Below are 57,671 nucleotides of genomic sequence, written 5' to 3' on the forward strand. Positions count from 1 at the left end.
AAGACTTGAAGGATTCAAGCAAGGGCTCAAAACTGCGGGATTAAAGTTCAAACACGATTGGTTAGTCAGTGATGACTATTGTCAAAATAAAGGGTATCAGTTAATTAAAGGTGTTCATCAAAAATTAGGGCGGTTACCTAAGGCTATTTTTACGCCTTCCTGCAATTTATTGCAAGAGGTACTGAGTTATTTGGTCGAAATCAAAATAGATCCTAATCAAATTTGTTTATGCTCTTATGATTATAATATCTATCTTGACTACTGTTATTACCCAACAGATGCCATTGCACAAGATTTTCAAACCATGGCACATACTTGTGTTGAGGTCATCGATCGGCTGATTAACTTTAAAGAACTAAAACATCATGCCTTTTTTATTGAGCCGAAAATTATTCGCCACCGTTAGCCTAGCAATTTTTTTATGAACTAGACTATTAACGGTTGGCATTTTTCATAATTCGCGCTTTATCAACCTGCCATTGACGTTCTTTAATGTCAGTACGTTTATCGTACTCTTTTTTACCTTTGGCTAAACCGATTTTTACTTTAGCCCAGGCATTTTTCCAATATAAAGATAGGGCAACAACGGTATAACCTTGACGGTTTATTTGACCGAACAGAGAGTTCAATTCACGCTGATTAAGCAGCAATTTACGTGTACGCATCGGATCGCATACTACATGCGATGATGCAACCGATAATGGCGTAATTGTTGCACCAAATAACCATGCTTCGCCATCTTTGAGTAAAACGTAACTATCACTAATGTTGGCTTTACCTGCGCGCAGGGATTTTACTTCCCAACCTTGTAGGGATAATCCCGCCTCAATTTCCTCTTCAATAAAGTACTCATGGCGTGCGCGTTTATTTAATGCAATCGTTGCCGAACCCGGCTTGTGTGATTTTTTCTTAGTCATAATGTGCGATATTATAGAGTTACGTGATACTATATGCCAATATTTTTATTTTTTTATTTTATTCTTATGGCACACGTTTTTCACGAAGTTATCGAGCCCTATTCAATTGAGCAAATGTTTGCGTTGGTTAATGATATTGCTCGTTATCCAGAATTTGTTCCTGATTGTATCGCAACTGGCATTATTAGCAAACAAGATAATAGGTTAACGGCTTTTATTGAGGTTGAAAAGTTAGGCTTCAAAAAATCTTTTACTACTGTCAATCAGATTAATGAGCCGCATTTAATTGAGATGAAGTTACTGCAAGGCCCTTTTAAACACCTGTCTGGTAAATGGCAATTTACGCCAGTGAATGATACTCACAGTAAAATTAGTTTTAGTTTAGATTTTGAGTTTAAAAATAAGCTACTTGATATTGCTTTTACCCCAGTGTTTAAAGAAGTTATGACTAACATGGTCAATGCATTTTCAACACGAGCAAGGCAGATTTATTAGTATGATAAATATTCAAGTTGTTTATGCTTTACCTAATAATGCAACCGTCATTGATTTAGACGTTGATGCACAAACTAATGTATTGCAAGCAATAACAAAATCCAATATCTTATCGCTATGTCAAATTGCATTAGATGAGCATCTAGTTGGTATTTACGGTAAGCGCTGTGATTTTAATACGTTAGTTAATGATGGTGATCGCATCGAAATTTATCGTCCATTAATTAATGATCCTAAAGAGATAAGACGAAAAAAAGCAGCACGTAATAAATAATAATCAAAAGTGAAGGGAAACCGAATGCACAATCTGCTAATTGAAAAGATTGAAATGTTATGCAAAAAACGCGGTATAAAACTGACAACACAGCGGCGTACCGTTTTACATATCATGTTAAAAGCAAATAAAGCGATGAGTGCATATGATTTGTTAGATCTGTTGAAAGTGAGTGAACCGCAAGCAAAACCACCGACAATTTATCGCGCACTTGAGTTTTTACTCGAACAAGGTTTTATTCACAAAGTTGAATCATCTAACAGTTACATTGTATGCCCGCATTTTCACGACCCCGAGCATATTTCAATTTTATTTATTTGTGATAAATGTAAACAAATTATAGAAAAGCATTCAGAAGATATTGAAACACAGCTCAAGCTATTAGCACTGCAAAGTCAGTTTTTAATAAAACATAGTGTGCTTGAAATACATGGAATTTGTCAGCCGTGTCAGCCTTAATTATTACACTTTGGTTAGTTAATCTATTTTGTGATACTGTTGGACAAATTGCATTTAAATATGCCGCCATAACGTCAAAACATCAACAAGGTTTACACTATTGGCAAAGATTGTTTGGTAATTTTTGGCTTTGGTTAGGTTTTGGTACCTATTTTGTTGGCTTTATTTTTTGGCTGGCGTTTTTAAGTGAAGTCCCTTTGTCGCAAGGTATTTTATTAGGATCGTTTAACATTATCACCGTTATGATTGCTGGGCGAGTTTTATTTAAAGAGCATCTAACAGCCTTTCGTCTTATTGGTATATTTTTTATTACTTTTGGCGTTATTTTAGTAGGGCTAACCTAATGAAAAAATTTTATATCATTGGTTTTATTTTGTTATTATTTTTCGATACGTTTGGGCAAACCAGCTTTAAATTAACGGCATTAGCAGCACTCCCCTTTGAGGCTAATTTTCATTGGTTGATTCGTATTTTTAGTCATGGTTGGGCTTATTTAGTTATTTTAGGCTATACAGGTGCTTTTATGACATGGATGATATTATTAAAAAAAGCACCAGTTGGTCCGGCTTTTGCAGCTTCTCATTTACAAGTTGTAACGGTAATGCTTGTTTCGATCGTGGCTTTTGATGAGCAAATTACAACCACTCGTTTACTTGGCGCGTTATGTATTATTATTGGTATTGTTTTTTTGGCATTAGCCGAACAACGATTACAGTGTAAATAATCGATTTTGCTGTTTAATTTTAAAGGTCAAATGTAAATTATAAATAGTGAGTGATATTTTATCTTTAAATTGACCTGTAGTTTTGGACATCAACTGTCTTGAATCAAATAAAACTAAACTAACCAGTTTTAAGCTTAAGCTCAATTTCTATTGTTCATACAGTTTTTTAAACTGTATGAATATTGGTTATTTATATGCGATCTTTTTCCATCACAATTAGATAGGCTTCGCGTTTCCAAAGTAGAAATAAGCGTCTCATATCTTTTTCCATTGTCACCACACGCCAACCTTGTCTTGCATTTTGATTTAAAAAATCAGAGAATTTTTCAGCATTAGAATTCGCTGCACCAAAAAGTAAAGAGGATAAAGCACCTTCTTGGTAAATAACGACTTTATATTCTTTCATTGTATTCATTTCCTTTTTTTATATTTTAAAAATAGTGTCCTTATTGATAAGTAATATCAATAAGGACAGCAGTATATTATAAGTTATGCTTTGAAACAAAGTTAAAACAGCAATATTTGAGTTAATATTATGTTTTTTATGCGGATAGGGGAAGGTATACGCTTGAAAATCAAACGAATAAAAAGGTATTCTTAAAAAGAATATGCTAAATTTGTTTATCTAAATTTTTTAGCATTTCGATGATAGGTCGATTAGCATCGGGAAATTCATCCGCATTGAGATCTTCTTGATCAATCCAACGACTCGGTTGCCCTTCTTTGGCAAAAGGTACGCCATCCCACTCTTCAACTAAATAAGCATGGATAGTAATATCGCGATCATCGTAACTATGCTGAACTGTTTTTAAGAATTGCGCATGATGAATATGGATGTCGACTTCTTCAGCGATCTCGCGTTGTAAAGTTTGAAAAGGTGTTTCAGCAACTTCGACTTTTCCACCTGGAAACTCCCAAAAACCAGCAAGATGCGAGTCTTCACCTCGTTGAGTGATAAAGATTTGACAATCTTGTGAACGTATAATACCTACAGCAATTTCAGTATGTTTTTTCATAATCCTGTCTGTCTATCTATGAGTCAACTTGGGGAAAGTGATCCTTTCCCACTTTTTGAATGCCGACTGTTATCGGCAATTTATTTGATAATATTTTGATGATACTAAATTTTTACCTTAGTGAACAGCACCATGACAGTGTTTATATTTTTTTCCTGAGCCACATGGACAAGGATCATTACGCCCAACTTTCGCTTGCGCTCGGACTACTGGTTGCGTCGATGAGTTTTCAGGTTCATCTCCATCAATACTAGTAACAGATTCATGGCTCGTTTTCTGTTTTTCCATGAGCTTTTCCATTTCAGCTAAGCGTTGTCGTTCGGCTTCATCAACTTCCTCTTGTGACCGGATTTGAACACGACTCAGTACGCCAATAACATCATATTTTAACGATTCTAACATGCTTGCAAACATATTAAATGATTCACGCTTATACTCTTGTTTAGGATCTTTTTGCGCGTAACCACGTAAATGTATACCTTGGCGTAAATAATCCATTGCGGCTAAATGTTCTTTCCATAAAGTGTCAAGTGTTTGTAACATTACACTTTTTTCAAAGTGTCTAAATGCTTCAGAGCCAGCACTATTTTCTTTTTCAAGATAGGTCTCTTTTGCAATTTGTAAAATGCGTTCACGTAATGTTTCTTCATGCAGATTTGCTTCTTCATCTAACCATTTGGCAATCGGTAAATCTAAAGCAAAATCGGTTTTTAAAGCTGATTCTAGTCCAGGCACATCCCACATCTCTTCAATTGATTGAGGTGGAATATATTGATCGATTAACGCATTAAATACGTCATCACGAATAGAATCAATGGTATCTTTAATATCGCTATTATCGAGTAGTTCATTTCGTTGACGATAAATTGCTTTACGTTGATCGTTGGCAACATCATCAAATTCAAGTAGTTGTTTACGTATATCAAAGTTACGGCTTTCAACTTTCTTTTGCGCATTTGCAATAGCTTTAGTAACCCAAGGATGTTCAATGGCTTCGCCTTCTTTCATACCCAGTTTACGCATCATGTTACCAACACGCTCTGAAGCAAAAATTCGCATTAATGGGTCTTCAAGTGATAGATAAAAGCGTGAAGCACCAGGGTCACCTTGACGACCAGCACGACCTCGTAATTGGTTATCAATACGACGAGATTCGTGACGCTCTGTCCCTAAAATGTAAAGGCCACCAAGTGCTATAACCTCTTCGTGCTTAGTTTGCCATGCTTGTTTAGCTTTTTCGATATCTTCAGGGGTTGGATTTTCAAGTTTAGCGACTTCATTTTGCCAGTTACCACCAAGCATAATGTCAGTACCACGACCAGCCATATTGGTGGCAATTGTCACGGCACCTTTACTACCTGCTTCAGCGATAATCTCGGCCTCTTGTGCATGGAATTTAGCATTTAATACATTATGTTTGATACCCGCTTTTTTAAATGCTTGAGAGACAAGTTCTGATTTCTCGATGGAAGCCGTACCGACTAACACAGGCTGCCCACGTTTTACACATTCTTGTACATCAGAAACGATCGCATCGATTTTTTCTTTTTCGGTCATATAGACTAAATCGGATTGATCTTTACGGACCATTGGACGATTCGTTGGAATAACAATAGTATCGAGACCATAAATTTGATTAAATTCGAATGCTTCGGTATCCGCTGTTCCTGTCATCCCTGCTAATTTTTCATATAGTCGGAAATAGTTTTGGAAAGTGATAGATGCCAAAGTTTGGTTTTCATTTTGAATTTTGACATGTTCTTTGGCTTCTACCGCCTGATGTAATCCATCAGACCAACGGCGTCCATCCATGGTACGACCGGTATGTTCATCGACAATAATGATTTCGTTATCGCGAACAATATAATCCACATCTTTATGGAATAGGTGATGGGCTCGAAGCGCTGCATTGACATGGTGCATTAACACAATATTGCTTGGGGCATACAGTGACTCGTCACTTTTCATAATGCCTTGTTTAATTAGTAACTCTTCAACTTTAATTAAACCGCGTTCAGTAAGGTTGACTTGACGTGTTTTTTCGTCAATAGAAAAGTCACCATCACCTTGAAATTGATCAGAATCTTCTTTTTCTTGGCGAACTAAATACGGAATAATTTTATCGATACTGACATATCTATCAGAGCTGTCTTCGGCTTGTCCAGATATGATTAATGGTGTTCTTGCTTCATCAATCAAAATCGAGTCTACTTCGTCGACTAAGGCATAATGTAGTGGGCGTTGTACTCGCGATTCTTTTGTAAACACCATATTATCGCGAAGGTAATCAAAGCCATACTCGTTATTAGTGCCATAAGTGATGTCGGCGTTATAAGCATCGCGTTTCATTTGCGGTGGCATGTTAGGGAGATTAATACCGACAGTTAGACCTAGAAATTCAAATAGTGGGCGATTGTTTTCAGCATCACGTTGGGCTAAGTAATCATTAACCGTGACGACATGAACCCCTTTGCCGGTTAACGCATTTAAATAGGCGGGTAAAGTTGCGGTTAAGGTTTTACCTTCACCGGTACGCATTTCAGCAATACAGCGTTCATTTAATACCATGCCCCCAATTAGCTGTACATCAAAATGACGCATTCCAAAAACGCGTTTACTCGCTTCACGAACGACCGCAAAAGCTTCTTCTAAAATATCATCTAATTTGGTGCCATCAGCAATTTTTTGTTTGAATTCTGCTGTTTTTGCTTTTAGCTCATCATCGGTTAATGCTTCCATTTGTGGTTCTAACGCATTGATTCTTTCTACGCGTTTGCGCATTGTTTTTAGTACGCGTTCATTACGGCTACCGAATACTTTGGTTAATAATTTTAATAACATGATCTTTCTCTTATTTTTTCAATAGGATTAATAAGGTTTATACCTAAATATGGCCAATTTATTTTATTACGTTATCAATGGTTTAAACGGTAGCTTTAGGGCCTGCTCTAATGCCGTTATAAGGGGTTAACCGGATGACAATATTGGGACTGACATCATAATGATTTAATGAAATGGTTTGTTTATCATCATGTTGCTTTTGCACCAATAACAGTGATTGTATATGCGCTTTTATTGGCGTTTGATGATCTTGTACTATCGCTGTAATGGCAATAATACCGACTTGAGAAACCGTTGGCTGAGCAGGTAATGCATTTTCTTGATATAGACCAAATCCAGCAGCAATCACACCTAATAATAAGTGCGATAAAGCAGTTCTGATAATAAAGCGTTTGTGGAGTTGTTTACAATAGCTAATCACAGTCATAGTGGCAACATTCTAGCATTTTTTCCCAAAATTAAAACAATTATTGCAGCCGTGTCATTAGCTATTCTTGATGTTAAATGAAAAATGGATAAATGTCTGCTGTCTTATTTTGACTTGGTTAGATGTTGCGGCAGTAAAATGCTTAAAATGAGTGATCGATAACATCCACTTGCCAATTTATACTAGCAATAGGGTGGGGCAGCTTTTGAGCTTTTGTGCCGATTATGAGATTTTTACTGATTTATTGCCTATTGCTAACACGCTTATTTCATCACAAAACCAAATTGTTTTATTTGGCGGTGAACTGCGTGATAAAAGCTCATCGGTTTTTGGTGGTTGGACCGTGTCAAAGATTAATGAAATTCAGGTAGATGCTTGTTGTTTAGATATTGATGGCTTGAGTAATTTAAGCGGTCCTTCTTGTTCATCTTCTTTTGATGCTTATGTTGATAAAGCGATCATTGCTCACTTGGATAAAAATATATGTTAGGTGATTACACTAAATTCAGTCGCAAAAGTTTATATAAAATTTGCGAATGGCAAGCGATTACCGCATTGATGACTAATGATATGGCTGATCCTTTGCTAGTTGCAAAATTAGAGAAGCAAACACAAGTCATTTTAGGTGAGTAACTGTCAACGTTAATTAGTCTGTTATTTACTCGATATTGTCTATTTTGTTACCGTAATTGTTGAAACTATTTTTTCTATTTGAGGGGGATTATTTGCTATAGATTGTTGATTTATCTTAATCGAAATAAAATCCCCTCTTAATCTTAATAGTCTGTATTTAGACAATTAAGAAAAGAGGGAGAACAAATCGATTATTTCACCATCAATTGCCCCATCATACCCAATGTTTCGTGTTCGATGATATGGCAATGATACATGCGTAATCCCGGCATGTTTTGTTGAATTTTCACAACAAGTGTTTCGTGCGGACGTAAATTGGTGGTATCTTTTAACGCAACAAATTCAGGTGTGGTTTTAGTACCATTTAATTCACGAGACTGCACAATAAATTGCGCACCATGTATATGGAAATTGTGATCCATATGTGAGTTGTTAACAATTGTCCACTCCTCAACATCGTGCAGTTTACTTTCTAAGTCAATTCGTGACATATCATGCCGTTTGCCATTAATTAAAAACAACATACCACCTCGAGGCTCACTTTTATCCATTACTTCGGTATATTCCAGTGATTTTTTAGCGACAGCTTCGCCTAAAGTTGGTACTTGTTTTAGATGAGTCGGTAAAACTACACTGGCCGTTTGAGTTAGCTGGAGTTGTGAAAGAATGATATTTTGCTCCGGCGGTACATTACCCATTTTACCCCGATCGTATCCGATATTTTCCAAGTAAAGGCTGGCTGTTTTCTTCGGAACAATCACCACTTCAGCGCGTTCAGCTGGGGTAAGTAGTAGGGGGGTATTAAGTTGGTGAGGCGCAGCAATTAGGCCACCGTCAGTACCCACTAAATAAACATCACAATCGGGTACCGAAAGGTTTAAGTATCGACCTGAACACGCATTCCAGATTCTGACTCGGGTTGCACCTTCTACTTTTATATTTGGGCGGTAAGCGCCATTGATTAACACAAATTGCCCTTCTCGACCATTCATCCAGTCTGTCATCGAGTTTTCAGCAATTTCCCCTTTTTCTGTTAATTTTAAGTCGGAAAAGAACCAATGTTGCTCAGGTAGTGAAGCTAATGGATCGTTTTTACTGCGGACAATAAATGTACCGGCTAAACCACGGTAGACTTGTTCAGCAACGGTGTCGTGCCCATGGGGGTGATACCAATAGGTTCCAGCGGTGCCTTCAGGGATGGTAAATTCATAAATTCGACTACCGCCTGCTGGAATGGCATCTTGTGGATTACCGTCTTGATCTGACGGAATAAGCAAACCATGCCAGTGTACGGTTGTGGGTTGTGAAAGATCATTTTTCACTGTTATTTTGACCTGATCACCTTCAAATACTTCAATTTTTGGACCGGGAACCATGCCATTATATGCCCAAAATTCTGTCGTGATATCGGGTGTTAAAGCTATTTTTACTGGTTTTAAATGTAACGTTGCTTCAAAGACGCCAGCTTGGTTACTGGTATTTTTTAAATTGGTGAGCTCAGGTAAATTTTTACCCTGTTTCAGTGCTGAAGTCGATAACAGTTTTTGTGGCATTGTGTTATTCATATTCATATTCATGTTCATATGATCGTGCATATTCCCCTCCGTATTACAGTTATCAGAATTAACTTCACAAACGTTTTCAGACATTGATGCGTGATTCATTTTGGCGATAGCTTTAGTGGCAAACAATCCACCTAAGGCGGCGGTAAAACTGATGATAAAATTTCGACGTTTCATAATATTCCTTTAAAATATAGTTAGTTAAATAAAATAACCATTTATTCAAAACAATGTGATAAAAAGCCTCACATAAGGTGCTTTTTATTGCGTTATTGACTGTGAATTACTTACTTCTTGTGTTTGATAAATACTATTAAGCAATTTTTGGTGGTTTTAACTCAGGAATACTTTCTTTATATACAGGTATAAATGTTATTGGTCGGTACTGTTTACTTTTAATGGCATAATCAAAGGAAAAAAAATAGTTAGTAACAAGTGAGCTACATGTTGGGCAGTGGTTTAGTTGTTGATATTTGTTTGGAATTGATGAGTTGGGATTAGATTGAGTCGTATTATGGTGACGCTTGCTCTCTTTTAGGTTAACTGCCGTTTGATGTGCCAAGTTACAACGCGTAGAAGATTGAAAATAATTTTTAGACAAATGCCATGTAGAAACACTCAGCAAAAATACAAGTATTGCGGATAATGCAATAATAGTATAAGCCTTATTGTTGATTCTTAATGACATATTCTATCTCACTATTCATCTAACAAACTATCTGTTTATTCTACCCGAAAAAGGAGTAAATTTATACTTTTTTAAAATTGTTAACTTTATCTGATTTAATTCAAATTGTTTATTTAATTATTGATAAGTGACTGGTTAACGACTACTGCGTAAAATTATAGTCTAATTATTGGGTCTTTTGATATAAAATAAGAAAGATAAATGCTTACTGTTCTGTTATTATATTTACCTAACTTTAAATCGACAAATCATACGATATGAAAATTCTCTTTGGTGTTCAAGGAACAGGAAATGGCCACGTCAGTCGTTGTAGAACATTAGCCAATGCACTTAAAAAAGCAGGGGCTGATGTTGATTATATTTTCAGTGGACGTGATCCTAAAGACTATTTTGATATGCAAGTTTTTGGTAATTATAAAACCTATCGCGGTGTTTCGTTTGCGACGTTAAATGGTAAGATTAATTTTCGCAAAACCGTACAACGGATTCGCGCTTTTCGTTTAATTAAAGATGTGCGTGAACTCGATTTATCGACATATGATTGTGTTATCAGTGATTTTGAGCCAGTTAGTGCTTGGGCTGCGCATTATCAACATCGTGATTGTTTAGGGATTAGTAATCAGGCGGTGTGTCAATATCTTAAACCTAAAGAATATGGATTGATAGCCAATGTGATTATGAAGTATTATGCACCAGTGACTAAACCCATTGGGTTACATTGGTTTCATTTTGGACACAAATTGATACCGCCAATGATTGATTCATTTGAGGTTGCCTCAAGTGAAAATGGCAATATCGTTGTTTACTTACCATTTGAAGCATTAAATGAAATTACTGTGTTATTGCAGCAGTTTCCAAATTATCAATTTATCTGTTTCCATCCGGATATTAAACACGTTGAACAGCACGGTAATATTCTTTTTCAACCACTCGGTCGAGATAGTTTTACGCACGCTTTAGTCAGTTGTTCCGGAATCATTGCAAATACTGGCTTTGCTTTAATTTCAGAAGCGTTAGTTTTGGGTAAAAAGATTTTAACTAAACCGGTATCGGGGCAATTTGAACAGATCTATAATGCTCAATGTTTACAAGCGTTAGATATGGCTACGGTGATGGAAAGTTTGAATAATATCAAACTTAAATATTGGCTTAGTTTGCCTTCTCCTAAACCAATCATCTATCCAGATGTCGCAACTGAACTTGCTAATTGGATCGTTTCAGGGCAAAAAGAGCCATTACTTTCGTTAAGTGAACGGCTTTGGAGTCAAACGATATTTCCTGAAAATGTCAATCAGAAGATAAAATCCTTAGGATATGTGTAAGTAAAGGTATAAAAATGATTTTAAGCATTATTGTTGCTATGGCGAAAGATCGTGTCATTGGTCTTAACAATCAAATGCCGTGGCATTTACCGGCAGATTTGGCTTGGTTTAAGAAAAACACACTACATAAACCGGTTATTATGGGACGCAAGACTTATGAGTCTATTGGTCGTCCTTTACCCAATAGACATAATATTATTATCAGTCGACAAGCTCAGTTAGAACATAATTCTGATAATGTAAGTTGGGTAAAATCAATTGACGAAGCATTATCTATAGCTAAAGATCAGCTTGCCGATGAAGTCTTTATTATTGGTGGCGGTAATATTTATCAGCAAGTTTTACCTTTTATCGATCGGTTATATTTAACACATATTGATGCCTATTTAAAGGGTGATACCTATTTCCCCGATTATTTGGTTCGGCAATGGCAACAAGTTTATTGCCAAAATTGCTTTGCTGATGAAAAAAATCCTTATCATTATCAATTTGAGATTTTAGAAAAAGTTTAACTATCGCTAAATTGCCACAGCATTAATTGATGTGGCAATTAAATCAAGGGTTATCCTTGAAAGCGTTTTGCTTCAACAACATCGGGTAATTGCTTAATTTTATTTAGTACACGATTAAGTGAGTCGTGATCGAAAATTTGTAAATCCATGTCAATTGTCGCTAATTGCTGTTTAGTATCACTGCGACTTGATACACCTAATACGTTGACTTTTTCGTTAGCAACAATAGTGGTAATATCGCGTAATAAGCCACTTCTATCATTAGCTATAATTCTAACAATCATGGTATAGCTTGATTGGGTGTTTTCACTCCACGCTGCACTTGTTATGCGTTCCGGAGCATGATTTTTTAACTCTTGCAATTGTTCACAATCAGCTCGATGTATTGAAATGCCTCGACCTTGGGTGACAAAACCAACAATAGGATCACCTGGAATAGGACGACAACAGTTAGCAATGGTATACATTAAGTTACCTACGCCTTCAATGATGATTTCACCACTTTTTGTTGTATTTTTGGTTTGAGCGGTCGATTTTTGCGAAATTTGCTTTAATACCGCTTCGTCTTCTTCTTCCGCTGTTGGCTTATTAAATTGCGCGTTAATAAAGTTAACTAGTTGGTTAATTCTGATGTCACCACTGCCAATACCCGCTAAAACTTCATCAAATGAATGGGCGTTATATTTTGCGATAAGAATTTTTTCAACGCTTTTGATACTAATATTCAGCGGTTCTAATTCGTTTTCAAGTATCTGTTGACCAGCCGCAATATTCTTATCACGATCTTGTTTTTTGAACCAAGCTTGAATTTTGGCACGTGCACGGCTACTATTGACAAAACCTGTATTAGGATTTAACCAATCACGACTTGGATTAGGTTGTTTTTGCGTAATGACTTCAACTTGATCGCCAATTTTTAACATATAAGTAAAGGGGACAATGCGCCCATTTACTTTGGCACCAATACATCTGTGGCCGACATCGCTATGAATATGATAAGCAAAATCAAGCGGTGTTGAACCCGCTGGCAAATCAACCACATCACCTTTAGGTGTAAATACATAAACCCTATCATCAAAAATTTGGCTTCTTACTGCTTCTTGGATTTCACCACTTTCTGACATCTCTTTTTGCCAAGTTAATAGTTGTCGTAACCAAGAGATGCGCTGATCATAAGCCGTCATCTTGTCAGTAGTGCCTTCTTTATACTTCCAATGTGCAGCAATACCGAGTTCAGCATCGTTATGCATTTGTTCGGTACGAATCTGAATTTCGATAGTTTTGTCTTGTGGGCCATAAACAACCGTATGAATAGATTGATAGCCATTGGGTTTGGGATTGGCTACGTAATCGTCAAATTCTTTAGCAATGTGTTTGTAATGACTATGTACAATACCCAGTGCGTTATAACAATCTTCAACGCGATCGCAAATAATTCGTACCGCTCGAATATCATACAGCTCTTCAAACTGTAAATGCTTACGCTCCATTTTTCGCCAAATGCTATAAATATGTTTTGGACGACCATAAACTTCGGCATGAATATGATCTTGATTCATTAAATCCTGTAAAGTTTTAACAAATTTATTGATATATAATTCTCGGTCTAATCGCTTTTCTTGTAGTTTGATTGCGATCATGCGGTATTGGTCAGGATATAAATACCGGAAGCAAAAATCCTCTAATTCCCATTTTAATTGCCCAATACCTAATCGGTTGGCCAGTGGCGCATAAATATTAAAGCACTCTTTAGCGGCAAGGACTTGCTCTTCTTTAGGGGCATTCATTAAATTGCGTAAGTAAGTGATACGCTCAGCAATTTTGATTACAACGCTACGAAAATCATTTACCATCGCCAGTAACATACGCCTGATACTATCGATTTGTTCTGTTGTCGCATTACCGTTACGAATTGCACGTAGTTGTCGCAAGTCTTTCATTCGGATGATGCTTGAAATAATATGGGTAATTTCGCGGTCAAAATCTTCTGGAATATCTTCACGACGGATAATCTTAGATTCTAAGAAAGGTAGCAATAACGCAGCACTTAAACTGTTAACATCCATACTTAAGGTTGATAAAATTTCAACCATTTCAATGGCACTTTTGAAACAATACAGCTGCTCAGGTGCACCTGCACTATTTTCAAAACAGAAATCCCAGACATCTTTAAATTTTTCATAAGATTGCGGGTTAGTTAGTAACAGTTCTTGTTTGGCCCATTGTTCGACATCAAACTGAGCAAGAGAATAGTGTTCTTCGCTCTGTTGGTGGGCTCCTCTAATAGATACCATAATTATGATCCTACTTCGTTAACAGCAACATTGATTCAATGTGCTTGGTTTGTGGAAACATATCTAAAATTGCGACTTGAGCAATCTTGTATCCTTTAGCAATAAATTGTTTACAATCTCTGGCTAATGTAGCCGGATTGCACGAAATATAAACGATCTTTTTAGGTGATATTTTTACAATTTGGGCGGTAGTATTAAAAGCACCTGCTCTAGCGGGATCCAATAGAACTTTCTCAAATTGTAAATGATTCCATGTTGAAAATTGCTGCTCATCCTCTAAATTACTGGTTAAAAATTGGGTATCTGCACGTATTTCACTGCGATTTAATTTGGCATTGAATTGTGCTTTTTCAACCAGTGCTTTAACACCTTCGATGCCTGTGACCGATTTACTTAATGTTGCCATCGGCAATGAAAAATTACCCATTCCACAAAATAGATCTAAAACGTTGTCCGTCGGCTCTAATGTTAGCCACTCAAGTGCTTGGTTAATCATCTTTTGATTAATTTTACTGTTTACTTGAATAAAATCTAGAGGGCTAAAGGTTAATTTTAACTTATTGATTTGATAATAATGCTGGTTATCACCGGTAATATGAACAAGTTTATCGCCATGCAAATAGAGTGAAATGTTATGTTCTTGAGCAAATTGTCGTAATAATTTGGTATCTTGCTCATCCATCGGGCTAATATGTCTTAATACAACAATTACCCCACTATCTACCGAGATTAATTCAATATGACCTAGTGATTTTTTTTGTTTAATATTAGTTAAGCAGTGTTGTAATGGAATCAGTAAGTTATTTAACTTATCAACTAAAACAGGACAATGTTTAATATTAATTATTTGATTTGATTCTGCTTGTCTAAAACCAACAAAAAGTACACCTTTGATCAGGTTGATAGATAATCTGGCTCTTCTGCGATAAGCGTAAGGTTGATCGGCAATAATAATAGGGGCATCGTTAAGCACATTATCTAATGTTGCGCCACTCTCTTTTTTTAACAAATTAATTAATGCTTGATATTTAGCTTGTTGTTGCACGCGTGGTGATATGTGCTGTAAGTCACAGCCACCACATTTTTGATAATATTGGCATGGCGGTTTAAGGCGATCTTGGCTTTGGTTATGATATTTAATGACGGTTGCTTTGGCATAATTTTTTTTATCTTCCGTAAGTTGAATATCAACTGTTTCATTAGGTAGCGCAGATTTAACGAAAATTGTTTTGCCATTATGATTGGCTACCCCTTGACCGAAGGCATCTAACGTTGAGACTGTTACAGTCAATTTTTGCGGAATAAATTTCTTTTTAGGTGGAGTATAAAAATTAACCATATTAACTTACTTAAATTATGTCAAGCGCTTTAAAAGTTCCGTTTTAACGTGTAAAGGCACTAAGTTTGAAATATCACCACCATGAAAAGCAACATCTTTTACAATAGTTGATGAAATAAATCCCATTGCGATAGATGGCATTAAAAATATCGTATCTAAATCGGGTTTTAGTGCGCGGTTCATTTCGGCCAGTTGCCTTTCGTATTCAAAGTCATGCGTGGTTCTTACACCACGGACAACCACGGTCGCATTATGTTTTTGGGCAAAATCTGCCATTAAATTATCAAAGCCAATGACTTCAACATTAAGTAAATGCTCAATGGCGCTAGATGCTAAATTGACGCGTTCATCTAGTGTAAAAAGCGTTTTTTTATTAGGATTTTGTGCAACAGCAATAATTAAACGTGGAAATAATTGCGACGCTCGGGTAATAAGATCAATATGACCATTGGTGATCGGATCAAAAGTACCAGGAAAAATAGCGGTTAAAGTTTTACTTTTCATGTTCAGGTTATCCATTAGGACATATTAAAAATATCATACCTAATTTTATGCCAGATTGTTAGTTTAAGCTGGTAAAAACTTACTGTTTTTATTTTGGTGTATATGGTGCACCTTAATTTCTTATATTTAATGGTATACCAAAATTGGTGAAAAGAGTAAAGTTGCTTTTTCTTTAATTGGTGGGTTATGGGTAAAAATTAAGTATTACTGTCATGTACTTTAATCAAATAAGTCGTTTTTACGTTGTGATAAATTGATAGGTTATATGGTGATGATACACTTCATTGGGTTGCAAATAGCAGCTTGGTTGTGGCCATTGTGGGTGATGCGGGCTATCGGGTAAAAATTGTGCTTCTAATGCAATACCCGCAAAGTTGCTATATACATCATTATGACGATTAGGCGTATTTTGTAAAAAATTACCAGTGTAGACTTGTAATGCAGGTTTAGTGGTTTTGATATTCATTAAAACTTTTTTATCTGATGATATCAGCTGTGCAGCAATAGCTTTGCTTTTATCTAGTAAATAAGCATGATCATAACCGCCTGTCACTTGCCGTTCGGGACTTTCGAGCAGTCTATCAGACAATTGTTTTGCTTGTCGTAAATCCATGTCATATTGACCAACATCAGCTAAGTTATGATAAGGAATCCCTGCGCTATTAACCGGTAAATAGAAATTTGCATTAACTTTTAATGTATGTGCAAGGACACTGTTACTCAAATCACCATCAAGATTAAAATAAGCATGATTAGTTAAGTTTACTGGTGTTGTTTTGTTAGTTGTTGCCTGAAAATCGATAATGACTTCATTTTCATTAGTTAAATAATAGGTCACAATCACCTTCAGCTCACCGGGAAAGCCTTGATCACCATCAGCCGATATCAAGTTAAATATTACTTTTTGAGCTGATTGATATTCAATGTTCCAAATTTTTTTATCAAACCCACATTGTCCACCATGAAGTAGGTTTACCCCTTGGTTGGCGGTGAGTAAATAGTGTTGACCATTGACATCGATAGTTGCATTAGCAATGCGATTTGCATAACGTCCAATAGTCGCACCAAGATAAGCATCTTGGTGTTGATATTGGTTTAGTGATTGACAGCCCAGCAGTATTTCGCGATGCTTGCTTGCTACAGGTATTAAGCATGATAACCAAGTTGCCCCCCAATTAGAGACCTTAATGGTCATTCCTTGTTGGTTTGTTAATGTAATAATTTGTTTTATTGGCATAAAACGTGGGCTCCTTCACTAGGTTCACAAACATAAATTGTTTCTTTAATACCAAACTTTTTAGAATAATTGTCATTAACGATTGTTTTAACACTGTTTACTTTATCTTTTGCCACCAGTGCGACCACACAGCCGCCAAAGCCACCGCCAGTCATGCGAACGCCACCTTGTTCGCCAATTACATCATGAATAATTTCGACAAGATAATCGATAGCAGGAACCGTAATTTCAAAATCATCACGCATTGAATGATGACTTGCTGCCATTAATGCAGATAATAATTTATAATCTTTGGCTTCAAGTGCTTTTGACGCTTGAACAGTGCGTTCATTTTCGGTAATGACATGGCGTGCACGTTTAAATACTGTTGGATCTAAGGTGGTTTTAATTTTTTCAAGATCAGCTAACGATGCATCACGTAATGCCTTAACACCTAGTGCTTTTGCAGCCGCTTCGCATTGTTTACGACGAGTATTATATTCACTATCAACTAATCCCCGTTTAATATTAGAATTAATAATGACAACAGAAAAATCGTTGGGCATTTTCACTGCTTTGGTTGTCAGTGAACGACAATCAATTAATAGTGCATGTTGAGCTTGTCCTAGTGCCGAAATTAATTGATCCATAATGCCGCAATTACAACCGACAAATTGGTTTTCGGCTTCTTGGCCAATTAAGGCTAATTTTGTGCCATCAAAAGGTAACTGATAAAGGACTTGTAACATTTTACCGACGGCAACTTCAAGCGATGCTGACGAGCTTAAACCTGCACCTTGGGGGACATTGCCACTAATGACACAATCGACGCCATGGATAGCATTTGTATAGTTTTTAAGATGTTTTATTACACCTCGCACATAGTTAGCCCATTGGTAATCAGGATGTTTTTCAATGGACGAATCAAGAGAAAATTGGTCTTGTTGATTATCATAATCGACAGCAATAACACGTATAATATTATCTGAACGTTTGTGACAACTTATCACTGTTTGATAATTAATTGCGCAGGGTAGAACAAAACCATCATTGTAATCGGTGTGTTCACCAATTAAGTTTACGCGCCCTGGCGCTTGTATAAAGGTATCGGGTTGATAACCGAATTGGCTTTCAAATACTTGTGTAGTGCTATCAATTAATGCTTTCATTTACTTATCCTTTTGCTCTTTATAATGCACATCACTTACGTTGCGCAGTTTTTCGGCAGCTTGTTCGGGGGTTAAATCTCGTTGCACTTCGGCAAACATTTCGTAACCAACCATGAATTTTTTTACCGTCGCTGAACGCAACAAAGGTGGATAAAAATGTGCATGTAGTTGCCAATAATCATTGTTATCCCCCACAAATGGTGCGCCGTGCCAACCCATTGAATAAGGAAAAGAACAATGAAATAAATTATCGTAGCGACTTGTTAGTTTTTTGAGCGCAATAGCTAAATCTATTTGCTGGTCATTATTTAACTGAGTTAATTGCGCAATATGCGTTTTGGGTAATAATAGTGTTTCAAATGGCCACACGGCCCAAAAAGGGACAACGGCAAGCCAATGTGCTGTTTCTACCACAATTCGTTCACCCAACGTTAACTCTTTTTGCACATAATCGACTAATAAATTTTGGTGATATTTTTCAAAATAATGGTGCATATTTAGGTCTTCACGCGCAACTTCATTGGGGATAAAGCTATTGGCCCAAATTTGTCCATGTGGATGTGGGTTAGAGCAACCCATTGCCGCACCCTTGTTTTCAAATATTTGTACCCAAGGATAATGTTGGCTCAGTTCTTGTAATTGACTTATCCAAGTTTTAATCACGCCTTCAATAGCGGGTAAATTGAGTTCGGGAAGTGTTTTACTGTGATCGGGCGAAAAACAGATAACGCGGCTAGTACCTTTAGCACTTTGGATCTGGAATAACGGATCTTGGCTTTGTGGTGATTCTGGCGTATCTACCATTAATGCGGCAAAATCATTAGTAAAAACATAGGTTCCAGTATAGTTAGGATTAATATCACCCGTCACTCGCTTATTCCCAGGGCATAAAAAGCAGTTTGGATCGTAACAGGGTTTTTGTTCTTGATTTAATGTTTCTTGCTGGCCTTGCCAAGGTCGTTTGGCTCGATGTGGCGAGACAAGTACCCATTGATTAGTCAATGGGTTATAACGACGATGAGGGTGATCAACAGGATTAAAAATAGCCATTTTTGCCTCTTTTATCTTTCTTCTTATGATTGATGCTATATGGTTTAATCTGGATAGCCTTGTGGGTTATGTGATTGCCAATTCCACGAGTCTTTTACCATATCATCAAGTGTTAATTTGGTTTTCCAACCTAAAATTTGTTCTGCTTTTTTTGCGTCAGCCCAAAACGCGGGTAAATCACCTGCACGTTTAGGAGCAAAGTGCCAATTGAGTGGTTTACCAGAGGCTTTTTCAAAAGCTTTAATAACTTCTAAGACACTATAGCCAATACCTGAACCTAAATTATAAATATGTACACCTGCTTTATGTTGGTCAGCTTTAAGTGCAGCGATATGTCCATCAGCTAAATCGACCACGTGAATAAAGTCACGAACACAAGTGCCATCTTTTGTCGGGTAATTATTACCAAAAACAGCAAGTGACTCACGTTTTCCTACAGCAACTTGGGTGATATAAGGCATTAGGTTATTGGGAATACCGAGTGGATCTTCACCCATTAATCCGCTTGGATGTGCGCCAACAGGATTAAAGTAACGTAATAAAGTTAATGACCAGTCTGGTTCAGCAACAGCTAAATCCATCATACATTGTTCAACCATTAATTTACTTTTTCCATACGGGCTACTTGGTAAACCTTGTGGTAATGTCTCGACATAGGGAACTGGTGCGAGTTCACCGTATACGGTTGCTGACGAACTAAATATTAACTGTTTTACACCCGCAGCTCGCATTGCTTTCATTAACACAATACTGCCATAGACATTGTTTTCATAATATTCAAGCGGTTTGTATACCGATTCCCCCACGGCTTTTAGTCCAGCAAAATGGATAACTGCTTGAATATCAAGCTCAGCAAATATTTTTTCTAATAATTGTTGGTCACAGATATCACCATGATAAAAACTGACACTATGACCAGTAATTTGTTTAATTCTATCTAATACCGAAGCTTTGCTGTTGAATAGGTTATCAATAATAATCGGTGTGTAACCTGATTGAATTAATTGTACACATGTATGACTTCCAATGTACCCGCAACCACCTGTTACTAATATTTTCATGTTAACACCTTAATCTAACGTTATATTTTTGTTGAGTTCTTGTTGATCTTTATTTTGTTCACTGTTTAGTCTTTTAAAGATATCCCAAGGACCGCGTCCAGATAAACTGAATGACGAAATCAATGTAAAACTTAATGCGATTGCGCCAAGGACTAAATATGTGCCTTCGTAGCCAATTTTAACATACATTAGACCTGCAAAGGTGGACATAAACATAATAGAGAGTTGTTTTGCAAAACAAAATGCAATTAAATAAACTGTTGCTGATAATCGAATAGGAAAGTGTTTAGTAATATATTTAAATGCACCAACCAATAATAATGGCGCTTCGAACATATGTAATGTTTTTAAAATAACAACTTCAATTGCGTTAGTTGCAAATGCTGAACCGGTTATACGAATCGACATAATCGCTCCAGCTATTAATAAAGTATTTTTGCTACCGATCTTCATGACAATAATTGGTGCAAAAAACATGACAGTCGCATTTAAAAATTCCCCAAGCGTTGTGACATAACCAAACGCTTCACGACCCACTTGTTCGCTTTTGAAAAATGAAGTGAAAAAGTTAGCAAATTGCTGATCAAACACATCATAAGTACAGGCAACACCGATAATATAAAGCATAAAATACCATGTTTTACTCATGCTAAGTAAGTTAAACGCAAGTTTCAAATTGAACGGTTCTGGTTTATTAAGTCCCATTTGTTCAACAACGTCGGTCGTTGTTGTTTTGGCTGGATCGGCTATTTTAACTAAAAACAATAAGATAATTGCAAAACCTGAACATAACCAGAAAACGGCATTGATATCTTTTGAAATCATAATACCAACAAATGAAGCACAAATTGCCCAACCAAAACAACCAAACATACGGCATCGACCAAATTCAAATCCACTTCGTCGACTGATTTTTTCAACTAAGGCTTCTATTGATGGTGAACCGCAATTAAATGCCACACTCAGATAAAGTCCCCCAACTATAGCACCTAAAGTAACGTTAAATTGAAGTAGTGGTCCCAATACAAAAATAAAAAAGGGGCCAAATAGAACTAATAGTAATGTGATAATCCACAGTAGATGTTTTTTTAATCCGAGTTTATCCGAGATTAACCCAAAGAAAGGTTGAAAAAGAAGCGCAAATAATGAAATAAATGAGAACACATATCCTGTTTCGGCTTGATCTAACCCATTCATTTTTAACCATACAGGAAAAAATGGCGAATAGGCCCCCATAATGAAAAAATAAAGGAAAAAGTAAAGCGTAAATACCCAGTAATTTTTATTATAAAGGGATGAGGTTATTTTTTGATTCATAATCAACTTCCTTTGCTAATCTTTCAATGAACACGTTATTTGCATATCGTTTACATTAAAAGTAAGTACAAAAAGCCATCTGTTTTTAAGGATAATATCATCTTGCTTTTTCAAAAAAAGTGATCTAGATAACATTTTGTGAAATCGATTACATTATTTTATGTTACTAATTTGTTAAATTACATTATTGAGTTTTTTTAAAATGCTGTATTAATGCTAAATCTACTATTATCTATACTGTTATTTATAGAATAATAATAGCTATTTTTATTAAACTGAATTTTTCATTAGGATAAAATCAGTTATGACTTAAAATTGTATTTTTATGATAGCGATTACATTGTTTAAAGCAGATTAATTAAGGGTAAAGATCGTTACCAAGTCAAAAAAGGCGTTATTTTGAAAAATATAAGCCATAACGAGATCAAAATATAGATTAGTTATTGCTAGTTTTTAGGCATACCATTTCAGACATTTAATAAAAATTTTTGTTGGAAAATACAGATTATCTGTTGAGTGAGCTAATATAATATGCAATTTTCAATTGGTTTTGTTCGTGTATATATTTTTATTTTACTGCGTGATTTTATAAAGTTTATCAATAGAGCAATTAACATAACTATAAACGTTAAAGTTAGCTATGGCTTGATAAAACTATTCCGCCAATTTTGTTGGCGGAATGGGCACTAAGGTTATTTATACTTTTTAGCATTAAACATGGATACGTTTTTCAAAATCGCTCCAATCATAAAACCCATCAGAGTTGAGTGATGCATTTTTGAGTTTTAGCTGAAAATGTTCAGGTGGATTATTGATATCGAGCGCTTGTCCTGTATAAAGTTGTTCAAAACTTTGATAAACATATTCAGCTTTAAAATAATGCTTGCCTGTTAGCGAGTGTTTGAAGCGTTGAAAAATTACTTTACCGCCAATAGGGGTGGTTTCATATTGATGAGGTAGTTGATACTCTTCAAAATCTAAAGCGCCTAATAGTGATGCGATTGTACTATCATGACCGACTAATAAATTGACCGTATATTGTTGCTGCATTAGATCATCAATCATATTGATCAATTTGGCTGCTGCGCGTGTAGCGAGTGTTTTGGTGTGGCAAATTAAGTTAATGTACTGATTACGAATCTGCACAATTTGTTGCCACTGCTCTAAGCTATCAATTTTACCCCATGCAATTTGATTTTTAGGAAACGCTGAATAATATTGCAATAAAAAAGAATCAACGACACTAATGCCAACAGCTAAGGCACCCAATAACGCTGGTTCTTCATTCTTTTTAAAATAGAGTTCTAATGGGATATCGGCTAATTCACACTGATATTGTTTGTATAGCTCAGATTGTTTGTAATCGAGTATATCAGACAAAATTTGATAAGCCGGCGCTAAGTTTTTAAAAATTGATTGAGCCTTATCTGCTTGCTCGATATCACGTAAAACGGCTTGCTTAAATTGTGCTGAATCTTCTTCTAAACTTGGATCGAAAATTGGATCCATTCTTTCAATAGGGTATTTATGATTGATAGTTATATCACAACCAGCGTAGGCGCCGGCTACAATGAACTGCGCTGTCGCAACGGTTCTTTGTAAGCTATTGGCATAGACAAACAAGTCATGACTATTATTGGTTATTTTGATGTTGTGTTTTTCTAACCATTGTGACAGATAGTGACCAAAATAGGCTTCTAATGCTCCTCCTCTGGTTGTTAGATAACCATAAGGATGGTCCCATTTGGGCCATTGATAGGGGGTAGCTTGATCAATAAATTCTAGGGTATTTTGTAAAGCTGTACGAATACCATGACGACTTAGTATAACAACTTTCTCCAATTGGTAATGCGAGTTACTCATTTTGTGATCCAACCTTGCTTGTGTAGATAATCTAAAATAAAACTTCGTTGCCCATTTATAATCGTTTCGGCAATTTTATCACTCCAACCACCTGTTTTTTGATGGGTACTACGGTGATTGTAATAATCATTCATTTGTGTATCGTATTGTGCCAATAGAGTTTTATCTATTGATTGATATTGATTTTCGAAAAATACCAAAGGCTTAGGAAGTCTTGGCTTTATTTCAGGGTGCTGGTCTGGATAGCCAATGCATAACCCAAAAAGAGGCAAAACATATTTAGGGATGGCTAATAATTCTGTAACGTTATCAATATTATTACGTAAGCCACCAATATAAACTATGCCTAAGCCTAAAGATTCAGCTGCAATCACTGCATTTTGTGCCATGAGCGCAGTTTCAATGCAGCCAACTAAAAGTTGTTCTGCTCTTTCAAGGGGGATTGTTGGATTAATTTGAAAGTGTCGATTGAAATCAGCGCAAAATACCCAAAATTCGGGTGCTTGTTTAACATAGCACTGATCGCCTGTGTAGTGAGCAAGTTTTTCACGTTTGTCACTATCAGTAATGCGTATTATCGTAGCGCATTGTAAAAAATTAGAACTTGAAGCCGATTGTGCAGCTGTAACAATTGTATCAATTTGCGCTTGAGTTAAGGGGGTGGATTTATAAGCACGAATTGAACGGTGCTGACAAATTAAATCAATTGTTTGGTTTTGCATAATGGCTCCTTTATATAACTATTTTTTTATGAATTGTAAGTCCCAAACCCCGTGCCCTAAATTTTGACCTCTTTTTTCAAACTTAGTAATTGGCCTATCTTCTGGTCTGGGAATATAATCACCCGTTGATGATAAATTCTTAAAACCTTCTGCTTGAGTTAATACTTCAAGCATATGTTCGGCATAATGTTGCCAATCGGTAGCAAGATGTAACATACCGCCAACCTTTAATTTTCTTTGTATTAATTGCACAAATTCAGGTTGAATAATTCTACGTTTATTATGTCTTGCTTTATGCCAAGGGTCGGGAAAATAAATTTGCACCTTATCAAGCGAGTGATCTGCTATCATATTATTCAAGACTTCAACGGCATCATGACACATGACTTTTAGGTTAGATAATTGGTTTTCTTCAATCGCCATCAAACAAGCACCCACTCCAGGTTTGTGCACTTCAATCCCCAAAAAATCTTTAGTCGGCGCATTTTTGGCCATTTCAACCAATGATGCCCCCATACCAAAACCAATTTCTAACACAAAGGGTTTGTTATTATTTGAACCTATAGTAACGTTTGGATTATAGTCAATACCAAATACAGGCCATAAATTCTCTAATGCTTGTTGCTGGCCTTTAGTTAAACGACCTTGTCGTAATACAAAACTTCGAATAGTTCGTTTTGATTTAATATTTTCATTGTTATTTATCATGGATTGTTCATTCATCACGTTGTCTATTTTTGTGTTGCGGTTTGCCAAATTTGTTTACTCATTAAGGTTTATAATTAGAAAGTAGTTTAACTGATTTTTGATTCACTTCAAGAAAACATATTATTGATATGTTTTTCTATTTATTATTGTGATACATATAAAAATTTTTGAATAAATTTTTATAATGTGGTTGAGCATACTCTGTAAATGATTATATAATTATTACCCCGATTTAACCGATTACTTATAAGTAATCATTATAACATGCTTGAGGATTTCTCGTGCCTGATATGAAGCTTTTTGCTGGTAATGCTACACCGGAGCTGGCAAAACGTATAGCTAATCGTCTTTATACTTCTCTTGGTGATATTGTTGTTAGTCGTTTTAGCGATGGAGAAGTAAATGTACAAATTAACGAAAACGTCCGTGGTGAAGATGTTTTTATTATTCAATCAACTTGTGCGCCTACCAATGATAACCTAATGGAATTATTAGTCATGATCGATGCAATGCGTCGTGCATCTGCTGGTCGTATCACGGCGGTTATTCCTTATTTTGGTTATGCAAGGCAAGATCGTCGTGTACGTTCAGCGCGAGTGCCTATTACAGCTAAAGTTGTTGCTGACTTTTTATCAACAGTTGGTGTTGATAGGGTATTAACCGTTGATCTTCATGCAGAGCAAATTCAAGGTTTTTTTGATGTACCTGTGGATAACGTATTTGGTAGCCCGGTTATTTTAGAAGATATGTTACAACGCGAGTTTGAACGTCCGATTGTCGTATCGCCTGATATTGGTGGTGTGGTACGTGCTCGTGCGATTGCAAAACTTTTAAATGATACTGATATGGCTATTATCGACAAGCGTCGTCAACGTGCTAATGAAGCGGAAGTGATGAATATCATCGGTGATGTTGCTGATAGAGATTGTATTTTAGTTGATGATATGATTGATACAGCCGGTACACTTTGTAAAGCGGCGGATGCATTAAAAGCGCGTGGTGCTAAAAGCGTTTATGCTTATGCAACGCATCCAATCTTTTCAGGTAAAGCCGTCACCAATATTAAAAATTCTGCCATTGATGAAATAGTTGTTTGTGACACCATTCCGTTAACTGCTGAAGTAAAAGCATTAAAAAATGTACGTCAATTAACACTATCTGGAATGCTTGCTGAAGCTATTCGTCGTATTAGTAACGAAGAGTCAATTTCAGCGATGTTCCATCAATAATTTATTTTATTATTGAACGACAAGCCCCTTTATATTGGGGCTTTTTTCTAAAAAAAATCAGTAAATAATCCCAATATTATGACAACGATAAAACTTATTGTAGGACTTGCCAATCCTGGAAATGAATATGCCGCAACTCGCCATAATGCAGGTGCATGGTTTGTTGATCTTTTAGCTGAACGATATCATCAATCTTTAAAAAATGAAGCTAAATTTTTTGGCTATACAGCTAGAATAAACATTGGTGGTCATGACGTGAGATTATTAGTCCCTACTACGTTTATGAATTTAAGTGGTAAAGCGGTACAGGCACTAGCAACTTTTTATCAAATTAAACCAGAAGAAATTTTAGTCGCTCATGATGAACTGGATCTTAACCCAGGTATTGCTAAATTTAAATTTGGTGGTAGTCATGGCGGTCATAATGGTTTAAAAGATATTGCCAGCAAATTAGGTAATAATTTAAATTTTTATCGTCTCAGAATTGGTATTGGTCATCCGGGTGACAAAAATAAAGTTGTTGGTTATGTGTTAAATAAACCCTCTAAACCCGAACAAGAACTTATTGATAAGGCGATAGAAGAATCGGTACGATCGGTTGAGATTTTATTATCAGATGGTATTGAAAGTGCAATGAACCACTTACATGCTTTTAAAGGCTGAAAGAAAGGTTATTAAGCTTATTATAGTGGTAAGTCTTATTGGATGATAATCCACCTAGCATCAGGTGGATTGTGTTGAATCAAACAATCTTAAGAAAATAGATGGGTAACATCTCCCCCTTTTTCGGCGATTTTTTTCATTACTTCTTTGATTAACCACATATTCATCGATGCGGTATCATCGGTACTGCCTGGGTAGTTAAGTTCTTTTGCCAAATTTTTTCGTGCTTCTAAACTATTATCGATACCTAATAACTTCAATAAATCAACAATTGATGTTTTCCAATTAAGTTTTTCAGGATATTTGTTCGCTAAATTCTCTAAAATTGACATAACATCAGTCTGAGATACTTGTTTGGCTTGGTCTGAATTTTGTTGTGTTTCCGTTTGAATGCCAGAGGCGGCGTTTTTAGCAGCATCTGTCATACTATTTACTTTGTCTTTGACCGTATTGTTAACATTTGTTGCTGCTGCTTGTGCGCTTGGAAATATTTTAGAAAAAATATTATTTAAGATACCCATATTACATCCTCCTATGTTTAAACTGCTTTAAAAAAACTGCTTAACGATATAGATGTAGATAATATCCTTTTCAGTATACCTGTTTGAAAGTAACGCTGTCAAAAAGATAAATATTTGCTGCTTTTATCTTTCAAAATTAGGCTACCAATTTCAGTCTCTATATCTATTTTTTAAAGCGATCTTTATTCAAGCTTTAATGAGTTAATCTATTGAATAACTTGTATAAGTTAGTTTTGTAACAAATAATTAATACTATTTTCTAAAATTATTTATTATACCAATTCTATATAAAATGTGATCACTGTCTCAATTTTGAACAAATCTGGCATACGATGTAATAAATTAGTTGTAATATTTGGTTTACCAATATGCAGTGTTACATAATTTTTTTATGTTAGAAATTTAAATTACAACTAGAGGTATATTATGAGTTCCATTTTTAAATCAGGAGGATATGTCCGTTGGGTAATGATCATTTTATTTGCAACGGGTGTGATTCTTAATTATGTCGATCGTAACGCACTAGGTATTATGGCTCAAGAAATTATACGTGATTTAAATATAACACCTAAAGAATACTCGTATATTACTGGCGCTTTTCAACTAGCTTATACCCTTTTTCAACCTATTGTAGGCTGGTTTATTGATGTAATTGGTTTACGAGTTGGTTTTGCGATAATGGTCATCATTTGGTCTATTATGTGTATACTTCATGCTGGTGCAGGCACTTGGTTTCAATTAGCGATTTTACGTTTTTTTATGGGCGGTGCTGAATCTGTTGTTGCACCAGCCAATGCTAAAGTTATTAGTTTATGGTTTCCTAAAAAGGAACGCGCTATTGCTAATGGTTGGAGTATGGTTGGTTTTTCATTAGGTGCCATGATTGCTCCTCCTCTTATTTATGCGATACACCAATTTGGTGGTTGGCAGTTAGCTTTCTTAATTCCAGGTTCTGTTGGGTTAATTTGGGCAGGAATATGGCTCTACTTTTTCAGCGAGCCGTCAAAAAGTCGGTCTATTAGTGAGGCGGAAAGAAAATATATCTTATCCGATCAAGATGACACAGAGAGCCAACAAAACAAAAACATCTGGCAAGCAATTAAAAAAGTGATTTTGCAAAAAAAATTCTATGGTATTGCTATTCCAGCTTTTTTAGCTGAACCAGCTTGGGCGGCAGTTAATTTTTGGGTTCCTTACTATTTATTAACTGAACGCGGTATGCAATTAAAAGAGATGGCAATGTTTGTTTGGATTCCTTTCCTTGCTGCCGATTTTGGTGGTTTATCCTCCGGTTATTTTTCGCGTATGCTCAATAAGCGTTTTAATTTGTCTCGTGTTAATGCAGCTTGTGTAACTTATCTTGGCGCTGCTTTTTTCATGTTATCCATGGCGTTTGCAAGTTTAACACAAAGCCCATATGCTGCCATTGCTTTAATTGCTATAGGTGCATGGGGACATCAGATGTTATCTGCCATGCTTACTATTCAAGTTATTGAAAACTTTGATGGTAAAGAAGTATCAACAGTAAATGGTTTGCGTGGTAGCTCGGCTTGGATTGCTAGTTTCTTATTTACAATTATTGTTGGTCAGTTTGTTGCAACAATTGGCTTTAAACCCTTTTTTATTACTATGGGCTTTTTAGATATTGTTGGGGCAATTGTTATGTGTTCACTGTTGTATCAGCGTAAGCAAAAGTAATTAAATACAGAAATCATTATATTCGTTATGAAATAAAGAAGTACATCCTAACATAAAACAAAAGGGCGGTTGACGCTCTTTTTTATTTTTTATGATTATCAATAATAATAAAAAAGCCCATTATATGGGCTTTATTTTTGATTGTGTTAACAGCGGGTTTATTCAAAAAATGCACGTTTAATCGCGTATTCTACACCGCGAATTTCGGCTAATCCTCTTAAACGACCAATGGCAGAATAACCCGGATTGGTTTTCTTTTTCAGATCATCTAACATTTGGTGTCCATGATCGGGACGAACGGGAATAGCACGTTTAATTCCTGCTTTTTTACGTCGCTGTTCTTCGTTAACCAGAGCCTTAATGACTGCGTACATGTCAACATCACCAGCAAGGTGATCTCCCTCATGGAAAGAGAGTGGATTATCTTCTCGGACTGTTGCCCGTAGATGAATAAAATGCACACGATCAGCAAATTTTTCAGCCATTTTGGCTAAATCGTTATCTTGACGAACTCCATAAGACCCAGTACAGAAACAAAAACCATTATGAATACTGTCAACTGTATCTTTAATCCATTGCATATCTTCGATAGTTGAAACAATGCGCGGTAACCCTAGAATAGGACGTGGTGGATCATCAGGATGTACGGTTAATACCACGCCGACTTCTTCAGCGACAGGTACAATGTTTTTCAGGAAATAGGCGTAATTTTCACGCAGTTTATTTTTGTCAATGCCATCATAAGTGGCAAGGTGGGCTCTAAACTGATCAAGAGAGTAACCTTCTTCTGCTCCTGGTAAACCCGCAATAATATTAGCAACAAGCTTGTCCTTATCTGCTTGTGTCATTTTTTCAAAATATGTTTTTGCGCTGTCAATATCTTCATTTGAATAATCGTTTTCTGCATTAGGTCTTTTTAAAAGATGAATATCAAATGCAGCGAAAGCAACTTGGTCAAAACGGAGTGCTTTAGAACCATCAGGTAATGTGTAAGCAAGATCGGTTCGAGTCCAGTCTAAAACAGGCATGAAGTTATAACAAACAGTATCAATACCACAGGCGGCTAAATTCCGAATTGATTGCTGATAATTGGTAATATGTTGCTCAACATTACCAGTGTGTGTTTTTATCTCTTCATGAATGGGAATACTTTCAACAACTGACCAAGTTAACCCTTTTTCTTCAATCATGTTTTTGCGTTTTTGAATCTCTTCAATCGGCCACACTTCACCATTAGGAATATGGTGCAAAGCGGTCACAATTCCTGTTGCCCCAGCTTGCCTAATGTCATCTAATGATACTGGATCGCTAGGACCAAACCAACGCATTGTTTGTTCCATCTAAATTCTCCTTAAATTTTTAGCTTATTTAATATTTCAATAGCTAAAAGATCGATAAATGACGTTGGTTTATATTGTTCATTGGTTAACAATGTTAACAGGAATAGAATCAAATAAATAACCATCAAAATTTGGATCTTCACTATCAGAAACGGTCATTAATGTTTGTTTAACATTTTCTAAATGTTGCCACATTGCATGGCGCGCAGCCATCGCATCTTTTATTTGCAAAGCTTGTAAAATTTTTTCATGGTCATCAAGCCATTTTTTTCGATAACTGTGATCAGTGATGCGACTATGCAATTGATTCCACATTTTACTTGCTGAACGTCTTTGCCATAAATCCTGTAATAAACCCTCAAGAACTGAGTTTTTAGTCGCTTTGGCGATCGTGATATGAAATAATTCATCGTCACTATAATCATCAATTAACCCTTGCTCTAAAATTTGTCGTTCTCGTTCCAAGATTGATCTTAACTCAATGATATCGGATTTAACTATTTGTGACGCGGCAAAAGCGGCAATATTACTTTCAATTAGTTGTCTTGCCTGCAATAACTCAAATGGTCCAAAATCTTCTTCTTCGATTTTTTTATCTTTTTCGGATAAGATTTCATCTGGTAAACCAATTACATAAACTCCCGATCCTTTTTTAACTGTGACTAAATTTTCCAGCTCTAACATAATTAGTGCTTCACGTACTACTGTTCTACTTACACTAAATGCTTCGGCAATGTCTCGTTCAGGTGGTAGTCGGTCACCTAATTTGTAAGTTCCACTTTTTAATAATGATTTCAGCTCATTACCAATTTCTTGATATAGCCGATTAACAGTAAGCATTATCTATAAATCCCCATTCTTACTTTGATTTAGTGTAATTATACGCTAATTATTATCAGTACCAGAAGTTGTTTATAAAATAATGGGCGCTAATTTTATAATTGGAATACCAATTTTGGTGTTCATTATAAATATTTTGTTATCTTCGACTATAAAATAAACCAAAAAACGTGATTTTAATCACAAAAAATAAAAAATATAGGTGAAAAATTTATTAACAAGTGAAAATATGTTTAACCAATATTATTGGTAAACAATTATCTATGGTTGAAAAAATGTTAAATTTATTAGATGTTCCGTCGTCAATTCAAAATAAACCTTCTTATAACAGAAATAACATGATCGCGCGTATTGTGCATTTAGGGTTTGGTGCTTTTCATCGCGCGCATCAAGCTTTATTTACCGATCGATTATTGAATCGAGGTAATAGTGACTGGGGGATTTGCGAAGTTAACATTGTGGGTGGTGAACAATTAATTGATGATATTCGCAAGCAAGATCATCTTTATACGGTTTTAGAAAAAGGCGCAACGACTAAAGAAGCATTTATTATTGGTAGTGTAAAAGAATCACTGTTAGCGACAAGTGATGGTATTGATACTATTTTGGAAAAAATGGCTGATCCTGTTGTTGAGATTGTATCATTAACAGTCACAGAGAAAGGCTATTGTATGTTACCCGGTGGTTCAGGTTTAGATTTGAATAACGCGCTGATTAAGGCTGATTTGGCTAATCCATCTAAGCCAATGTCGGCTCCGGGTGTGATTGTTGAAGCGCTTTATCGAAGAATGCAACGAGGATTAAGGTCATTTACAGCACTATCTTGTGACAATATTCCAGAAAATGGATTGGTATTGAAAAAAGCGATTTTAGGTTTAGCTAATGCTCGTGATACTCAGTTAGCTTTATGGATTGAAGCGAATACTACCTTTCCTTGTACAATGGTTGATCGCATTGTACCAGCTGCAACATCTGAAACGTTGATAGAAATTGAACATGCTTTAGGTGGCATGTATGATCCATGCGGTATTGCTTGTGAACCGTTTATCCAATGGGTGATTGAAGATAACTTTGTGACTAATCGACCTAATTGGGATGAAGTGGGTGCTGAATTTGTTGATGATGTCGTCCCATATGAAGAGATGAAACTCAGAATGTTAAACGGCAGTCACTCATTTTTAGCTTATTTAGGCTATTTAGCGGGTTATGAACATATTAATGATTGTATGAATGATAAAAACTATAAAAAAGCGACTTTATCATTAATGCTGCAACAGCAAGCTCCAACCTTAAATGTTCCATCAAATGTTAATTTACAACACTATGCTAATAAACTGATTGAAAGATTTAGTAATCCATCACTAAAACATAGAACATGGCAAATTGCTATGGATGGCACACAAAAACTACCACAACGTATGCTTGATTCAATTCGTTGGCATATTAGTCATCATTCTGATTTTTCATTACTGGCTTTAGGTGTAGCAGCTTGGATGCGTTATGTTGGGGGCGTCGATGATAATAATCAGGCTATTGATGTTCGCGATCCTATGTTAAATGAACTTACTCGGTTAGTTAAATCTAGTCCAGACGGCCTTGAAAGAGTTGATGCCTTGCTCAGTCTTAATGCAGTGTTTGGAACGGATTTACCGAAAAACGCACTATTTAAACAAAAAGTGAGTGAGCATTATCTTTCTTTGATGCATAAAGGTGCAAAACAAACACTCAACGATTTAATAATCTAATTTTGGATAAGACAGCATGAAAAGTTTTTTAGATGATAATTTTTTATTACAAACTGATGCAGCACAAAGGCTATATTTTGATTATGCTCAAGATCAACCTATCTATGACTATCACTGCCATCTTTCACCAAAAGAAATCGCGGAAAACAAAAATTTTCGTAATTTAGCAGAAATCTGGTTAGCTGGAGACCATTACAAATGGCGAGTACTACGCACTGCGGGTATTAATGAAAATCTAATCACAGGTAATGCTACTGATTATGATAAATATCTTACTTGGGCAAAAGTTGTGCCATTGACGCTAGGTAACCCAATTTATCATTGGACTCATTTAGAACTAAAACGCCCATTCGGTATAAAAAATATTCTTTTTAATGAAAACACAGCTGAAAAAATTTGGTTGCAAGCGAACGAACTGTTGGCGACAAAAGAATTTTCTACTCAAGGCATTTTAAAGAAAATGAAAGTCAAAGCAGTAGGCACAACTGATGATCCAATTGATTCTCTTGAGTATCATAAAAAAATTAGTTTGGATAATGCATTTGAAACTAAAGTCCGCCCAAGTTGGCGACCTGATAAAGTGTTTAAAATTGAATTGTCTGGATTTACAGATTATATCGCTCAACTGGGTGTAGCTGCTGATATTGAAATTAATAGTTTTGAGAAACTTCTTTGTGCTTTGACAAAAAGGTTAGATCATTTTGAACAACATAATTGTCAAGCAGCTGATCATGGTATCGAAATATTGCGTTATGCCGACATTCCTCCTGAAAAACAGCTTGATCACATTCTAACAAAGCGTTTAATGAATCAATCTTTATCTGAAGTAGAAATAGCCCAATTTAGCACCGCTATTCTTGTGTGGTTAGGTAAGCAATATCATCAGCGTAACTGGGTTATGCAATTACATTTAGGCGCGTTACGAAATAATAATCAACGAATGTTTAAAATACTAGGGCCCGATGCTGGCTTTGATTCTATTGGTGATAGACCAATAGCTGAGCCTTTATCTTCGCTGCTTGGTTTATTAGATTTGACCGATCAATTACCTAAAACCATTTTGTATTGTTTAAACCCACGTGATAACGAAGTAATAGCTACTATGGTGGGCAATTTTCAAGGCTCGGATATGGCGGGTAAAATCCAATTTGGTTCGGGATGGTGGTTTAACGATCAAAAAGATGGCATGCAGCGCCAATTGATGCAGCTTTCTCAAATGGGATTATTAAGTCAATTTGTGGGAATGTTGACTGACTCTCGTAGTTTTTTATCTTTTACAAGACATGAGTACTTTAGGCGAATTTTGTGCAATATGATCGGTAGTTGGATGGAAAATGGTGAAATCCCTGCGGATTTTAATTTGGTTGGGAATATGGTTAGGAATATCTGTTTTGATAATGCGCATCGTTATTTTCAAACTAAAATTCATCAATAATATGCCAATGTAACCCTATATGTAAAACTTTACGTGTTTGACTAACTGTGTTGTTGAATGTTTTAAATAAATTGATACCAATTAAGAGGTTGTCTGATGAAAACGTTAAAAAAATGGATATTTAAAAAAGAGCAAAATAACTGTATTGAACTTTTAGTGGATGAAAAATACTGCTTTTGCTTATACGTGTTAGAAGAAAGAATGTTTCGTGTTCTAATTAAGCGACAGGATAGTTTATCATTAGACAAAACTTGGAGTATTGCGCCGAATGGTGATGTACCATTAGAGGGACGCGATAGGTTAAGTACCGAAGGTTTTTCACTGCCAACATATCAATTATCACATTCAGATAATCAAATAACAGTCAGCACACAACATTTACGTGTGAAAATTAAGCAACCACTGTCGTTAAAGTGGGAGTTTAAGAACAAAAATCAACAATGGGAGCTTCTGGTTGAAGATAGAAGTACCAGTGCATATCTGATAAACCCGCATGGTGATGGTATTGCACATTACCAACGAAGGTATCAAGATGAACAATACTATGGTTTGGGTGATAAAGCGGGGGATCTTAATCGTGCAGGTCGTCGTTTTGAAATGCGTAATCTTGATGCCATGGGGTATAATGCTAAAAATACCGATCCGCTCTATAAGCATATTCCGTTTACCATTACGCATCGTAATCAAGTCAGTTTTGGACTGTTTTATGATAATTTAAGTAGTTGTTGGATCGATTTAGGGACAGAACATGACAATTATCATCTGCCATATCGTCGTTATCAGGCTGAAGCGGGCGACATCGATTTTTATGTCTTTTTAGGTCCTAAAATTATCGATGTGACGAAGTCTTTTATTAAACTGACAGGTAAAACTTTTTTTGGTCCTAAATGGAGTCTAGGGTATAGTGGTTCAACAATGTTTTATACCGATGCCCCTAACGCGCAAGAACAAATGCAAAACTTTATTGATTTGTGTGAGGAGCATGGTATTGCTTGTGATTCATTTCAACTCTCTTCGGGATATACATCGATTAATGGTAAACGATATGTGTTTAATTGGAACTATGATAAATTCCCCGATCCAAAAGCGTTTACGCAATCTTACCATGCTGCGGGTTTAAAAATTGCAGCCAATATTAAACCTTGTTTGTTACAAGATCATCCTAAATATAAAGAAGTGGCTGATAAAGGATTATTTATTAAAGATTCGGAAAGTGATGCACCTGAACGTTCAATGTTTTGGGATGATGAAGGCTCTCACTTAGATTTCACCAATCCACAAGCCTATAATTGGTGGAGACAAAACGTTACTGAGCAGCTTTTAGAGATGGGAATCGACTCGACATGGAATGATAATAATGAGTTTGAAGTGTGGGACGGTGAGGCTCGTTGTCATGGCTTTGGTCAGGAGATTGCGATAAAACATATTCGTCCAGTTATGCCTTTACTTATGTCTAGAGCTTCAATGGAAGCACAACAGAGCTATAACCCAACTATTCGTCCTTATTTAATTTCTCGTTCAGGTTGTGCAGGTATTCAACGCTATGTACAAACATGGTCGGGAGATAATCGTACCAGTTGGCAGACGCTTAAATACAATATACGTATGGGTTTAGGCATGAGTTTGTCTGGTCTTTATAATGTCGGGCATGATGTCGGTGGTTTTTCGGGTGATAAACCGGACGCAGAATTATTTGTACGTTGGGTACAAAACGGCATTATGCATCCGCGTTTTACCATTCATTCTTGGAATGATGATCATACAGTCAATGAACCGTGGATGTATCAAGAAGTTACGCCGATTATTCGCGATACAATTTGCCTTCGATATCAATTATTACCTTATTTTTATAATTTACTCTGGCAAGCCCATCAACATGATGAACCAATGTTAAGACCAACATTTTTAGATCATGAACATGATTTACAGACGTTTGTTGAAACTGATGATTTTATGATTGGTCAGGATTTATTAGTGGCAAGTATTGTTGAACCGGGACAACGTCAGCGAGTCGTTTATTTACCTGACAATCAAGTTGGCTGGTATTGTTACCATTCTCATCAGTGGTTTAGTGGTAAACAGTCAATCACTTTACCGGCACCATTAGAATCATTTCCATTGTTAGTTAAAGCAGGTTCGGTTATTCCTGTTTCAAAACGCCTAGCTTATGTGAATCATAAACTCGATGATTATCGAGAATTTAAAGTTTTCCCAGCGAAAGGTATTCATACATCTCAAGGTTGTTTTTTTGAAGATGATGGTGAAAGCTATGCTTATCAAAATGGTGTTGGATTATGGATCAATTGGCAGTTAGTGTCGACTAATGATCGAATTGATCTTCGTTTGAAAGCAAATGGAAGTTATATTCCAGCTTGGCAAGAGCTGGTCATTACCTTACCAAAAGGAGAATTGCGTACACTTTATATTAACGATGAGCCAATAAATAAGGTTAATTTAAGTGCAATAAGCTAATGCACTTACTTACACTATGCTTTATAACAACACTTTTAAAGTGTATAAATAATTAACATTTAACTGTGAATTAAAACATAAATTTTCAATTTATTGGGGCTTTTATTAGGATTAATAACATTTGATTTTACTCTGTTGTATCAACGAGTTAATTTAACTGATGCAAGCGTATTATGATTCTGGAATATAAAAAATTCAGAACATAAATTTTAATCTTAATGAAAGTCACCTTATTTTGAAATTTATTTTCTATTATGTCTTAATGAAGATTTAAAAAACTGTAAATGTATTTTTATAGCAGGACATTTTTTATGAAATAAGGTAAATTATTTACTGTTGTATTTTATATACAATGTTATCGTGACATTAAGAAGCAAGGATAAACATAATAGATGCGTTATAACCAGCCACAAATATTACCGTCGATTTTGTCACAACAATCTTGGTTATCTGAGATAAAAGAAAGAACAGTTGCATTAGCTAAATTAGCGGATGTGCTTAATGAGTTATTGCCTTCTCCATTACAACAGCATTATAGAATTGCGAATTATCGCCAAGGTGTGCTAATTTTAGAGGTGAGTTCAGCTAGTTGGTTGACTCGATTAAAATATGAGCAAAATCATTTGCTATCGGGTATACGTAAAAAAGTTTTACCGTCTTTATCTTCTATTCAATTTAAAATTAATCCCGACCTGTTAGTTGGTTCCTCAATAATGCGTGACAATGCATTGAAAAGTGCCAATGCAAGCCGCATATTAAGTACACAGAGTGCGACATACTTGTATAGTTTAGCGGAAAGTGCACCCGATAAATTAAAAAAACAATTGATTAAACTTGCTAACCATGCAAAATAAGTAAAACAATTGAACGATAATGTATATACTAGAACAAAATAAATACAAGGAGTGAAATATGGATAAACAGATGATGATTTATCTGGCGATTGGTGTAGTAATTGGTTTTATTATCGGGTTTATTTTAACTAATATGTTTAGTAAAAAAGGTCGTGAGTTTGCAAAAGTAAAACGTGAACTTGAACAGACACAAGAAGAGCTTAAAACACAAAAACAGACTATTGTTAAACACTTCTCACACAGTGCAGAAATATTAGATAATATGGCTAAAGAGTTCCGTCGCCTTTATCAACATATGGCTGAAAATTCAGGTAAATTCTCGTCTGATGACGATATCACAGCTATCGCTTTAGATATGAATAAAGATGCGGATATCAAAACAGAAATCACACTTGAAAAGCAACCTAAAGACTATTCTGATAACCCTTCTGGTTTATTTAAAACAGACGAAAATAAATCTTAACTAGCTCTAACTCTTTTCGCCAGTGTTATCTGGCGGAACATTAATGTAAAAAAAATCAATTGTTAAAAACGAGAGTGTTTTATGATTAATAATTCTTTACCAAAACCAAAAAAATTATTTAGTGCAATTGCATTAACGTTAGGTATGGTCTTATCAGGGTTACCCAATGCCTATGCTACTCTCCCTGCCATTTCAACAGGAGATAACGCATCACAACCTAGTTTAGCGCCTATGTTAGAAACGGTATTACCTTCTGTCGTTAGTATTAAGGTAGAAGGTACAGCACAAATGCAAACTAATATTCCGGAAGAATTTAGACGATTTTTTGGTTACCCAGATAGCCAATCAAGATCCTTTACCGGTCAAGGATCGGGTGTGATTATTGATGCTGATAAAGGCTATATTGTCACCAATAATCATGTGATTGATAATGCCGATACCATTACAGTGGTATTGAATGATGGTCATGAATATAAAGCAAAATTAATAGGTAAAGATCCGCAAAGTGATATCGCGCTACTAAAGGTTGAAGATGCTAAAAAATTAACTGCCATTAAATTAGCCGATTCAGATAAAATGCGCGTAGGTGATTTTGTGGTCGCCATTGGTAACCCATTTGGAATTGGTCAAACTGTTACTTCTGGTATTATTTCAGCCTTAGCGCGTAGTGGGCTTAATATGAATGGTTTTGAAAACTTCATACAAACCGATGCTTCAATTAATCGTGGTAATTCAGGCGGTGCATTAGTGAATTTAAACGGTGAATTAGTTGGCATTAATACTGCAATTATTGCGCCTAGTGGTGGCAATGTGGGTATTGGTTTTGCAATTCCAAGTAATATGGTAAAAAACTTGACGTCTCAACTTATTGAATACGGTGAAGTTAAGCGTGGTGTACTTGGTATTAAAGGTAATGAGTTAACCTCGGATATCGCCAAAGCTTTCGATCTTGACGTGCAAAAAGGTGCCTTTGTAAGTGAAGTGATTGATGATTCCGCCGCTAAAGATGCGGGTATAAAATCGGGTGATGTCATTATATCAATGGATGGCAAACCAGTTGATAGTTTTGCCGAATTACGCGCTAAAATTGCCACTACTGGCGCTGGTCGAACCGTAAAATTAGGTTTGATTCGTGATGGTAAAGAGATGACAGTGGATGTTACACTAAAAAATAGTGATGAATCTTCAACTGAAGCGAAATCATTGCATCCTGCTCTTGAAGGTGCAACATTAAGCAATGGTGATATTAAAGGTAAAAAAGGTGTATTAATCGAAAGTATTGCTAAAAATTCGCCAGCATCACGATTAAGTTTACAAGAGGGCGACCTTATTACTGGCGTAAATAAAGAAAGAATCAATAATATTGCTGATTTACGTAAAATTATTGATAGTAAACCATCTGCTATTGCTTTAAATATTGTGCGTGGTGATAGCCAGCTTTATCTTATTTTACGCTAATTAATGCGTTAGCTACATGTCGCCGATAGCATTATCGGCGAAAACTAAAATTCTAACCTGCCATTAGATATGATAAAATTATCGCTATTCATTCTTATCTAGATACCTCTGATAATGCTTAAAAAATTTTTATGGCCAATGTTGATTGGTGCGGTTTTAGCGATTGTATTATTAATTATTTTTCCATCCTTGCGCAATGGAACTCAGTCAAATTTTCCAAGATCGATTTTTAATAATGATCCCATGAGTTATTCCGATGCGGTAAAAGTTGCTGCACCAGCGGTAGTTAATATTTATAGTCGCTCTATTAATTCTCTGCCCAAACAACCTCAAGATAGTGCAATTACGCCATTGGGTTCGGGTGTGATCATGAGCGACCATGGCTATATTATTACCAATTATCATGTGGTGGATGGTGCAGAACAAATTATTGTCGCTTTACAAGATGGTCGAATATTTGAAGCTTTATCGGTTGGCACTGATAAACTTGTTGATATTGCGGTATTAAAGATTGACGCAAGTAATATTCCAACTATACCTATTAATCCTAATCGCGAGCCTAAAATAGGTGATGTGGTTCTCGCCATTGGTAATCCTTATAATATTGGGCAAACGATCACCCAAGGTATTATTAGTGCGACAGGTCGTGATGGATTAAGTCCTTATCGAAGACAAAACTTTATTCAAACCGATGCATCAATTAACCATGGTAATTCAGGGGGGGCCTTAGTTAATAGTAAAGGTGAATTAGTCGGTATTAATACCTTAACCTTTGCTAAAAATCTAGGTAATGAAGTGCCTGAAGGTATCGGTTTTGCTATTCCTACCGCTTTGGCTGTTAAAATTATGAATAAATTAATTCAAGACGGTAAAGTGATTCGGGGCTATATCGGTATTGATGGGTTAGAGTTTGCCCCGACTCAAAATCCGAGTGACCCACCGGTTGTATTAGGCATTTTGGTGACTAATGCGGAAGGGCCGTCATTACAAGCAGGTGTTCAAGCTAATGATATTTTGATTATGGTCGATAATAAACCAGTCAAATCCATTGTTGAAACAATGGATAGAATTGCAGAGTTGAAACCGGGCACAACAATCCCCATTATTGTATTACGTAATGGAGAAAGAGTTGAACTTCAAGTGACAATAGGTCAATTACCCGTTTAACTATTTTGTTACTTGATTATAGCCACTATAGGGCGTATAATTTGCGCCCTTATCATGTTTTTTTAACACTCGTATGGTGTTTAGATTTTGCTTTTAGCCATCTATATAGCGATACGAACAAACTTAAGAGGTTTATTATGAAAGAAGGTATCCATCCTCAATATACAGCCATTACAGCAACTTGTTCATGCGGTAATGTGATCAAAACACATTCAACTATTGGTCACGATATTCATCTTGACGTATGTGGTGAATGCCATCCATTCTACACTGGTAAACAACGTGATGTTGCAACTGGTGGACGTGTAGATAAATTCAAACAACGTTTTGCTATGGTTGGCGGCAAAAAATAAGATTGTAATGAATCATTATCAAAAAAGGCGCTTAATGCGCCTTTTTGTTTTTACTATGCTTTGGAATTTCATTTTATTCATCGATTAAGCTGGGATCAATGCCTAAATTACGCATTATTTTTTGAGCTTGCATTGGAATAACATCTTCACGATCTTTTTGTAAATCCTCATCACAAGGTAAAGGTTGACCAGTGTAGGCATGCAAAAAGGCTTCACATAATAATTCACTATTTGTGGCATGGCGTAAATTATTTACCTGTCGGCGGGTACGTTCATCAGTTAATATTTTTAGGACTTTTAACGGAATTGACACTGTAATTTTTTTTACTTGCTCACTTTTCTTACCATGCTCTGCATAAGGGCTTATATATTCGCCATTCCATTCCATCATTGTTCACCAGTATTACATTACAATTAATGTGGATAATTTTATCGTTTTTTTTTAATAACTGCAATCTACACATCGAGACAGTTAGACGTCTAGACATGTTGACGGCTTTATTTATTGTGCTATTCTTATACAAAAGGTATCTAATAATAAATAAACGTTTTAGGATGATATTATGGCTAGCCAATCAAGAAATTTAAGCCAAGGAACAATTGCTGTTCGTGGTGGATTAAATACTGATGATCAATATGGAAGTGTTGTTCCAGTGATTACCCCTTCAACTTGTTACCGCTATCAAGAGTTCGCTACACCAAGACAATTTGATTACGCACGTAAATCTAATCCAAGTCGGCGATTAGTAGAACAAACTGTTGCTAAGTTAGAGGGTGGGGCAGATGCAATTTTGACTAATTGTGGTATGTCAGCTATTCATTTGGTTAGTGTTGCATTATTAACCCCCAATGATTTAGTTGTGGCACCTCACGATTGTTACGGTGGCAGTTATCGTCTTTTTAATAGTTTGAGTGAGCGAGGTTATTTTAAAACTAAATTTGTCGATCAATCCGATCCTATTGCATTAAAACAAGCATTGAGTTTAGGGCCTAAATTAGTTTTAATTGAATCACCAAGTAATCCATTATTACGCGTGGTGGATATTCAAGACATTACTCGTCAAGCGCATCAAGCCGGTGCTATTGTTTTGGTTGATAATACTTTTATGACGCCTATTTTGCAAAAACCTTTAGAACTTGGTGCCGACATCGTCACCCATTCTTGCACTAAATTTTTAAATGGCCATTCTGATTTATTGGCAGGAATTTTGGTGTTTAAGGATCAACAACTTGCAACAGATGTGTTATGGTGGGCAAACAATATTGGTACCTTGACTTCATCATTTGATAGTTACTTGTTATTGCGTGGTTTACGTACTTTAGCTGCTCGAGTGAAATTACAACAAGATAATGCGCAAAAAGTAGTGGAATTCTTAGTTAATCATCCTAAAGTTGCAAAAGTTTATCATCCATCATTACCTTCAAATCTTGGACATGAAATAGCTAAAAAACAACAAAAAGGCTTCGGTTCATTGCTAAGTTTTGAACTTGCAGGTCAAGCAGAGGTTATGCCAAAATTCTTAAAAGCTCTTAATATTTTTACTTTAGCGCAATCATTAGGCGGTGTAGAAAGTTTAATTTGCCATCCTGCAACGATGACGCATTCTGGAATAAGTGCAGAAGCGCGTAAAACTGCTGGTATTTCAGACCAGTTATTGCGTATTTCAGTAGGGTTAGAAGAGGTAGATGATTTATTAGCTGATTTACAGCAAGCATTATCGGTTATTTAAACTATTTTTTAGATGATATGGGGATGATGACAAATTATTATTTTCATTATTCCCATTGCGATTAATAGCGCTAAGTTTGGTGACTTAACTCGCTAAATTAAAATAGTCATTCGTCATTTTTTCGATAGCAGCAAGCATGTCATCAACAGTATGTTTTCTGCTTCGACCACATACTTTAGCCATATCTTGACATACCAAACATTGTCTGGATTGATGTCCTAATTGCGTACGTGAAACACTTTGCTCAGTTTTCGCATCAATAACATCGATATCCCATAATCGACCTAATGGATGATTGTTTTCAATTTCGATACAAAGCTGTTTTAATTGATCACTTGAGCATTCGACTGAAATTATTGCTTCATAACCTGTTAACGCACAGAATTGCTCTTCATGTATAATTTGAAGCATATTTTTTGCTAATAAATGGTGAATAGCGGTTATCGCTTCTTTAAACAATACCTTAGTGCCAGTACTCTTTTTTATTGGACCAGGAATGACTAAACTAAGCGAAATAAGTGGAAAAGGGTAACACTTAATTGCGTTACGCTGATGCTCGACTCGTTGTTCTTTGGCCAATAACATCTGTTCAAGGTTAACTGGCGTACCATCATCGAATTTCAATAATATATTAGTCATAATTGAAAAGCATGACATCGTTAGATGTCATGCTATAAAGTGATAAATTAATCTTTAACTTGACGAACAACATCAATGACTGAACCATCACGGAAGTGAACAATACCCACAATTTTATCTTCAAATTCAATTGGTTTTGGTTCACCTGTTAATGAAACAGCACGTTGATATAGCTCTTCAATGCTCATGACCGGTAAATTTGCTGCTTTTAAACGTTCTGCTATTTCAGGACGAGCAGGATTAACCGCAATACCATGATCGGTTACAAGTACATCAACACTTTCACCTGGCGTTACAATCGTGGTGACTTTTTTAATGACTGTAGGAATACGGCTACGAATTAATGGTGCAACAATAATGGTTAAGTTTGCACCAGCTGCTGTATCACAGTGCCCACCTGATGCGCCACGCATCACGCCATCAGAACCCGTTAACACATTAACGTTGTAATCAAGGTCAATTTCTAGTGCACTCAGGATAACAATATCTAATTCATCAACACTTGCACCTTTAGATGCAGGGTTAGCATAGACATTTGTTGATACTTCAATATGATCTTTATTTCTACCTAAAGATTGACCGGCTGCGCCATCAAAGCTTTGTGTATCTAATAAACGTTTTACTAATCCTTTTTCATGCAAATCAACAATACTTGCTGTGATACCACCTAATGCAAATGATGCAGTGATATTTTTAGCACGCATACGATTTTCTAAAAAGCGCGTTGCCGCGGTTGAAGAAGCACCAGAACCGGTTTGGATAGAAAATCCATCTTTAAAATAACCTGAATACTCAATTACATCAGCTGCGTAACGTGCAATCATAAGTTCACGTGGATTGCTGGTAATACGTGCAGCCCCTACGCTAATTTTAGTTGGATCACCAACCTCATCAACTTTCACAATATAGTCAACTTGATCTTGGCGAATAGATGCAGGATGATTAGGATAACCAACGATGTCTTCAGTAAGTAATACCACTTTTTTAGCAAATTGGGCATCAACCATGGCATAACCTAGCGCACCACATTGTGATTTACCCGATACACCATTCGCATTACCTTGCTCATCAGCAGTTGAAACAGCTAAAAATGCGATATCAATATTAATTTCACCACTTTGGATAAGTTTTACTCGTCCACCATGTGAATGGATATGGACAGGGTTTTGCATTAAACCATGTGAAATTGCATCAGCCAATTTACCTCGTAAACCAGACGTATAAATTTTTGTGATTACGCCTGACTCGATATGTGGAATGAGTGCTGAGTTACAGCTTAACAATGAGCTTGAAGCTAAAGTTAAGTTTTTGATACCTAACTTACTAATCGTCTCGACAACTTTGTTAATAACCTTATCACCTTCACGAAATGCGTGATGGAAAGAGATGGTCATACCGTCACGTAATTCACATTTGTGTATTGCTTGTTCAATAGAATCACATAATTTTCGTGTATATTTAGACTCATCTTTTAAATAGGGAGTGGTTGTATTCGCGTCAATAAATGGCGTAATATTCTTGAGATCGGGATGCTGTTTAAGCAAATCATCAATTTTTTTGTTTATAGAAGTAGTCATTTTGTCATCCTATCAAAGTTCTTTACGTACACCGGAATATTTTGCTAACTCAATAACTTTTCTAGCGCGTTCAATAATCGGTGCATCAATCATTTTGCCATTTAGAGAAATAACGCCTAGGCCTTTTCTTTCTCCTTCTTCTGCTGCTTCAACCACTTTTTTAGCATTTTCAACATCAGCAGCTGTTGGCGCATATGCATTATGTAGTAATTCGATTTGTCTTGGATTAATCAGTGATTTACCGTTATAACCTAGTTTTTTAATTAGGCTAACTTCTTTTAAGAAACCTTCATCGTCATTAACATTGGAATAAACCACATCAAAGGCATCAATTTTTGCCACACGTGCTGCATGTAAAACTGCACAGCGAGCATAAAACAGTTCGGTACCATCACCACGCTCAGTTTGCATGTCAACTAAATAGTCAAATGCAGCTAGCGCAATACCGATTAAACGAGGAGAAGATTTAGCAATAGAAACAGCATTAACCACACCTTGTGCAGATTCGATTGCTGCCATTAACTTAGTACTACCCACTTCACGACCACACTCTTTTTCGATTCGTTCAACGTGTGCTTCAAGTTCATGAATATCGTCTGCTGAGTTTGTCATTGGTAAACGAACCACTTCAACACCGGCACGTACCACAGCTTCAAGGTCTTTTAAACCAAATGGGGTATCTAACGCATTAATTCTTACAACCGTTTCGATACCGTGTTCTTTATAAACAGGTAGTAATAATGTTTGTGCAACTAATAAGCGAGCCGAATCTTTTTCTTTAATTGAAACCGCATCTTCAAGGTCAAACATGATTGAATCTGGTTTATATACGAAAGATGTTGATAACATTGCTGCATTTGCGCCCGGAAGAAATAACATACTGCGACGTAATTTTTTCATAGTAATTTACTCCAATCTAAGTTTTCTTCTTCAGCGCCGCGTAATACTGCACATTGAATTCTTGCTTTAATCGCGCAATCTAGCGCACCTTTATCATCGATAATTATCATGCCATCGGTTACATTCAGATCACGTAATGTTTGATCGACAACTGCACGAATTTGATCGCCGAATTGTTTATTAACATCACTATTAATAACAATTTCTATCCCTGTATTTGGCATAACTTTGACTAACAAATCACTCGATTCGAGAGTCCCAGCCATGGCTTCTTTTTGTATTTTCATTTTTTTACCTTTTAAAATGTATTAAATTTTAAATTTATCCAAATTAGCTGAAAGATAGTCCCAAGTTGTTGTTGGAACTAACTGTTTTATTTGTTCATATTGCCCCGATGCTAATAATTTTCTAACTAATGATGCCGATATAATCGTATCGCCTTCGGTTTTTCGCTCAATTTCAACAACAGTAATTGGCGATGAATGGCTAACCGTATTGTCCATAAGCCAATAGCGCATAGCTTCATTATAGGCTTTAGTCACTTCATCATTTGGTTCAGTTCCAACGAAGCGGTAGCTGATATTTAGCGCTGGGGCGATATAATTTCGAAAAATAAGTAGGTCGATTCCCATATAAGCGTAATTGATCTTCGCTTTATCTTTTAAAAAATAAGTAGGGAATGTTGCTCTTGAAATAATATAAGGTGAACTTGCATGGACTGTCACATTCTTGAACTGTTTGGTACCTTCTTGTACTAACTTTATTCGAGTTTCAAATGAAAATAGTGAGGCATTTTCATTGACAACAAAAACATGCAACCAGTCACATTGATTTGCCGCATATTCGACAAGATATTGGTGACCTTTGGTAAAAGGGTTCGCATTCATCACAATGCTACCAATCTTTTTACCTTCTTGTTGTAGGCTACTAAGTTGTTTACAGTACTGTTGAATACCAACAGGGGTGTTTTCCATCAGCACAACAAGATTTGTTATTTCAACAATAGGATAAAAACCGCATCCCTTAAAAAAATCAATATTTTCAGGTTTTGTATATAAAAATAGATGAAAATAGCCTTGTTCGTTGGCATATTTTATAGTGTGATCCATTAAGGTTAAATTAAGCTGATTACCTCGATATTCTGGATCAATAGCAACACATTTGATGATGTCACGGTCCATACCTGCACAAGCAATAATTTTACTGTTAATTTTTGCTACTGTAAAAATGGTCACTTGAGAGTCTAAGTCAAGATCTGATAACGCGAGTAACTGTTTTATCGCTTGATAATCTTGTTCTGACTTCGAAATATCAATAACTTCATAATCAGCTAAATCATACATAATGTTACCTTTTTTCTGCAACAACAGTGTTAGTTAGACGTCCGATTTTTGTAATTTCTACTTCTATTTTATCACCATCTTGCATAAACACAGGTGGATGACGTTTTTTACCTACCCCACCTGGTGATCCTGTTAGGATAACATCGCCCGGCGATAAATGTGTAAATGTACTGATATATGCAATTAATTCAGGTACAGTATGAACCAAATTAGAAATTGAGTCATGCTGCATTTGTTGACCATTTAGATATGTGGTCAGTGATAATACAGTCGGATCTGGAATTTCATCAGTGGTTGTTAAATTTGGACCAAATGCGCCAGTACTTGGCCAATTTTTACCAGCTGTAAACCAAGTATATTGCCAATCACGAATAGAACCATCCATGTAACAACTGTAACCTGCTACGTGTGATAAAGCATCTTCTTGCTTAATTCTAAAACCAAATTTACCAATAACAATGGCTAATTCACCTTCGTAATCTAACTCATTTGTAATAGCAGGCTTAATAATATTGGTTTTATGACCAGTTTGTGAATCAGGAAAACGAACAAATAATGTCGGCGCAGAACTGGTTTCATTAAATTCTGCTCGTTTTTCTGCATAATTCATTCCTACACATAGAATTTTGTTAGGATTTGGAATGACTGGTAAATACGTAATGTCTTGTTCATCAATGTCACATGGTGCGTCAAGAAAGGTTTTGGCAATAGATAATCCTTCTTTGTCTGCAAGTAATGATTTTAAGTCGACGTATTTATTGTCTAATTTTTTTCTTAAATCAATAATGCCATTTTCAGTGAGAAGACCAAAACTTGCTCGATCAGAGACAAGATAACTGACAAGCTTCATGAAAACTCCTTAAAAGCTGTTTATGTTGATTGTAAATACAAAATAAAAATGAACAACCTTAGTATAAACCAAGGTTGCTCTTAAATATGTTAAAACTATACTAAGAAATTGCCGAGAATGAGTAATGATACTGATACATTGATCGCACCACCGATACGGGTAGCAATTTGAGCAAATGGCATTAATTCCATACGTTCAGCGGCAGTTAAGATAGCAACGTCACCTGTTCCACCTTGACCGCTTTGACAACATGAGATTACTGCTGCATCAACTGGATACATACCTAATTTTTTAGCTACAAAGAATCCAGTGGTAACTAAACTAACAACAGTACACACAATAACTGTCAAGTTTACTAATGTAAAGGCTGATACAATTTTATCCCAAGGTGTGATTGCAACACCTACAGCAAATAAGATTGGGTAGGTAACAGAGGTTTGGAAGAACTTGTAAACCACTTGTGAACCACTTAATACTTTTGGTGAAACACCTGATACTAATTTTACAAGAACTGCAGCAAATAACATACCAACTGGTGCAGGAATACCTGTTACTTTATGACCAATCATACCAACCATATAAAGAATAGCGGCTAATAATACACCTGAAGCAAAAGTTGTTACATCAATAACTGAATCAGCTTTAGTTGTTTTACTGCCAGCAATATCGTTTTCATCCGCTGGTAATAAACGACCATTACCGGTTAAATGTGGATACGCTTTACCAATACGGTTAAGAACACCACCACAAATAATACCTGTTAAACCACCTAACATAACAATTGGTAATACTCGGCCAAGTGCTTCACCTTGTTCCATACCTAAAATTGCAGCATAGCCAATTGAAAGTGGGATTGCACCTTCACCAACGCCACCTGCCATGATAGGTAATACTAAGAAGAAGAATGTTTCAAATGGTGTTAAACCAAGTAGATAACCTACACCTACACCAACAAGCATTCCGACAATTTCACCGCAAACCATTGGGCCAAAGATTTTTAAGAAACCTTGAATAAGGGTTTTCTTATCCATGTTCATGATACTACCAACGATGATACAACAAATGTATAAATAAAGAATGTGAGTATCTTTATAGAACTTCGTTGTCGCTTCAACAACCGGTTTAGGTAGAATGCCATAATAGACTAAAGCAGACGGAATAAAGGTTGCACAAATTGCCGCTGCACCCATTTTACCTACGATTGGCAAACGTTTACCAATTTCGCCACATAAAAAACCAAAAAAGGCACAAGTAACGACCATCACTACGATTTCACTTGGTAGTTTGCCTGTTACTAATACTTCAGCGAAAATTAAGATACCCGCTATAATAAATAACGGTAAAGGAATCACGCCAATTTTATAATTATCCATAAGTTTCCACCAACCGTATGGCCAAAACTTTTGCGTGTTACATTCGCTTTTTATGTTATCTTTAACCGTTTCATTCTGCTTTTTTTCAACTGAATTGAAATCCACCATATTTTTTTTATCTCCAAAATATTTTTGCTTTGTTTGAATGGCGCATATAGTGACAAAATATTAATACTATTTTTGTGATATAAATCATAAATTGACAGTGGTTTTTATGGTTTTAAAGGCTCTATGTTTTTTAATCATGTGTTAAACTCACCATTAGCGATATTAAATAGACAATTAAGTATAAAAATGCGAAAACGTATTCATCTATCATTTACAACAAAATTATTTTTCTCTCTTTTAATTTTTTCATTAATTATTCTAGCTTTACTACAAAGCTATATATGGAATTTGACAGAAACCTCGCTGTATCGAAGTTTAGGCGAAAAAGCACAAATTCAAGCCAAGGAACTGGCTGTTATACCGAGTTTAATCAAGTATGTTGAAGAAAGAGATACTGATAAAATAGCACAATTGATTTCGGATATTTATGAACAAAGCGACGCAAGCTATATTGTAATTGGCGATGCTCAGGCCTATCGTTTATATCATACCGCAAATAGTGCATTAAATTCCCCTATGGTTGGTGGTGATAATCACGAAGTGTTAAGTGGTAATAGTAGTGTTACTATAAGCCAAGGCTCACTAGGTTTAGCCCTGCGCGGAAAAGCACCAATTATTGATAAGGGTAAAGTCATTGGTATTGTTTCGGTTGGTTATATGATTGATGACATTCATGTCTTACATGTTAATCAATTTATTCCGATTATTATTTTTTGTTCACTCCTTTTTTTGGCATTGTTTATTTTTTCATTTTGCTTTTCTAAATCCATCAAAAAGCAGATGTTTAATTTAGAACCAAACGAAATTGCATTACTGGTTAAAAGTCAAAAATCGATTATGGAGTCAATTTTTGAAGGCATTATCGCAATTGATCTTAACTACAAAATAATCAATATCAATCAATCGGCAAGAAGTATGTTAAACTTTAATAATGATGATGATGATTTGCTTAATCATAATCTACGTGATTTTATTCAATCTAATGATTTTATTTATGGTAGCGATAATCAAAATCAAGATATCCATGATTATATTTGTTATTTTAACGAAACGAGTGTTATTGCTAATAGGATTAGAATTATTGTTGATGATAAAATACAAGGTTGGGTAATCACATTTCGTAACTTCAACGATATTAACGTATTAAGTATGCAATTGACCCAAGTTACCCAGTATGTTGATAATTTAAGGGCAATTAGGCATGAACACCTAAACTGGATGGCAACGTTATCTGGTTTAATTTATATGAAGCGTTATGATGAGGCACAGTCATTTATCGCTTTACATTCAGCTGATAATCAAAATAATTTAGATTTCATTACCCAGCATTTTAAAATAGCCGCTATTTGTGGATTATTAATTGGTAAATATTCAAAATCACATGAAATTGGTTTGAACTTAATATTTGACCCGGCGTGTCAATTAAACGCATTACCTGCTTCAATATCTGAAACTGAATTTATGTCTATATTGGGTAATCTGCTTGATAATGCATTTAATGCGTGTTTAAAAAACGATAATGGTGATAAATCCATTTATTTATATATAAGTGATGCTACAGACGAAATTGTCATTGAAGTAAGCGATCAAGGTTGTGGGGTAGAAGAAGAGCTTCGAGACTCTATCTTTGAACCGGGCGTTACTTCACAAGATAGTAAAGAACATGGTATTGGTTTACACCTTGTGTCAACCTACATAAAAAAGGCAAATGGTTATATTACATTTGGAGATAATCAGCCTTACGGAACAATTTTTTCCGTTTTTATACCAAAAAAATAGAGGTTAAAGTATGCAAGAAAATAAAGAAGATGCTATTAAAGTTCTCATTGTTGAAGATGAGCCTATTTTAGCTGAATTAAATGCTGATTTTATTCAGCGAGATACAAAAGTAAAAGTCGTTGGTATTGCTTCCAATTTAGAGGAAGCAAAAAAGATGGTAGAAAAGTTAAAACCCACTTTAATTTTATTAGATAACTATTTACCCGATGGTAAAGGGATTGAATTATTCGAATATATTATTAATAACAACTTAAATTGCTATGTTATTTTTATTACCGCAGCTAGCGATATGGATACTTGTAGTAAAGCCATTAGATATGGAGCATTCGATTATTTAATTAAACCGGTGTCTTATCAACGTTTGAAACACTCGTTAGCACGTTTTGAACTGTTCTTATATCGTCAAAGCTTACAAAAACATGTCAATCAGCGAAGAATTGATGAACTGTTCAACCTACAAACCAAAGATTTTGTTGATATTAATCGTCATTCAAAAGGGATAGAGGAAATTACCTTGCAAAAGGTTAAAGATCTTTTTATGCATACCGATACCCCTCAAACCGTTGATGAAATTGTTGAAAAAGCAAAAATCAGTAAAACTACAGCTAGACGCTATTTAGAGTACTGTGTTCAAACTAAAGTATTAACTGTCGAACTTAATCATGGAAAGATAGGCCGCCCTGAAAGATTGTACAAACGTCTAGGTAAATAGTTATTGTTGTTAGGTCAATTATTTGCTCAGACACCATCTTCTATATAATTGATAATTATATAAATATGCTTATTTGTTATTTTATCCATTAATTTTTTGATGTTAGATTGATTTTATCCAAGGGTTGGATTGTTTGAAATTAACGCATCAAAAAATAGGAGTAAGCATATGGCCATTGCGATAGGAAAAGTTGTTACTACCGAAAATAATGAAATTAACCAAGACGGTGCTTTTGTTCGTCAAACAAATCGTTTTGATACCCCATTTGGAAATAAACCGGGTATGTTACCGGTTGAGGCTGGTCGTTATCGTTTAATTTGGGCGGCGATTTGTCCTTGGGCACATCGGCAGATGATTGTTATCAAATTATTAGGTTTGGAAAATGTGATCAGTGTTGGCAAAGTTGCGCCAATTCGCACTGAGCATGGTTGGGAGTTTTCACTTGATCCTAATGGTGTTGACCCAGTGTTAGGCATCCGTTATTTACCAGAAATTTACGCTAAAACCGATCCTGAATATAATGGACGAGCAACAGTCCCGACCGTTGTCGATGTAAAAACCGGCAAAGTTGTCAACAACGACTATTTTAAATTAACCAACTATTGGGAAACCGCATTCAAACCTTTCCATAAAGCGGGTGCGCCTGATCTCTATCCGGAACATTTACGTACTGAAATTGATGAATTGAATGATGTGATTTTTCATGAAGTCAATAATGGTGTTTATAAAGCGGGATTTGCTCGCTCACAAAAAGCTTACGAACACGCTTATCATCTTGTTTTTAATCGATTAGATGAATTAGAAAAACGCCTAAGTAAGTCTCGATATCTTTTTGGTGATCACATTACCGATTCGGATATTCGCTTATACGTTACATTAGCGCGTTTTGATGTGGCTTATTATGCTGCTTTTAACACAAATCGTAATCGAATTATTGATTTTCCTAATTTATGGGCTTATGCCCGAGATCTTTATCAAATCCCCGCTTTTGGTGAAACAACCGATTTTGAGTCAATTAAAAAAGGGTACTTTTTAGGTAATAATGCCCACAATCCTTATGATATTTTGCCCTTAGGGCCTGATGTTAGTCATTGGCATACTCCTCATAACAGAGATAAACAATTTCGTACTCATCAATAATTGATTATTGGGATAATACGCATGCCAAATATATTAGATTTCGGATTGATATTTACTCAAATACCTACGTTACTGGCTTATTTGCCAGTCACGTTATTTATTACCTTTTTTTCAATGCTGCTTGGCGTAATGTTTGGGTTAGTGATTGCCATTGTTAAAATGAATAAAATTCCTGTTCTTTCACAACTAGCATCGGTTTTTGTTTCATTTATTCGAGGAACGCCTTTACTTGTTCAGCTTTATTTAAGCTTTTATGGGATCCCAATTGTTCTGCGTTATATCAACTATTTTTATCATACTGATTTTAATATTAATAGTGTGCCTCCAATGCTATTTGTACTCATTGCCTTTTCTTTTAATGAAGCTGCTTATAACTCCGAGACTATACGAGCCGCGTTACAATCGGTCAGTAAAGGTCAAATTGAGGCGGCACAATCGTTAGGGATGAGTTATAGCCAATTGTTACGACGTATTGTTATTCCTGAAGCATTTATTGTGGCCTTACCAAATCTTGGTAATGCTTTTATCGGCTTGCTTAAAGGGACTTCGTTAGCCTTTGTCTGTTCAGTCACTGAAATGACAGGTCGCGGTAAAACCTTAGCAGGACACAGTTATCGTTATTTTGAGGTTTATATCTCTTTGGCACTTATTTATTGGGCTTTAACCATTATTATTGAATTAATCATTAAGTATATGGAAAACCGGTTAACGATTTCTGACAGTGTGAATACACCCAGTTATCGCCGAGGAAAATTATTATGATTAAGGTACAGAACTTAACGTTATCTTTTCAGGATAATCTTATTTTAGATCATCTTAATTTCGCCATAAAACCGCATGAAGTCGTTGCTATTATCGGCGCATCGGGAGCAGGTAAATCCACTTTACTACGCTGTTTAAATTTACTTGAAAAACCCCAGCAAGGTAACATCCAAATTGATAATTTTGGCTTGGATGTTAGCCGCATTAAACAACGTGATATTGTTCAGTTTCGCCAAAAGTCAGCTATGGTATTTCAACAATTTAATCTTTTTCATCAAAAAAACGCTTTAGAAAATGTGATGGAGGGTTTGATTATTGTAAAAAAATTACCAAAGGAGAAAGCACGTAAAATTGCGCATGAAAAGCTTGTTCAAGTCGGACTTGAGGGGCGAATGTACCATTATCCAAAACAGCTATCTGGAGGGCAACAACAGCGAGTAGCGATTGCCAGAGCATTAGCGATGGATCCTAAAGTGTTACTGCTTGATGAACCTACTTCAGCGCTCGATCCTGAGTTAGTTGGCGAAGTATTATCGACCATCAAATTAGCCGCACAATCAGGGATTACGATGATCCTTGTTTCGCACGAAATGAGCTTTGTGCATGAAGTAGCTAGTCGAGTACTGTTTTTAGATAAAGGACAAATTATTGAAGATGGTTCACCTAAGCAGGTGTTTAATAATCCGACCCAACCACGAACCAAATCTTTTTTAGCAAGATATTTTAGTGCAATGCAAATGGATTATGAAATCTAATCAGTTTAAGAGGTATCAATGAGTATAAAGATTCAACAATATTGTGAAAATATTAATTGGCAAGATGTTGCCGATTTATTGGCTTTTTATGGACTTAGTTCGCTCGATGCAACAGCACAAGAGCGAGTGTTTAAAAACAGTTATGGTGTGATTTTTTTGCTGGAACAAGATCGCGTTGTGGGCGTTGGTCGTACATTATCGGACGGTATTTGTCAGGCGGCAATTTATAACATTGCATTAGCTAAACACTTGCACGGGCAACAATATGGACGCTTAATTGTTGAAAAGCTCGTTGAGCAGGTACAGCATTGCAATATCATTCTTTATACTCATCCACAAACAGTAGAATTTTATAAAAACTTAGGGTTTGATTTAATGAAAACAGGTATGGCTCGATATCAGGCCGATCATCGAATTGAAATGAAAAATATGGGTTTTATTTAAGGTTAACTCAATAATGCTCATTTAAAATGAAAGGAGAATTACGGTATGAACTATAAAAAATGGTATGGTTTTGTCATCTTAGCCGCGTTGTTTTTGTCTGGTTGCGATAACCAAAATAAAGATTCACAATCCACAACAAAACAAAAAATTATTATTGGGACTTCAGGATCGCCAAACCCTTTTACAACGGTCGATGAAAAAGGGGAATTGGTTGGTTATGATATTGATGTGGTGAAAGCCATATTTAGCGAGTTACCTCAATATGAAATTAGTTTTGAAGTGACTGAATTCTCATCTGTTTTAGCTGGACTTGACTCTCAGCGTTATCAAGTTGGTGCCAATAATTATGCTATGAATGAAAAGCGCAAAGAAAAATATTTCTATTCCGATCCAATTTTTAAAAACCAGTATGTTATTGCTGTGGCTAAAAGTAACAATGACATTAATCGCTTTTCTGATCTTCAAGGAAAATCAACTGAAGTCACACCAGGACTTAATTATGCGACAGCATTAGAAACCTACAATGAACAAAATCCCAATAATCCTGTTAAAATTGTTTATAGTGAAGCCGATTTACTACCTGTGTTGCAACATGTCGAGAGTGGTCAATACGACTTTCAGTTAATAGATAACGTGATGTTATCGCAATATATCAATGAACATAAACTCAATCTCAAAACGATAGAATTAAGTCAAGAAGATGGTGATCGTATTGGTTCTCCATTTAGTTATTTGTTAATTAGTAAAGGCGCAAGTGGTGAGCGATTAACTCAAGATATTAACCAAGGTATACAAAAAATTATCAATAATGGCAAACTAACGACAATCAGCCAACACTATTTTGGTGCGGATTATTCACCTAAATAAGCTTTGTTCTGTTAGATAACCGAGTTTATTTGTTACGCTAATGGCAAATACACATCGGTTATCATCTCTGATGCTGGAATAGTTAATCCTACATTTACGTAATGAAAAATCGGTGGATAACTGCCTATTTTCTCTCTACTTTGTGGTAACCACTGTTCAAGTAAATAGATAATAGCTTGGTTATTATTTCGCGAACCAATATCACGAGCCTTGGCACAACGGAGCGCGGGAATAGTTTTACTGACAATGCCATAGGCATTTTTAGCAATAGGTTTGTCTATTGAAATAGCAAAATCGACGTGATGCTGTTCTAAAGGTGTGATAGCGGGATTGGTGTAATGGATACCATAACATCGGTATTTTTCGTTATCGAATAAGTTGTTCTCTTGTCGCCATTTAATGAGTTTATTGACAGTTTCATGTTCTAACAGTGGCGAACCATGATGTTCGATAACCGCTAAATTTGTTGCGGGAAATTGCACAATTTCAACATCCATAATAACCTCAGTCACGTTATCTTCGTATCCTACTTATAATCATACTGAAATTCTTCATTGTTACTAGCATTGATTATTAAATATTATAAATTGACTTGACAAGCTAGCGGCACAACCAGATAATGGCGCCGTTTTTTTAACCTAAACTTTTTATTATAGCGAGGTGGCAAAATGCCTGTAGTTAACACTTTATCTTAATGCCGGCACGGTATTTTCTATCATATTGTATTTTTGCTTTTACCTCTCAAAGCATTCTCGTTGCACTTCAATTTATAGATTTTTGCCTTGTCGGTTTTCCCTTATATTTTTGGAGAAAACATCATGACAATGGAATCTTATATTCAAAATTTAGAATTAATTAAATATCCAAGAACACCCCATTTACAGGGTTCACGCTTACAATTTGGTGATAGCACCGACGGACAGCGTGCTTATAACCAGTTACATAATTGCTATATTGTCGTTGAAGAAAAACTCGATGGCGCTAACTGTGCTATAAGCTTTTCGCAAAGTGGCGAACTGTTATTACAATCGCGCGGCCATTACTTAATGGGTGGTTCAAGAGAGCGTCAATTTAATCTATTAAAACACTGGGCTAGTGTACATGAACATTGGCTATTAGAGCGGTTAGAAGATCGTTATATCATGTATGGTGAATGGTTACATAAAAAACACACTATCTTTTATGATGCATTACCTCACTATTTTTGTGAATTTGATGTTTGGGATAGACAGCAACAATGTTTTTTATCGACCAAAAAGCGGCATCAGCTATTAGCTAATGGTCCGGTTTTATCGGTACCGGTGCTATTTGCTGGGCAAGCACCGACTAAATTAGCTGACT

The 57,671-nt window shown here is 35.8% G+C and carries 59 protein-coding genes and 1 pseudogene (2 of these 60 cut by a window edge); 30 read left to right on the forward strand and 30 right to left on the reverse strand.

Annotated elements, in window-relative coordinates; all coding sequences use genetic code 11:
• Window positions 1-406 carry the 3' portion of a substrate-binding domain-containing protein gene (locus J3U59_RS06370; RefSeq protein WP_267333753.1) on the forward strand. Its footprint begins 593 nt before the window's first position, so 406 of the gene's 999 nt are visible here — the last part of the coding sequence; its start codon lies beyond the left edge, outside the window; its stop codon occupies window positions 404-406.
• A gap of 28 nt (window positions 407-434) precedes the next feature.
• Here the strand turns inward: J3U59_RS06370 and smpB are convergent, their stop codons facing one another.
• Window positions 435-917 carry an SsrA-binding protein SmpB gene (gene smpB / locus J3U59_RS06375; RefSeq protein ID WP_065798905.1) on the reverse strand — a complete coding sequence of 161 codons (483 nt, stop codon included), beginning with the start codon at window positions 915-917 and terminating at the stop codon, window positions 435-437.
• Window positions 918-950: 33 nt separating this feature from the next.
• On the opposite strand from smpB, the gene J3U59_RS06380 reads away from it, so the two are divergent.
• From J3U59_RS06380 to J3U59_RS06400, 5 genes are read left to right on the forward strand one after another with little or no spacing between them, the layout of a single operon-like run.
• Entirely contained in the window at window positions 951-1,412 is a 462-nt protein-coding gene (locus J3U59_RS06380; protein ID WP_267333752.1) for a type II toxin-antitoxin system RatA family toxin, read from the forward strand.
• A 1-nt stretch (window position 1,413) separates the two neighbouring features.
• Entirely contained in the window at window positions 1,414-1,686 is a 273-nt protein-coding gene (locus J3U59_RS06385) for an RnfH family protein (protein WP_267333751.1), read from the forward strand.
• Between the two features lie 24 nt (window positions 1,687-1,710).
• Entirely contained in the window at window positions 1,711-2,145 is a 435-nt protein-coding gene (gene zur / locus J3U59_RS06390; protein ID WP_065633135.1) for a zinc uptake transcriptional repressor Zur, read from the forward strand.
• Complete coding sequence (locus J3U59_RS06395) at window positions 2,133-2,489, forward strand: EamA family transporter (RefSeq protein ID WP_267333750.1); 357 nt, start codon at window positions 2,133-2,135, stop codon at window positions 2,487-2,489. Before zur ends, J3U59_RS06395 begins: the two co-directional genes overlap by 13 nt.
• Complete coding sequence (locus tag J3U59_RS06400) at window positions 2,489-2,869, forward strand: DMT family transporter (RefSeq protein WP_267333749.1); 381 nt, start codon at window positions 2,489-2,491, stop codon at window positions 2,867-2,869. Before J3U59_RS06395 ends, J3U59_RS06400 begins: the two co-directional genes overlap by 1 nt.
• A 190-nt stretch (window positions 2,870-3,059) precedes the next feature.
• Here the strand turns inward: J3U59_RS06400 and J3U59_RS06405 are convergent, their stop codons facing one another.
• The 4 genes from J3U59_RS06405 to J3U59_RS06420 form a co-directional block, all read right to left on the reverse strand.
• The gene (locus J3U59_RS06405) at window positions 3,060-3,275 is read right to left on the reverse strand and encodes a DUF4177 domain-containing protein (RefSeq protein ID WP_065633138.1); all 216 of its coding nucleotides are present in this window, start codon (window positions 3,273-3,275) and stop codon (window positions 3,060-3,062) included.
• A gap of 205 nt (window positions 3,276-3,480) precedes the next feature.
• Complete coding sequence (gene mutT, locus J3U59_RS06410; protein WP_065633139.1) at window positions 3,481-3,885, reverse strand: 8-oxo-dGTP diphosphatase MutT; 405 nt, start codon at window positions 3,883-3,885, stop codon at window positions 3,481-3,483.
• A gap of 117 nt (window positions 3,886-4,002) precedes the next feature.
• Complete coding sequence (gene secA, locus J3U59_RS06415; RefSeq protein ID WP_267333748.1) at window positions 4,003-6,726, reverse strand: preprotein translocase subunit SecA; 2,724 nt, start codon at window positions 6,724-6,726, stop codon at window positions 4,003-4,005.
• A gap of 82 nt (window positions 6,727-6,808) precedes the next feature.
• On the reverse strand, window positions 6,809-7,153 hold the full coding sequence (locus J3U59_RS06420; protein WP_267333747.1) for a hypothetical protein: 345 nt from the start codon (window positions 7,151-7,153) through the stop codon (window positions 6,809-6,811).
• Window positions 7,154-7,358: 205 nt separating this feature from the next.
• Here J3U59_RS06420 and J3U59_RS06425 point away from each other — a divergent pair, with 205 nt between their 5' ends.
• Both J3U59_RS06425 and J3U59_RS06430 read left to right on the forward strand, forming a co-directional pair.
• Window positions 7,359-7,643 (forward strand): hypothetical protein, encoded by a 285-nt coding sequence (locus tag J3U59_RS06425; RefSeq protein ID WP_267333746.1) that lies wholly within the window; start codon window positions 7,359-7,361, stop codon window positions 7,641-7,643.
• Window positions 7,637-7,786, forward strand: coding sequence for a hypothetical protein (locus J3U59_RS06430; protein ID WP_267333745.1), 150 nt, complete (start codon window positions 7,637-7,639; stop codon window positions 7,784-7,786). Before J3U59_RS06425 ends, J3U59_RS06430 begins: the two co-directional genes overlap by 7 nt.
• Window positions 7,787-7,977: 191 nt before the next feature.
• On the opposite strand, the gene J3U59_RS06435 is transcribed toward J3U59_RS06430, so the two are convergent.
• Together J3U59_RS06435 and J3U59_RS06440 are read right to left on the reverse strand one after the other, a co-directional pair.
• Complete coding sequence (locus tag J3U59_RS06435; protein WP_267333744.1) at window positions 7,978-9,525, reverse strand: multicopper oxidase family protein; 1,548 nt, start codon at window positions 9,523-9,525, stop codon at window positions 7,978-7,980.
• A 136-nt stretch (window positions 9,526-9,661) separates the two neighbouring features.
• Complete coding sequence (locus J3U59_RS06440) at window positions 9,662-10,036, reverse strand: hypothetical protein (RefSeq protein ID WP_267333743.1); 375 nt, start codon at window positions 10,034-10,036, stop codon at window positions 9,662-9,664.
• A 257-nt stretch (window positions 10,037-10,293) separates the two neighbouring features.
• Here J3U59_RS06440 and J3U59_RS06445 point away from each other — a divergent pair, with 257 nt between their 5' ends.
• Window positions 10,294-11,358, forward strand: coding sequence for an MJ1255/VC2487 family glycosyltransferase (locus J3U59_RS06445; protein ID WP_267333742.1), 1,065 nt, complete (start codon window positions 10,294-10,296; stop codon window positions 11,356-11,358).
• Window positions 11,359-11,372: 14 nt separating this feature from the next.
• Window positions 11,373-11,870: a type 3 dihydrofolate reductase gene (gene folA / locus J3U59_RS06450; RefSeq protein ID WP_416379588.1), complete on the forward strand. Its 498-nt coding sequence runs from the start codon at window positions 11,373-11,375 to the stop codon at window positions 11,868-11,870.
• A gap of 50 nt (window positions 11,871-11,920) precedes the next feature.
• Here the strand turns inward: folA and relA are convergent, their stop codons facing one another.
• The 11 genes from relA to trmB all read right to left on the reverse strand — a co-directional run bounded on the left by relA (window position 11,921) and on the right by trmB (window position 25,128).
• Entirely contained in the window at window positions 11,921-14,164 is a 2,244-nt protein-coding gene (gene relA, locus J3U59_RS06455) for a GTP diphosphokinase (protein ID WP_267333741.1), read from the reverse strand.
• Between the two features lie 10 nt (window positions 14,165-14,174).
• A complete protein-coding gene (gene rlmD, locus J3U59_RS06460; protein WP_267333740.1) occupies window positions 14,175-15,503 on the reverse strand; it encodes a 23S rRNA (uracil(1939)-C(5))-methyltransferase RlmD in 1,329 nt (442 codons plus the stop codon).
• A gap of 15 nt (window positions 15,504-15,518) precedes the next feature.
• Entirely contained in the window at window positions 15,519-16,007 is a 489-nt protein-coding gene (gene coaD / locus J3U59_RS06465) for a pantetheine-phosphate adenylyltransferase (protein WP_267333739.1), read from the reverse strand.
• 238 nt (window positions 16,008-16,245) lie between these two features.
• Window positions 16,246-17,244 carry a galactose-1-epimerase gene (galM, locus tag J3U59_RS06470; protein WP_267333738.1) on the reverse strand — a complete coding sequence of 333 codons (999 nt, stop codon included), beginning with the start codon at window positions 17,242-17,244 and terminating at the stop codon, window positions 16,246-16,248.
• Window positions 17,235-18,392 carry a galactokinase gene (gene galK, locus J3U59_RS06475; protein ID WP_267333737.1) on the reverse strand — a complete coding sequence of 386 codons (1,158 nt, stop codon included), beginning with the start codon at window positions 18,390-18,392 and terminating at the stop codon, window positions 17,235-17,237. The genes galM and galK overlap by 10 nt, the downstream gene beginning before the upstream one ends.
• Window positions 18,393-19,442 carry a galactose-1-phosphate uridylyltransferase gene (galT, locus tag J3U59_RS06480; RefSeq protein WP_267333736.1) on the reverse strand — a complete coding sequence of 350 codons (1,050 nt, stop codon included), beginning with the start codon at window positions 19,440-19,442 and terminating at the stop codon, window positions 18,393-18,395. It lies immediately after the preceding gene.
• A 44-nt stretch (window positions 19,443-19,486) separates the two neighbouring features.
• Complete coding sequence (gene galE / locus J3U59_RS06485; protein ID WP_267333735.1) at window positions 19,487-20,503, reverse strand: UDP-glucose 4-epimerase GalE; 1,017 nt, start codon at window positions 20,501-20,503, stop codon at window positions 19,487-19,489.
• A gap of 9 nt (window positions 20,504-20,512) precedes the next feature.
• Window positions 20,513-21,820 carry an MFS transporter gene (locus J3U59_RS06490; RefSeq protein WP_267333734.1) on the reverse strand — a complete coding sequence of 436 codons (1,308 nt, stop codon included), beginning with the start codon at window positions 21,818-21,820 and terminating at the stop codon, window positions 20,513-20,515.
• A gap of 711 nt (window positions 21,821-22,531) precedes the next feature.
• Window positions 22,532-23,683, reverse strand: coding sequence for a histidine-type phosphatase (locus J3U59_RS06495; protein ID WP_267333733.1), 1,152 nt, complete (start codon window positions 23,681-23,683; stop codon window positions 22,532-22,534).
• Window positions 23,680-24,405, reverse strand: a complete 726-nt coding sequence (gene nfsA / locus J3U59_RS06500) for an oxygen-insensitive NADPH nitroreductase (RefSeq protein WP_267333732.1) — start codon at window positions 24,403-24,405, stop codon at window positions 23,680-23,682. The genes J3U59_RS06495 and nfsA overlap by 4 nt, the downstream gene beginning before the upstream one ends.
• 18 nt (window positions 24,406-24,423) lie before the next feature.
• Window positions 24,424-25,128 (reverse strand): tRNA (guanosine(46)-N7)-methyltransferase TrmB, encoded by a 705-nt coding sequence (gene trmB, locus J3U59_RS06505; RefSeq protein WP_267346715.1) that lies wholly within the window; start codon window positions 25,126-25,128, stop codon window positions 24,424-24,426.
• A 266-nt stretch (window positions 25,129-25,394) separates the two neighbouring features.
• Between trmB and J3U59_RS06510 the strand changes: the two genes are divergently transcribed.
• On the forward strand, window positions 25,395-26,342 hold the full coding sequence (locus J3U59_RS06510) for a ribose-phosphate pyrophosphokinase (RefSeq protein WP_065634720.1): 948 nt from the start codon (window positions 25,395-25,397) through the stop codon (window positions 26,340-26,342).
• Between the two features lie 78 nt (window positions 26,343-26,420).
• Complete coding sequence (gene pth / locus J3U59_RS06515) at window positions 26,421-27,005, forward strand: aminoacyl-tRNA hydrolase (protein WP_065634721.1); 585 nt, start codon at window positions 26,421-26,423, stop codon at window positions 27,003-27,005.
• A gap of 89 nt (window positions 27,006-27,094) precedes the next feature.
• Here pth and J3U59_RS06520 read toward each other — a convergent pair whose 3' ends face one another.
• Entirely contained in the window at window positions 27,095-27,526 is a 432-nt protein-coding gene (locus J3U59_RS06520) for a DUF3597 domain-containing protein (RefSeq protein ID WP_267333730.1), read from the reverse strand.
• A 426-nt stretch (window positions 27,527-27,952) separates the two neighbouring features.
• On the opposite strand from J3U59_RS06520, the gene J3U59_RS06525 reads away from it, so the two are divergent.
• Window positions 27,953-29,224: an MFS transporter gene (locus J3U59_RS06525; protein ID WP_267333729.1), complete on the forward strand. Its 1,272-nt coding sequence runs from the start codon at window positions 27,953-27,955 to the stop codon at window positions 29,222-29,224.
• A 158-nt stretch (window positions 29,225-29,382) separates the two neighbouring features.
• Here J3U59_RS06525 and uxuA read toward each other — a convergent pair whose 3' ends face one another.
• Entirely contained in the window at window positions 29,383-30,564 is a 1,182-nt protein-coding gene (gene uxuA, locus J3U59_RS06530; RefSeq protein WP_267333728.1) for a mannonate dehydratase, read from the reverse strand.
• A 78-nt stretch (window positions 30,565-30,642) separates the two neighbouring features.
• Complete coding sequence (locus J3U59_RS06535; protein ID WP_267333727.1) at window positions 30,643-31,404, reverse strand: GntR family transcriptional regulator; 762 nt, start codon at window positions 31,402-31,404, stop codon at window positions 30,643-30,645.
• Window positions 31,405-31,679: 275 nt separating this feature from the next.
• Here J3U59_RS06535 and J3U59_RS06540 point away from each other — a divergent pair, with 275 nt between their 5' ends.
• The 8 genes from J3U59_RS06540 to rpmE all read left to right on the forward strand — a co-directional run bounded on the left by J3U59_RS06540 (window position 31,680) and on the right by rpmE (window position 41,351).
• On the forward strand, window positions 31,680-33,149 hold the full coding sequence (locus tag J3U59_RS06540; RefSeq protein ID WP_267333726.1) for a mannitol dehydrogenase family protein: 1,470 nt from the start codon (window positions 31,680-31,682) through the stop codon (window positions 33,147-33,149).
• 16 nt (window positions 33,150-33,165) lie between these two features.
• Entirely contained in the window at window positions 33,166-34,584 is a 1,419-nt protein-coding gene (gene uxaC / locus J3U59_RS06545; RefSeq protein ID WP_267333725.1) for a glucuronate isomerase, read from the forward strand.
• 96 nt (window positions 34,585-34,680) lie between these two features.
• Complete coding sequence (locus tag J3U59_RS06550) at window positions 34,681-37,056, forward strand: glycoside hydrolase family 31 protein (RefSeq protein WP_267333724.1); 2,376 nt, start codon at window positions 34,681-34,683, stop codon at window positions 37,054-37,056.
• A gap of 392 nt (window positions 37,057-37,448) precedes the next feature.
• Window positions 37,449-37,910, forward strand: a complete 462-nt coding sequence (locus tag J3U59_RS06555; protein WP_267333723.1) for a DUF721 domain-containing protein — start codon at window positions 37,449-37,451, stop codon at window positions 37,908-37,910.
• Window positions 37,911-37,968: 58 nt separating this feature from the next.
• Window positions 37,969-38,373, forward strand: a complete 405-nt coding sequence (locus J3U59_RS06560; protein WP_267333722.1) for a YhcB family protein — start codon at window positions 37,969-37,971, stop codon at window positions 38,371-38,373.
• Window positions 38,374-38,454: 81 nt separating this feature from the next.
• The gene (locus J3U59_RS06565) at window positions 38,455-39,831 is read left to right on the forward strand and encodes a Do family serine endopeptidase (RefSeq protein ID WP_323849430.1); all 1,377 of its coding nucleotides are present in this window, start codon (window positions 38,455-38,457) and stop codon (window positions 39,829-39,831) included.
• A gap of 114 nt (window positions 39,832-39,945) precedes the next feature.
• Window positions 39,946-40,998: an outer membrane-stress sensor serine endopeptidase DegS gene (gene degS / locus J3U59_RS06570; RefSeq protein ID WP_267333721.1), complete on the forward strand. Its 1,053-nt coding sequence runs from the start codon at window positions 39,946-39,948 to the stop codon at window positions 40,996-40,998.
• Between the two features lie 137 nt (window positions 40,999-41,135).
• Entirely contained in the window at window positions 41,136-41,351 is a 216-nt protein-coding gene (gene rpmE, locus J3U59_RS06575) for a 50S ribosomal protein L31 (protein ID WP_065634733.1), read from the forward strand.
• A 73-nt stretch (window positions 41,352-41,424) separates the two neighbouring features.
• Here the strand turns inward: rpmE and metJ are convergent, their stop codons facing one another.
• Window positions 41,425-41,742 carry a met regulon transcriptional regulator MetJ gene (gene metJ / locus J3U59_RS06580; RefSeq protein WP_267333720.1) on the reverse strand — a complete coding sequence of 106 codons (318 nt, stop codon included), beginning with the start codon at window positions 41,740-41,742 and terminating at the stop codon, window positions 41,425-41,427.
• A 172-nt stretch (window positions 41,743-41,914) separates the two neighbouring features.
• Between metJ and metB the strand changes: the two genes are divergently transcribed.
• A complete protein-coding gene (metB, locus tag J3U59_RS06585; protein WP_267333719.1) occupies window positions 41,915-43,081 on the forward strand; it encodes a cystathionine gamma-synthase in 1,167 nt (388 codons plus the stop codon).
• An 84-nt stretch (window positions 43,082-43,165) separates the two neighbouring features.
• Here the strand turns inward: metB and citX are convergent, their stop codons facing one another.
• The 7 genes and pseudogenes from citX to J3U59_RS06620 all read right to left on the reverse strand — a co-directional run.
• Window positions 43,166-43,720: a citrate lyase holo-[acyl-carrier protein] synthase gene (gene citX / locus J3U59_RS06590; RefSeq protein WP_267333718.1), complete on the reverse strand. Its 555-nt coding sequence runs from the start codon at window positions 43,718-43,720 to the stop codon at window positions 43,166-43,168.
• Window positions 43,721-43,767: 47 nt separating this feature from the next.
• Window positions 43,768-45,297 (reverse strand): citrate lyase subunit alpha, encoded by a 1,530-nt coding sequence (gene citF / locus J3U59_RS06595; RefSeq protein ID WP_267333717.1) that lies wholly within the window; start codon window positions 45,295-45,297, stop codon window positions 43,768-43,770.
• A gap of 12 nt (window positions 45,298-45,309) precedes the next feature.
• Complete coding sequence (gene citE / locus J3U59_RS06600; protein WP_267333716.1) at window positions 45,310-46,197, reverse strand: citrate (pro-3S)-lyase subunit beta; 888 nt, start codon at window positions 46,195-46,197, stop codon at window positions 45,310-45,312.
• Complete coding sequence (citD, locus tag J3U59_RS06605; protein ID WP_065634739.1) at window positions 46,194-46,484, reverse strand: citrate lyase acyl carrier protein; 291 nt, start codon at window positions 46,482-46,484, stop codon at window positions 46,194-46,196. The genes citE and citD overlap by 4 nt, the downstream gene beginning before the upstream one ends.
• Window positions 46,485-46,505: 21 nt before the next feature.
• Window positions 46,506-47,540, reverse strand: a complete 1,035-nt coding sequence (gene citC, locus J3U59_RS06610) for a [citrate (pro-3S)-lyase] ligase (RefSeq protein WP_267333715.1) — start codon at window positions 47,538-47,540, stop codon at window positions 46,506-46,508.
• Window positions 47,541-47,544: 4 nt separating this feature from the next.
• A complete protein-coding gene (locus J3U59_RS06615; protein WP_267333714.1) occupies window positions 47,545-48,390 on the reverse strand; it encodes a fumarylacetoacetate hydrolase family protein in 846 nt (281 codons plus the stop codon).
• Window positions 48,391-48,485: 95 nt separating this feature from the next.
• Window positions 48,486-49,775, reverse strand: a pseudogene (locus J3U59_RS06620) (2-hydroxycarboxylate transporter family protein); the annotation flags it as partial.
• Window positions 49,776-50,057: 282 nt separating this feature from the next.
• Here J3U59_RS06620 and J3U59_RS06625 point away from each other — a divergent pair.
• The 7 genes from J3U59_RS06625 to J3U59_RS06655 all read left to right on the forward strand — a co-directional run bounded on the left by J3U59_RS06625 (window position 50,058) and on the right by J3U59_RS06655 (window position 56,330).
• A complete protein-coding gene (locus tag J3U59_RS06625) occupies window positions 50,058-51,650 on the forward strand; it encodes an ATP-binding protein (RefSeq protein ID WP_267333713.1) in 1,593 nt (530 codons plus the stop codon).
• A 10-nt stretch (window positions 51,651-51,660) separates the two neighbouring features.
• Window positions 51,661-52,362: a response regulator gene (locus tag J3U59_RS06630; protein ID WP_065634742.1), complete on the forward strand. Its 702-nt coding sequence runs from the start codon at window positions 51,661-51,663 to the stop codon at window positions 52,360-52,362.
• A 168-nt stretch (window positions 52,363-52,530) separates the two neighbouring features.
• Entirely contained in the window at window positions 52,531-53,502 is a 972-nt protein-coding gene (locus tag J3U59_RS06635) for a glutathione S-transferase family protein (protein ID WP_065634743.1), read from the forward strand.
• A gap of 21 nt (window positions 53,503-53,523) precedes the next feature.
• Window positions 53,524-54,264, forward strand: coding sequence for an amino acid ABC transporter permease (locus J3U59_RS06640; RefSeq protein ID WP_267333712.1), 741 nt, complete (start codon window positions 53,524-53,526; stop codon window positions 54,262-54,264).
• Window positions 54,261-55,019, forward strand: coding sequence for an amino acid ABC transporter ATP-binding protein (locus tag J3U59_RS06645; RefSeq protein ID WP_267333711.1), 759 nt, complete (start codon window positions 54,261-54,263; stop codon window positions 55,017-55,019). Before J3U59_RS06640 ends, J3U59_RS06645 begins: the two co-directional genes overlap by 4 nt.
• Before the next feature lie 18 nt (window positions 55,020-55,037).
• Window positions 55,038-55,463: a GNAT family N-acetyltransferase gene (locus J3U59_RS06650; RefSeq protein ID WP_267333710.1), complete on the forward strand. Its 426-nt coding sequence runs from the start codon at window positions 55,038-55,040 to the stop codon at window positions 55,461-55,463.
• Window positions 55,464-55,508: 45 nt separating this feature from the next.
• Window positions 55,509-56,330, forward strand: coding sequence for a transporter substrate-binding domain-containing protein (locus tag J3U59_RS06655; RefSeq protein ID WP_267333709.1), 822 nt, complete (start codon window positions 55,509-55,511; stop codon window positions 56,328-56,330).
• A 32-nt stretch (window positions 56,331-56,362) separates the two neighbouring features.
• Here J3U59_RS06655 and J3U59_RS06660 read toward each other — a convergent pair whose 3' ends face one another.
• Entirely contained in the window at window positions 56,363-56,842 is a 480-nt protein-coding gene (locus tag J3U59_RS06660; protein ID WP_267333708.1) for an AraC family transcriptional regulator, read from the reverse strand.
• 306 nt (window positions 56,843-57,148) lie between these two features.
• Here J3U59_RS06660 and J3U59_RS06665 point away from each other — a divergent pair, with 306 nt between their 5' ends.
• A protein-coding gene (locus J3U59_RS06665; protein WP_267333707.1) for an RNA ligase family protein crosses the window boundary here: on the forward strand, window positions 57,149-57,671 show its 5' portion. The gene runs 335 nt beyond the window's last position; 523 of the gene's 858 nt are visible here — the first part of the coding sequence; it begins with the start codon at window positions 57,149-57,151; the stop codon falls past the right edge of the window.

Origin of the sequence: Gilliamella sp. B3783, from assembly GCF_026536125.1 — a bacterium.
Taxonomy (GTDB): Bacteria; Pseudomonadota; Gammaproteobacteria; order Enterobacterales; family Orbaceae; genus Gilliamella.

Coding starts and splice junctions, on each gene's coding strand:
- smpB (WP_065798905.1), bottom strand. CDS start 917: ATGACTAAGAAAAAATCACACAAGCCGGGTTCGGCAACGATTGCATTA.
- J3U59_RS06380 (WP_267333752.1), top strand. CDS start 951: ATGCCAATATTTTTATTTTTTTATTTTATTCTTATGGCACACGTTTTT.
- J3U59_RS06385 (WP_267333751.1), top strand. CDS start 1,414: ATGATAAATATTCAAGTTGTTTATGCTTTACCTAATAATGCAACCGTC.
- zur (WP_065633135.1), top strand. CDS start 1,711: ATGCACAATCTGCTAATTGAAAAGATTGAAATGTTATGCAAAAAACGC.
- J3U59_RS06400 (WP_267333749.1), top strand. CDS start 2,489: ATGAAAAAATTTTATATCATTGGTTTTATTTTGTTATTATTTTTCGAT.
- J3U59_RS06405 (WP_065633138.1), bottom strand. CDS start 3,275: ATGAAAGAATATAAAGTCGTTATTTACCAAGAAGGTGCTTTATCCTCT.
- mutT (WP_065633139.1), bottom strand. CDS start 3,885: ATGAAAAAACATACTGAAATTGCTGTAGGTATTATACGTTCACAAGAT.
- secA (WP_267333748.1), bottom strand. CDS start 6,726: ATGTTATTAAAATTATTAACCAAAGTATTCGGTAGCCGTAATGAACGC.
- J3U59_RS06420 (WP_267333747.1), bottom strand. CDS start 7,153: ATGACTGTGATTAGCTATTGTAAACAACTCCACAAACGCTTTATTATC.
- J3U59_RS06430 (WP_267333745.1), top strand. CDS start 7,637: ATGTTAGGTGATTACACTAAATTCAGTCGCAAAAGTTTATATAAAATT.
- J3U59_RS06435 (WP_267333744.1), bottom strand. CDS start 9,525: ATGAAACGTCGAAATTTTATCATCAGTTTTACCGCCGCCTTAGGTGGA.
- J3U59_RS06440 (WP_267333743.1), bottom strand. CDS start 10,036: ATGTCATTAAGAATCAACAATAAGGCTTATACTATTATTGCATTATCC.
- J3U59_RS06445 (WP_267333742.1), top strand. CDS start 10,294: ATGAAAATTCTCTTTGGTGTTCAAGGAACAGGAAATGGCCACGTCAGT.
- folA (WP_416379588.1), top strand. CDS start 11,373: ATGATTTTAAGCATTATTGTTGCTATGGCGAAAGATCGTGTCATTGGT.
- relA (WP_267333741.1), bottom strand. CDS start 14,164: ATGGTATCTATTAGAGGAGCCCACCAACAGAGCGAAGAACACTATTCT.
- rlmD (WP_267333740.1), bottom strand. CDS start 15,503: ATGGTTAATTTTTATACTCCACCTAAAAAGAAATTTATTCCGCAAAAA.
- coaD (WP_267333739.1), bottom strand. CDS start 16,007: ATGAAAAGTAAAACTTTAACCGCTATTTTTCCTGGTACTTTTGATCCG.
- galM (WP_267333738.1), bottom strand. CDS start 17,244: ATGCCAATAAAACAAATTATTACATTAACAAACCAACAAGGAATGACC.
- galK (WP_267333737.1), bottom strand. CDS start 18,392: ATGAAAGCATTAATTGATAGCACTACACAAGTATTTGAAAGCCAATTC.
- galT (WP_267333736.1), bottom strand. CDS start 19,442: ATGGCTATTTTTAATCCTGTTGATCACCCTCATCGTCGTTATAACCCA.
- galE (WP_267333735.1), bottom strand. CDS start 20,503: ATGAAAATATTAGTAACAGGTGGTTGCGGGTACATTGGAAGTCATACA.
- J3U59_RS06490 (WP_267333734.1), bottom strand. CDS start 21,820: ATGAATCAAAAAATAACCTCATCCCTTTATAATAAAAATTACTGGGTA.
- J3U59_RS06495 (WP_267333733.1), bottom strand. CDS start 23,683: ATGAGTAACTCGCATTACCAATTGGAGAAAGTTGTTATACTAAGTCGT.
- nfsA (WP_267333732.1), bottom strand. CDS start 24,405: ATGCAAAACCAAACAATTGATTTAATTTGTCAGCACCGTTCAATTCGT.
- trmB (WP_267346715.1), bottom strand. CDS start 25,128: ATGAATGAACAATCCATGATAAATAACAATGAAAATATTAAATCAAAA.
- pth (WP_065634721.1), top strand. CDS start 26,421: ATGACAACGATAAAACTTATTGTAGGACTTGCCAATCCTGGAAATGAA.
- J3U59_RS06520 (WP_267333730.1), bottom strand. CDS start 27,526: ATGGGTATCTTAAATAATATTTTTTCTAAAATATTTCCAAGCGCACAA.
- J3U59_RS06525 (WP_267333729.1), top strand. CDS start 27,953: ATGAGTTCCATTTTTAAATCAGGAGGATATGTCCGTTGGGTAATGATC.
- uxuA (WP_267333728.1), bottom strand. CDS start 30,564: ATGGAACAAACAATGCGTTGGTTTGGTCCTAGCGATCCAGTATCATTA.
- J3U59_RS06535 (WP_267333727.1), bottom strand. CDS start 31,404: ATGCTTACTGTTAATCGGCTATATCAAGAAATTGGTAATGAGCTGAAA.
- J3U59_RS06540 (WP_267333726.1), top strand. CDS start 31,680: ATGTTAAATTTATTAGATGTTCCGTCGTCAATTCAAAATAAACCTTCT.
- uxaC (WP_267333725.1), top strand. CDS start 33,166: ATGAAAAGTTTTTTAGATGATAATTTTTTATTACAAACTGATGCAGCA.
- J3U59_RS06550 (WP_267333724.1), top strand. CDS start 34,681: ATGAAAACGTTAAAAAAATGGATATTTAAAAAAGAGCAAAATAACTGT.
- J3U59_RS06555 (WP_267333723.1), top strand. CDS start 37,449: ATGCGTTATAACCAGCCACAAATATTACCGTCGATTTTGTCACAACAA.
- J3U59_RS06560 (WP_267333722.1), top strand. CDS start 37,969: ATGGATAAACAGATGATGATTTATCTGGCGATTGGTGTAGTAATTGGT.
- J3U59_RS06565 (WP_323849430.1), top strand. CDS start 38,455: ATGATTAATAATTCTTTACCAAAACCAAAAAAATTATTTAGTGCAATT.
- degS (WP_267333721.1), top strand. CDS start 39,946: ATGCTTAAAAAATTTTTATGGCCAATGTTGATTGGTGCGGTTTTAGCG.
- rpmE (WP_065634733.1), top strand. CDS start 41,136: ATGAAAGAAGGTATCCATCCTCAATATACAGCCATTACAGCAACTTGT.
- metJ (WP_267333720.1), bottom strand. CDS start 41,742: ATGATGGAATGGAATGGCGAATATATAAGCCCTTATGCAGAGCATGGT.
- metB (WP_267333719.1), top strand. CDS start 41,915: ATGGCTAGCCAATCAAGAAATTTAAGCCAAGGAACAATTGCTGTTCGT.
- citX (WP_267333718.1), bottom strand. CDS start 43,720: ATGACTAATATATTATTGAAATTCGATGATGGTACGCCAGTTAACCTT.
- citF (WP_267333717.1), bottom strand. CDS start 45,297: ATGACTACTTCTATAAACAAAAAAATTGATGATTTGCTTAAACAGCAT.
- citE (WP_267333716.1), bottom strand. CDS start 46,197: ATGAAAAAATTACGTCGCAGTATGTTATTTCTTCCGGGCGCAAATGCA.
- citD (WP_065634739.1), bottom strand. CDS start 46,484: ATGAAAATACAAAAAGAAGCCATGGCTGGGACTCTCGAATCGAGTGAT.
- citC (WP_267333715.1), bottom strand. CDS start 47,540: ATGTATGATTTAGCTGATTATGAAGTTATTGATATTTCGAAGTCAGAA.
- J3U59_RS06615 (WP_267333714.1), bottom strand. CDS start 48,390: ATGAAGCTTGTCAGTTATCTTGTCTCTGATCGAGCAAGTTTTGGTCTT.
- J3U59_RS06625 (WP_267333713.1), top strand. CDS start 50,058: ATGCGAAAACGTATTCATCTATCATTTACAACAAAATTATTTTTCTCT.
- J3U59_RS06630 (WP_065634742.1), top strand. CDS start 51,661: ATGCAAGAAAATAAAGAAGATGCTATTAAAGTTCTCATTGTTGAAGAT.
- J3U59_RS06635 (WP_065634743.1), top strand. CDS start 52,531: ATGGCCATTGCGATAGGAAAAGTTGTTACTACCGAAAATAATGAAATT.
- J3U59_RS06640 (WP_267333712.1), top strand. CDS start 53,524: ATGCCAAATATATTAGATTTCGGATTGATATTTACTCAAATACCTACG.
- J3U59_RS06645 (WP_267333711.1), top strand. CDS start 54,261: ATGATTAAGGTACAGAACTTAACGTTATCTTTTCAGGATAATCTTATT.
- J3U59_RS06650 (WP_267333710.1), top strand. CDS start 55,038: ATGAGTATAAAGATTCAACAATATTGTGAAAATATTAATTGGCAAGAT.
- J3U59_RS06655 (WP_267333709.1), top strand. CDS start 55,509: ATGAACTATAAAAAATGGTATGGTTTTGTCATCTTAGCCGCGTTGTTT.